Origin of the sequence: Endozoicomonas sp. ALB091 (assembly GCF_049310265.1) — a bacterium.
GTDB lineage: Bacteria > Pseudomonadota > Gammaproteobacteria > Pseudomonadales > Endozoicomonadaceae > Endozoicomonas.
Genome location: NZ_JBLYNQ010000010.1, coordinates 1 through 45000, shown reverse-complemented (window position 1 = coordinate 45000; position 45000 = coordinate 1). Strand labels below are relative to the sequence as shown.

Sequence of the window (45000 nt, the reverse complement as noted above, 5' to 3'; positions counted from 1 at the left end):
TCACGGCCTGTGTTGTTATTGCACAGAGGAACAACGTCCGTAACTTCCATATCGCTGTAAGTCAGTGTTCCTGTTTTATCAAATACACAGGTATCCACGGTCACCAGCTTTTCAATAGCACTTCCGCCCTTCAACAAAATGCCATTTTGAGCCGCACGGTACATGATGGATTTGAACGTTACCGGCGTGCTGAGCCTGAGAGCACAGGAATAATCCACCAGGAATACCGAGGCAACCCGATTAATATCCTGAGTGAGGGCAAACACGGCGGCTCCCATGGCCAGGGTAATGTTCACCCGGCGATCGGCCATATCCTGGGTAACCTGCTGAATTTCGCTTTTTTCACTGAGTGATTCATAAATCAGTTGGGCAATCCGGGCTGTGGTCGCCTCACTCCCTACCTTCTCAACCCGGACTGAAACCGTGCCATCGTGGACAGTGGTACCCGCATAAACCAGCGCACCTTCTTCGCGGCGGACAGGCACATTCTCTCCGGTCAACGTCGATTGATTAATAAACGCAGCACCGGATATCACAATACCATCAGCCGGTATTGCTGAGCCCGGCTGCAGTTCAATCAGGTCGCCAACCTGCAATGCGCCTGACTGAACCAACTCCCGGTGACCAGCACCATTGATCCGCCATACCTCACTTTCCTGCGGACGCATCAGATCTGCCAGCAGCTGATCACTGTTACGGCTGGTTTTCTGCTCCATATATTCGCCAAGGCTGATCAGGCTCTGGGTCATCATGGCGGTTTTATAATCACCCCGCCAGAAAGAGAGCCCAATAGCAATGGCATCAAGCACCTCAACGGAAACCCTGCGCTCTGCGAGGTCTGATAAACCTTCCATCAGGGCCGGTGCAATCAGCGCAGCCGTTGACAGCCCACCCCATTTATTGGGGAGTAATGCGGCCACCAGCGTTCCAAGGATATTCAGGGCGATATCACCACGGGTAAACTCATGCTTACTTTCTTCCTGCTCAGCTTCATCCAGATCAAGCTGAGATAAGCGGGCACTGATTATCTTTGCATCCAGCAGCTGTGTATCGTAGTGAACGACGATTGAACAGGCCGCTTCATTAATACGGATATCATGCAGTCCCTGAATACTCAACAACGCTTGCCTGATCCATGCGCCGGTATCCGGGTATTCCTGCAATACGGCGATTTTGAAGCGAATGCGTCCTGGCAAGTGATGCTTAACCTGCAAAACAGTCATTTGTCGCCTTTGTGGAGATTGCGGTAATACTCAAGTTCAGCCTGAGTATCTTCCAGACGCTCTTTCAACTCTTCAACTTCTCCACGAACAGCAGACCAGGCTTTTTCTCCCGTGGTCGCCATACCCTCTCTGAATTTTTTATTCGAGAGCAGATAGGCAACAGCAGCCCCAGCCGCCAGCCCCATAACAAAGTGGGTTTTACTGTTCTGCTGACGGTAAGCTGGCTCTCGACTTACGTCACCTGACTGAGAGTGGCCGTAGGCGTTATAGCCGTAGTAAGGGTTATGACCGGTCATGCTTTTTACTGTCCAACAATTGATCCATTAAATAGAGGCCAGCGGTGCCTGCGGCAACCAGAGTCAGCATTGACAGGACCGGGCGGCCTGCCATCTTTTCCGCCGCATAAGTTGTCACGCCACTGACTGCGCCCGCCTGCAGGGCGGCTTTGACCGCCCCCCTGGCCAGCTCATGGGTATCCACGTCGCCCGCCTTATAGGTATTCCAGCGACTGATCACCGATGCTCCGCCACCCACCATGGCACCGGCAATCATTGCCCGGCTGGCGGTGCTGAGTTTCTTGTTTGCATTGCTCATCAGGATCACTCCGGTTGAGCGGGTTTCTCGTTGGCAGAGGCTTCTACCTCAACGATTTCAATCACCGGTTCAACATCTGGCTGCTCTTTTGGCGATTGATGTTTTTTTACCGACGCCTGAAAGCCCTGTTTACCCGCCGCATAGGTATCACGGAAAATTTCACCACCGGTGGTTACATTTTCCCGGACGGAATCAACCGTGTGACTGGCTTTTTCCTTAACAGCAGAACCGCTACTTTTGACCATATTGCCAGCGCCAGTCACCAAATCGACCAGCTTTCCACGCACCTTGTCATTGGTCAGCAAAAGTGTGGCAGCAGCACCAACCAGAGCCCCCTGCCAGAAGCGCTTATCATTCATTATCTGACTTCCTCTGAGTTATTGTGTTCAGCTGACTCCGGTGTTCCAGCGCCTGCCCCTTTCAGCATACTGCCGACACCCGCCAGCATTTCCAGCAATTTACCACGCACATTTTCATTACCCAGAAGCAATGCCGCAGCTGCGCCGATCATAGCCCCTTTCCAGAATTCCCGGTCATTAACACCCAGAGTGCCCAGTAATTCTTTAAACATCCCGGCGTCTTCTCCCAGGGCATTTTCCACCACGGCCTGAGCCTGCTCAGTCAGTGGATGAGCGGGTGGAGGCGCACTTTGCGGTGACCTATCGGGCTGATAGCCTGGCCAGTATGGCGGTGGAGGCATCATGGCCGGGTGATGGTAATGGCTATGGGGGTAACCCGGGTGTCCATAATAAGGGTGAGGTGGCGGATAAGGCATTTGTCCCATTGGTGCGGCGGCATAAGGGTCATAGCCTGCGTATCCGTAGGCCCCGCTGGGCAGCATTCCGCTGGGCGGCATATTGTCATAGTGCCTGAAGGCTGACTCTTCCGCTGCCTTCTTTGCATCGTTACTCATGGCGACTTCCATCCAGTTCCAGACATCTGGCTATCTGATAACAGGCCTGTGCAGCATCGGCTTCAGATTCACAAAACAATTCATCAAGCCATTGTGGGTTAATGATCTCTGCATCGTAATCAATCACTATGCTGTCAGTGGCACAGTTTAGTATGTAATTCTTGAAGGCGGGAATATCAGAAAGCACCGTTTCGATATCCGCTGCTTTAAAACCTGCCAGTTTTGTCAAGATACCCAGCTTGTACTTAAGACGAATTCGCCCGGGAAAATGATAACCGATTGACACCCATCGCCGTAGCATCAGGGCTTGTTTGATGTGCTTTTGCATGGGCCGGAATATACCACCAATACAGAGGAAACAGCGGTGCGGTGATTGTACGACGAAAAATATTTACTCTTTTTTTGATTTAAATCAACAGTGATGATAGTGTCACGAATGATAATAATTATCAGTAACACTAAAGTACTTATGAATACTTACATTCATCAAACAAATCAAAGAGTTAGGATTCGATCTGACTATATTCGCCAGAATCCTGAAAATGTCAGCAGGCTTATTACCAAACTTGGCAAGATCAACGCCATACAGCGTGTGACCCATAAACGACATGCAGGCTCAGTGGCCATTCAATTTGATAACAACGAACTGGACAGTAAAAGCCTGCTGGATATTCTGGACAGTAATGGCTGGCTGCAATCGGATGGACGCCCCTCTTTTATTGAAAATGCCGTTGTTTCCGGCACAAAGACCTTTGCCAGAGGTATGGCTGGCCTGGCCTTAACCCGTCTGGTGGGCCCCTCAGTCAGCCGGGTTATTATGAGCTTGTAGTCCCAAATTTTTTAGCGGCACATTTACAGATGCCGTTGGCTTTTGCCGGACATTGCTTACAGGGTGGGCTTTTCAGGGGAAGGTGCAGTATGGACTGTTCACGCCGGGATTTTTCCACTGTCGGCTGTAGAGAATCAGAAGAGACGCCGAATGAAGCAAATGGTGCATCGTTGCCTTCCTGAAACCAGGATATCAATGGATTGCATGGCGCAGCCAGTTCTCTGGCAGCGCTGACGACAGCATCCTGAACAATGGACTTTACCTCAGGTGAGAACACCTGAACCTTTTCTGCAACACCAACACTTTGTCTTTCAGCCAGTGCCTGCAGTTGCATCCATGATCTGGTTTGCAGTTTGGCTGACTTTTTACCGAGTTTTTTTAGTTTTTTTAATGCACTACTCGAACTCATGTTTCAGTCTCCCGATACAGCAGACCGAACACTACCACAATGCAAATAAAAATGAATCTTATTTACAATACATGAAAATATAGCTACCGCTTTCTGCCAAAAGAAAACACCCGGGTCCTCAGCAGCAGCAGGATCGCCAGTAAAGCGCCATAAATGACAGGTTCCGTATAGTCACTTTTAACCAGCCAGAGAAAATGAATAACCGCAAGAACAGCAGCAACGTAGACCAGTCGATGCAATTGAATCCACTGCTTACCCAGCCGCTTCATCATTTTTTTTGTTGAAGTCACACCCAGCGCAACCAGAATCGATAGTGAAAAAGCACCGACAATAATATAAGAACGCTTATAAAGGTCTTCTAACAGTGTCTGCCATTCCCAGGACAGCATAAAAGCCAGGTAAGCCAATAGATGCAAAACCGCATAGAACAAGGCGAATAACCCCAGTATCCGCCGGAACCGGATCAGTTTTCCTATACCCGTCAGCCGTCGTGCTGGTGAGATAGCCAGCGATAAGAGCAAAAATATTAATGCCCACTCTCCCAGCCCGTGGGTGAGAGCGCTGGCAGGGTCTGGCCCCAGATTGTTTTCCAGAGCCTTCATGATCAGATCGGCTAATGGAAAAAGGCTGAGAGGAAATACAGCAAGCTTGATGTTGGCAACCCGATCCATAGCCCTATCCTTTTTACAACTCAGTAAAAGCGTGTTAAATCCATGCCCTTGTATAAGTCAGCAACTTCTTCGCCATAGCCATTAAAAGGCTGAGTCTCAATCCGGTTAGGTGCCAGCAGTGTACTTGGCAACCGTCGTTCATGTTTCTGGCTCCAGCGAGGGTGATCAACCGCAGGGTTTACATTGGCATAGAACCCGTACTCCTGAGGTGCGGAGGTTTCCCAGGTGGTTTTCGGCTGCTGTTCGGTCAGACGAATTTTCACTATGGATTTGATGCTTTTGAAACCATACTTCCAGGGTACCACCAGCCGGAACGGCGCACCATTCTGATTGGGTAAGATATCGCCGTATAGCCCGGTCGCCATCAGGGTTAGCGGGTTCATGGCTTCATCGATTCTCAGCCCTTCAACATAAGGCCAGTCCAGAGAGCCAAAGGATGCCTTCTGCCCTGGCATCTGCTCAGGGTCATGCAGTGTGGTGAACTCGACAAAACGGGCTTTGGACGTCGGCTCAAACTGCTTAAGAATATTAGCCAGCGGGATACCAATCCAGGGGATAACCATGGACCAGGCTTCAACACATCGCAGCCGGTAGATGCGCTCTTCCATCGCATGAGGCTTGAGAATATCTTCCAGATGGTAGCGACCAGGCCTGGCAACCTCACCTTCCACCACCACTGACCATGGATCGGTTTTCAGAGAATGAGCATTCCTGACCGGATCACCTTTCCCTGTGCCAAACTCGTAAAAGTTATTGTAGGAAGTAACCACTTGATGTGGTGTCAATGCTTCAGTTGTCGTGTAAACGTCAGAGTTAAATGCAAGAACCTGCTTTTTTAGCCATTCGGGACCCGGCTGAGAAGGAATAACACCGTCTTGTGGTTGTTTACTGATGGCTTTGGCTTCGCCCTCCTGGGAGCACCCTGCCAACATCAACCCCAGCCCGGCCAGGGCAAAACGCCCGGACTGCTGCATAAAACGTCGTCGGTCATGATAGATATGCTCGGGTGTAATTTCACTACTGCCGATATCTGAGCGTTTTTTTATTTTCAGTAGCATGATATCTCCTTACCAAACACTGCTTATATTACGGTCATTCTGGCGAGGCGATCACATGAAAGGCCGCATTTCCACATAATGCCAATGGATATTGCCGAGCTCAAGCATCCATCTCTCGCAGGTATAAAAAAAGCCAGCAATGCCGGCTTTATCAAGAAGCTAAGAGAAACTAAACCGTTTGATCACTCTTGTTGTCACCAAGCCGCCAGATCGCGGTAATCGGGCCAGAGCAGGCATACGCCAGAAAGATCATCAGCAGTGTACGGGGCGGGTCCATAAACACCACGGCAAAGGCCAGAACCATCGCCAGCAGGAACACAAAGTGTACCCGACCTCTCAGATCAATCTTCTTGAAGCTCTGATAACGAATATTGCTGACCATAAGGACACCAGCCCCACCGGTAATCAGCGCACCAAGTATGGCAATGAAGGTGGACTCACCATCCAGGCCAAAGTCACTTAGTGCCCATACCATACCAATCACTACCGCTGCCGCCGCCGGACTGGCCAGGCCGGTAAAGTAGCGACTGTCAGTGACTTCAATCTGGGCATTAAACCGCGCCAGCCGAAGGGCTGCACAAGCCGCATAGACAAACGCAATCATCCAGCCAAACTTGCCAAGATCCTGCAGCGCCCAGCTGAAGACCACCATGGCCGGGGCAACACCAAAGGTGACCATATCCGCCAGGCTGTCATACTGCTCACCAAACTTGCTCATGGTGTTGGTCATCCTGGCGACACGACCATCCAGACCATCCAGAATCATGGCGACAAATACGGCAATACAGGCCAGGGAAAAATGCCCCGCCTGTGCAGCGATAACGGCGTAAAAACCACAAAACAGGTTGCCGGTGGTGAAAAGATTGGGTAACAGGTAGATCCCTTTGCGACGAATCGCCTGTCCTTCTTCAATCACTTCTTCTTCGTGCTCGTCTACAGGAAAAAAACCGTCGACGGCATCTTTATTACTCTCCGGCTTTTCCATTTTCTCAGTCATTAGTGCATCTGCTCATCATTACAGAATCATCGTGAGACTGTATCACGAATACGCTTTTTGAGGGACACCGTCAGATCAAACATTAGGTCAGTAACCACCCTCGCTGACATCGTTTACCAAGTGCCGACCAGAACCGCTCAGCGCCAGCGTGCAGACGAACATCATTTCGGTAAAGCTTGATTTCAATATAGCCCCAATACTTCTCCCGCTGATCCAGACCGGCAAAGTCCACCAGCTGGCCACTGGCCAGCTCATCAACAATGGCATAACCCGGCAGCCAGGCAATGCCCCCACCTTTGAGAGCCATCACTTTGAGCAGGTTGGTCAGGGACGATTCCATCACCGGCTGGAAACGGGGCAGGTTGTCGATCTTTCTCAGCAGGCCGTTCACCTGACGCCCCATAAAGGCCCCGGGACTGTAACCCAGCAGCGGAATCGACCCGAGCTGACCACTCAGGCGAAAGAGTGGTTGTACGCCGTCGTCCATCTGGCGCAACAGATTGCGCGCCGTGGTATGAAACAGCCGACCTTCGGGGGTCAGTGCCAGGGGTGTTGTGGTGCGGTCGATGAGTTCCACCCCCAGGGCGTGCTCAAGGCTGCGAATGCGACGGCTGAAAGCGGGCTGAGTGACATTACGATGCTGCGCCGCACGGGAAAAATTCCGCAGCTCGGCCAAAGCCAGAAAATCTTCCAGCCATTTAGTTTCCAGATTCATCCTGTTTCAACTTGCTGAATGGTCGGCGGCAAGTCTGACACAAAACAGTGAGCAAGAAATACAGACAGAAGACAGCGACTTAATAAACGCTGCCTTTTTGCTCTGCGGGTTACGCCGCCTGTTTTTCGCCCAGGTAATGATTGTCGTGACCGGAGTAATACCAATCGACACAGGCTCTGGCTAACAGCTCGGTGGCGTCAATGCACCGCTCAGGTTGCTGTTGTGCGATGTTGGCCAGCCCAATGGGAATTTCTGTGCAACCGAGGATAACGGCTTCGGCACCACCAGCAAGCAGGCCATCAAACACCATTTGCATACCCCGTGAGCCTTGTTCCGGGCGACCGGCTTTAATGTCGTAAATCGCAGTCATTAGCTGTTGCTGGGCGAGATCGTCCGGCACTTGGTACTCTCCACCCAAAGCACCGATACGCTGTTTATAAATCTCCGCTGCCACGGTGGCGTTGGTTGCCATCAGGCCCACATTGGTGATGCCGCGCCGGACAAGCTCCTGACACACAACATCGATAATGCTGATCATTTTTACCGTGCTGTGCGCTTGCAGGGCACCAAACCAGTAATGCGCAGTATTGCAGGGAATCACGATGCACGTTGCACCAGCGTTTTCCAGCCGCTTTAAGCCCTGCAACAAGGATGGCAGAGGGTCTTTGCCGCCCTGCAAAATGCAGGCACTGCGATCAGGTATTTGCGGTACGTTATGTACCAGCATCGGCAAATGCTCCTGATCGCTGTTCGCCAGACTCAGGGCAATCACTTTCTGCATAAAATCCACGGTAGCCAGCGGCCCCATTCCCCCAAGGATACCCAGCATTGCTGTGCTCCCAACCATAACGGGTTATTGAGCACAGTGTTTGCCAAACCACCATGGGTTGTGAAATGCTGAAAATGGCCGGTTTATGCCGAAAAAGCATTGTGATACAAAATCGGGCCATAGTTATATTAGTGAACAGGTTGACAGGTTATGCGCTATTTTCTGGCCATTATTTTACCGCCGCTGGCTGTACTACTCTGCGGTAAGCCATTTCAAGTGATCTTGAATATTATCCTTACCTTATGTGCCTGGTTGCCGGGTGTTATCCATGCGTTGTTTGTGGTGAATAGCCATTTGGCCGACAAACGCAACAAAGAACTGATCGACGCCATTGAGAAGAATCACCGATGAAAATTGCAACACTGAAGACAGCCATCCTGTTCGTAGCGACGCTCCTGCTGGCCGGTTGCCAGAGCACTTATTACAGCGCCATGGAAAAAGTAGGCATCCATAAGCGCGATATTATGGTGGATCGCATTGAAGATACCCAAACTGCACAGGAGCAGGCACAGGTGCAATTCCAAAGTGCACTGGAGCAGTTCCAGAGTGTTATCAACTTTGAGGGTGGCGACCTGGAAGCCGCCTACAATGACCTGAACTCAGAATACCAGGACAGCCTGGCCGCTGCAGAGCGAGTAAGAGACCGCATTGCCAGCGTTCAGAGTGTGTCTGATGCACTGTTTGACGAATGGGAAGACGAACTCACTCTCTACAAGAGCGATAGTCTGCGCAGAGCCAGTGCCCAGAAGCTGAAAGACACCCGACGTCAGTATCAGCGTATGATGGTCAGTCTGGAAAAATCTGAACAACGGATGCAGCCGGTGCTGGATGCCTTTCAGGATCAGGTGCTTTATCTAAAGCATAACCTGAATGCCCGGGCCATCAGCGCATTGAAAGGGGAGTTCAACACCATCAAGGCGGATATTGATCGCCTGATCAGTGATATGCAGGTTTCCATTGACCAGTCACGGCAGTTTATTCAAGCGCTCAAGCAGCCCTGATTTTCGGCTCTTTATCTTCAACGAAAAACAGGATATTTCTTGCGAAATATCCTGTTTTTTCAAGCGACAACTCTAACTACCCATTCTTAGTTTTTCTCTTTATCAACCAGCTTGTTCGCGGTGATCCAGGGCATCATTTCCCGCAGCTGGGCACCCACCTTCTCAATCGGGTGGGCCGCATTGTTGCGACGATAGGCGGTCATGGATGGATAATTCAGAGCACCTTCAGAGATAAACTTCTTGGCATACTCACCGTTCTGAATATCTTTCAGCGCTTCACGCATTGCCTTGCGGGACTCGTCGTTGATCACCCGTGGGCCGGTCACATACTCACCGTACTCCGCATTGTTGGAGATGGAGTAGTTCATATTGGCGATACCGCCTTCGTACATCAGGTCAACAATCAGCTTGAGTTCGTGGAGACACTCAAAGTAAGCCATTTCCGGTGCGTAGCCCGCTTCCGTCAGGGTTTCAAAACCGGCCTTGACCAGCTCAACAGCACCACCACAAAGCACGGCCTGTTCACCAAAAAGGTCGGTTTCCGTTTCATCTTTAAACGTCGTTTCGATGATACCGGTACGACCACCGCCGACACCTGACGCGTAGGAGAGCGCAACGTCTTTGGCCTGGCCGGAAGCGTCCTGGAAAATAGCAATCAGGTCTGGGATGCCGCCGCCTTTAACGAACTCTGAGCGCACAGTATGGCCCGGTGCCTTGGGGGCAATCATGATGACATCAAGATCAGCACGAGGTACTACCTGGTTGTAGTGGATGGCGAAACCATGGGCAAAAGCCAGGGTCGCTCCCTGCTTCAGGTTCGGTTCAATCACCTCCCGGTAAAGCTGGGACTGGAACTCGTCCGGTGTCAGAATCATAACCACATCAGCCTGAGCGACAGCCTGAGGTACTTCTGCCACCAGGAGACCCGCTGCTTCCGCCTTGGCCCAGGAAGAAGAGCCCTTACGCAGGCCAACCGTTACTTCAACACCAGAGTCTTTCAGGTTATTAGCGTGGGCATGACCCTGGGAGCCATAGCCAATGATAGAGACTTTTTTGCCACGGATAATGGAGAGGTCACAGTCTTTATCGTAATAAACTTTCATCGAATAACTCCTGAAAGAAAACACCAGTCCGGTGGATTTAGGCTTGTTATTTACACAGCGGCTTCCCACAGTCACCGCTCTCCCAACGTGGGGTACACCATAACCGATAGGTGATTCTGCGTATAGTTGCATTTAGTGATATATTTGCAACTTAAAATTGCAAAATATGAAATAACCCTGATTTCCCTATGGCTATAGACCTTCGCCCTCTGAAACAGTTCCTCGCACTGGCAGAATCCCTGCATTTCAACAGGGCCAGCCTTATTTGCCATGTCAGCCCGTCAACCCTGAGTCGCAACATCAAGCAGCTGGAAGATCAGCTGGGGGTGACACTGTTTGAAAGGAACAATCGAAGTGTCTCGCTCACACCAAAAGGCAAACGATTTCAGGCTTATGCCCGTGAAGCGCTCTCGCAATGGGACATAATTCATCATGAACTGGTGGCTGGTGCCGGGGAACTTCACGGTTCATTGAGCGTGTATTGCTCAGTCACCGCCAGTTATAGCTTTCTCTATGAGATTCTCAGCCAGTTTCGACCAAGATACCCGGGCATTGAAATCAAACTGCACACCGGTGATCCTGAGCCAGCGATTCAACGGGTATTAACCGAACAGGAAGACCTGGCCATTGCCGCCAGGCCTGACAACCTTCCTGCCGGACTGGCATTTCAGCAAATAGCCGTTTCACCGCTACGGTTTATTGCCCCTGTTGAATCCCGGCTGGCAGAAACCCTTAACGCCAAATCCCTGCTGGTTGATGACTTTGAAGGCATTCCCATGATTTTGCAGGAACAGGGAATAGCAAGGCAAAGACTGGATGCCTGGTTTCAGGCTAATGGCAGACACCCACAAATCTATGCCCAGGTGGCTGGCAATGAGGCCATTGTCAGTATGGTCAGCCTTGGTTTTGGTGTTGGTGTGGTTCCTGAGATTGTCTTGAATAACAGCCCGCTGGCTGGAAAGGTTCAGGTATTAACAGTCAGTCCGGAACTTAGGCCTTATCAAGTGGGGCTGTGTGTACTGGAAAAAAAGTTAAAGAATCCACTGATTGCCGCATTCTGGCAGCAGCTATCCGAGTAAACGGGCTTGCACGTCACTGAATGAGTTGTTTTTTATAAAGGTAGAACGGCTGTATTTGGAAAATCCAAAAACAGGGGATGTTGCTGTGCAAGGGTGACTGGATTCTGGTTGTAGACGGAAGAGTTCTTCCATGCAGACCGTCTACGTTTGATGAACATTACGAACAGGCTGAGTCTTTGCGTAAGGCGCACTGATTCCCTTGATGCTGTTCGTTAGGTGACGTGTTACTTGCTGGCAAGGTGGTTAACGATTTGAATGAGCAACTCTTCGGTTTTGTCGAAACGGCGATCAACCGCGTCGAAACGGCGATCAACCGCGTCCAAACGGCGATCAACCTCTTTGAACTTCTCACGTTGTTCATTGAGGATCAGGGATACAACTCCATGAGTCGCTTCAAGGATTTTGTTGTTTTCCTGGAACGCATAGTCGAGAGCGTTTACCTTGGCTTCCAGTGACATAGGTACTACCTGTTTTTATTGAATGAGCCATGAACATAGCAGACTTTGAGAGATGGCACAGAGACACCTGACAATGTACTTATACGAACTCGTTTCGCATCAGCAACATATCCATTTGTGAAGCCATATTTGATTGCTACTTCTATCCTTAATGATGCCGTTCCGATGCACCAGAGCCGGGTGAGGGATCCTCCAGTTTAATCGTTATATGCAGGGAGTCATTTTGCACAATTTCAGGATTGCTCAGATCATTCAGCGCCAGGAATTTAGAAAAACCCCATCCGCTATTTACCCGCTTTTGCGGTTTTTGGAAGCCTGGCTTCTCCTCAGAGGCAAACATTCCCCCTGCACGTTTGGCAGGGTCATTTTGATCAATCAGAGACACCGAGATCATCTTATTCATTGGCCAGCGAATCTGCTCATCGTATTGACCTTTCCACACAGCAATATAGACCCCGAGATAACCTCTTGCACTGGCTTGTTCATAAGAAGAAAGTTGTCCGGACACACAGTAGCGGTCTGTTGTATAGACTGCAGGACAATAATGACTCTGATCTTTCCTTGTTGCGGCATCTGCCAGCCATGACTGGACCCCATCTATTCGCCATAAAAAAACGTCAACACATCTACCTGTATTATCAGACGACTCCATGGGAGACAAACTTCCAGCCGTTACGTAAGATCGCTGCAGGTTAGTCAGGTATCTTTGCTCGGCGGCTAAACTCTCGACAGCTGATTGCCGGGCACTTCGGAAAACAAAACTATTGAACTGTCGCTCCATGTTACCAGTGCGTTCCTCCAATCGATCAAGCCGCGTTCGCAATCTGTCGATGTTCCGATTCGCATTGCCTAAGCAGAGAACGGCTCTCGTCAATAATGGCAGCAGGTTCTCTGCATCTCGTTTCAATACCTGAAGCGTTCCTTGATCCAGTGCTTCATATTTCTGAGTCAGAGATTGTATCCTCGCACTTTGTTTTTTCTCTGAATTCATGAGTTGTGCTTGCAGCTCTTTTAGCTGCTTACCCTGCATCATTAATTTGGTGCTGTCGGGAATTCCATCACATTCATCCAGGTGAGATTTGACCTCCCGGTAAGGGCCTTTCCAGGTGCAGGCCGATTCATGGCAAGGTTCAAATGTGGTAGCAGAAGGGCATGGTATCTCTGTGTGCCCGAAACTGCGGGTTTCGGCAATGTCATCCACGACATCGGAGCCGTCAAGTGGACATTTGGGCATTTGAGTCAGGGTTCCAGGGCTGGAGGTCAACTGACAATCCCGGCACAAAAGATGCCCTTCTCCCAGACACTGCGCTATTGATGTTATCAAATGGTTTTCACCGCTGCATTGTATTTTTTTCGAAGGAAGACCCATTGAAAAACAAACGTTTCGATGAGAAAAAGTGGCCGTTTGGGATTTTTTCGGAACATCGGCAGGATCACTGGTATTAGCAGTGGCAATTGAAGCCTGGGCTGAAATCGGTGTCATTATGATTTCCTCTTTAACTGCCCTGGAATGTTTGACGACTGTTTTCAATATCACCCGATGACTTACAGCATGGGCAGTCTAGATCTTATCTGAGGTAGATCAAGTGTCTATTCAACATCCTGGCATAGCCCGATGATTGAGCTCACATATCTATTTTCAATCCTTGCAGTGGAATAATTCTTAACCTCCTATAGTATAAATTCTCGTGGTACCTATTGGGACATTCAGTTATGCAGTTATAACTATTTCAAGACTTCAAGATCTTCTTAATGCTATTCCGTTAAATAATTATCAACACAAAAGTAGTGAAATACTCGTATTAACGCTTTTTCAGCCAGTAACGGAAATTGCGTTGGAGATACATTTATGATTAGTAATAATTCTACATTTCAACCTCAATTCACCAATGAACGGCTAAAACAAGAAGAAATAATTTAACGAGAAAAAGGTACCCGGAATATTGCTGATGGCCATGCCAGCCTGGAAACCCACAATATAAAAAAATCTTTCAGAATGATATTTGTGTAAGTAGCTAACCAGGTAAATAAACCTGAAAACACCCTGGAAAAATGATTATCCTTTTCTACAGAGAAACTGAACTAATAGCTTATAGACCAATCTAACCACTCAGGCAGTTTTAAATCTGATTAATTAATTTGTCAATCATCTGTAACGTATTGAGGCTTTAGTATTTTAGTAATGAATAATGTCTATCACTGTAACCCGATACCAACTACTGCTGCCCCGTTGGTCTCTCAACCAGAAGATGTGGAAACTGAAAAATGCGCTATCTGCCTTGAAAACCCGGGTAACAGTGGTATTGTTGCGACGTTTCCCTGTACCCATATCTATCACAGTTGGTGCATTGATCAGTGGCTTACAGACTCAAAACATGCCGATTTCGGCTGTCCACTCTGTAAACGGAAAATTGCCCATTGTTTGTACTCTGAGAAGACGCCACTCCACGTGGCAGCTGCCAGAGGCCGGTCTGATTTTGTCGAGGGCTTGCTTGAACAGGGTGCAAACGCCACTGCCATCACCAAAGGCGGGATAACTGCCCTGCACTGCGCGGCTAGCAAAGGTGATGTAGCGACGATCAAGTGTCTTGTTAACCACGGTGCCGACATCAATGCCCTCACTCCCCCCAGGCACGGTGATACTCCCCTCCACCTTGCGATGTTAAATAGTCATGAAGCGGCCATAATTGCCCTTATTGACAGTGGCGCTGGCATTAATCACCTCGTCCCGGATGAAAGATGCCCACTTCACTTTGCAGCTGCAAAAGGTTTCCTTAATGTCATTAAGATTTTGCTTGACAAAGGCGCTGATATCACTGCCGGTAGCAGGACCCCCCTCCATTTTGCGGTAGAACATGGGCAACATGATTCCATTCGGCTATTGCTTGACAGGGGCGCTAATATTGATGCCCAAGCCTCATGGTTGCCAAAAGTGTTTAGGGTTGAAACGACAATACACCATTTTTTTAACATAGGAAGAATGAGGGAGAGAACCGATAAATCCACAGTAAGATACGGTGAAAGGGAATTCCACCGGAAACAGTACAAAAAAACACCACTTCACATTGCTATTGAGACCGGTCAGGTTGAGACCGTTGATCTTCTGCTGACCGCTGGCGCAGCCACCAATGTACTTATTGGCCGTGGCGAGACGCTATGGAGCTGGATAAACAGAGTAAACAAACTGACTACACCCATCATCAGGTCGTTAGCCAGTGCCCTGTGCCGCTCTGAGGCACCTTGTGACGATATGCGTGCCGGGTTGCTCAGTGAACTGATTAAAATCAATGACTGGAATTTATTCGACCAATTGCTAGCCAGAACTCCGGGGGCTGACATTAACACGCTTCATTATCCAGGCTCTTGTAAATCAGCCTTTCACGAGGTGATTATGGAGGGACAAAAAGACAAAATCCAGGCCATGATAACCCGGAGTGCTGACGTTAATACCCTTTACCATTCTGGATGGACGCCCCTGCACTGTGCAGTCTTCAGTCACCACGCACATGACGCCATTGAGGTACTGATTGCCTGTAAAGTTGACGTCAATGCCAAAAACAGCCGGGGACAAACACCTCTGCATCTTGCGGCTAAATCTGGTAAGTCAAAGGTTATTGATCAACTGATTGGCCATGGTGCTTTCGTCAATGCTACCACCAGCAGAGTGGATGTCACACCAGATGCGCTGGCAAAGGATGTTGGCATGATGACCCCCCTCCATTATGCGGCCATTGAAGGTCATTCAAATGCAGTTCAGCGCCTGATTGACCAAGGTGCCTCCACCAAAGACAGAGCCCAGAACGGAAAGACCGCCCTTGAACTTTCAGAAACTGTTCTAACGATAGCTCGAGAGAGCTTAGCGGTAGGCCGCACCCTTCATGCTATGTTCCCCTTTGGCAATCCGGGACCAGTCTTGAATAACAAAATAGCAGAAATCAAAACCTACTCAGGCATCGTCAATCTTCTGAAGGTTCAGACATCAGTAAATCTATCTGAGGACCTTTGATGTTGTTATTCAATCGGGGGCAAAATAATACCAATTCCACCTTCTAAATATGATAACGAGCAAGTCATTTTGGACCGCTGGGCAAGGCGGAATGACGAGTAATAGCAGGGCTATTGCGAGGAATTCCAACGAAGATCCAGCGGTTCAAAATGGCTGCGCAGTTCATATTTAGAAGGTGGAGTTGGTATAAGCAGCAGCAAGAGGAATAAAAGGCATGGCATCCTGACAACAACATGATGCTGGAAGTATTAGAAAGCAATCTTCCAAATAACTGAAATCCGGCTAAGCCAAAACTCCCCCATCAAGGGGCTTTGAATAATTTACCCCGAAGTCGGACTCCGGGGTAAAAGATTAACAGTCAGCGCTTAAAGAGATAACACTTTTTCCCCACGGGAAATACCGGTCACCCCACTTCGCACAACTTCCAGCACCTGTGCCTGACCAATGGCTTCAATAAAGGCATCCAGCTTTTCACCGGTTCCGGTCAGCTGGATGGTGTAGACAGAGCTGGTCACATCGACGATCTGACCACGGAAAATATCCGCTGTCCGTTTTACCTCAGCACGCAGTGGCCCACCGGCACGCACCTTGATCAGCATCATCTCCCGCTCAATATGAGCACCTTCGGTCAGGTCCACCAGTTTTACCACATCCACCAGCTTGTTCAGCTGTTTGGTAATCTGCTCAACGACCTGGGGATTGCCCTCCGTGGTCAGCGTCAGGCGGGACAGTGTCTTGTCCTCCGTTGGTGCAACATTCAATGTTTCAATGTTGTAATTACGCTGGGAGAAAAGCCCGACAATACGCGACAGTGCACCGGGTTCGTTCTCAACCAGGACAGAGATAATCCGTTTCATCAGGTCCTCTCCGTTTTGCTGAGCCACATATCGGCCATATTGCCGTCCTTGATCTGCATGGGGTAAACATGCTCACTGGTATCCACCTGGATATCCATAAAGACCAGTCGGTCTTTCAGCGAGAACGCTTCCTCCATGGCCGACGTCAGCCTGGCCGGATCGGTAATTCTCATGCCCACATGCCCGTAGGACTCCGCCAGTTTGACAAAGTCTGGCAGTGAATCCATGTAAGAATGGGAATAACGACTGTCATACTGCATATCTTGCCACTGTCGTACCATGCCCAGTGCCTGATTGTTCAGGTTGATGATTTTCACATTCAAATCATATTGCAGACAGGTAGAGAGCTCCTGAATATTCATCTGAATACTGCCCTCACCGGTGACACAGGCCACATGGCTGTCCGGGAATGACAGTTTTATTCCCATCGCGGCAGGCAGACCAAAGCCCATGGTTCCCAGGCCTCCGGAGTTAATCCAGCGGTTGGGCTTATCAAATGGATAATACTGGGCAGCAAACATCTGGTGCTGACCAACATCGGACGTGATGTAGGTGTCTTCACCCCGGGTTACTTCATACAGTGTTTCTATAACCTGCTGAGGCTTGAGAATAGTGCCGTCACCCTTGTCGTAAGGGAACAGGCCACCACGACCTTCACGCCATTCATTGATCTGACGCCACCAGCTATCGAGCGCTTCCTGACCAATACGGGTATCGGTCTCTTTTATCTGACGGATCATGGTGTCCAGTACCGCATCCACTGGCCCGACAATCGGCACATCCGCCGGTATATTCTTGGAGATACTGGCCGGATCAATATCAATATGAATGATCCTGGCATCCGGGCAGAACTTTGATGTGTTATTGGTCACCCGGTCATCAAAACGGACGCCCACTGCCAGAATCAGGTCCGCATTGTGCATCGCCTGGTTCGCGCAGTAACTGCCATGCATACCGAGCATACCGACAAACTGATGGTCCGAACCAGGGTAGGCACCCAGGCCCATCAGAGTATTCGTCACCGGTACATTCAATGTTTTCGCCAGCGCTGTGAGTTGTTCAGACGCCTTGCCCAAAATAACACCGCCACCGGCATAGATAATGGTTTTTTTAGCCTCTGCCAGCAGTTCAACCGCTTTGCGAATCTGGCCATTGTGACCTTTAACCGGTGGGTTATAGGAACGCAGCCGTACCTTTTGCGGGTAACTGTATTGGTACTTTTTGCCCGGGTCAGTAATATCCTTGGGGATATCAACCACAACAGGCCCCGGGCGACCGGTCTGTGCCAGATGGAAGGCTTTCTTGATGACCTCTGGAATATCTTCAGCCCGCTTGACCAGGAAGCTGTGTTTTACGATGGGTCTGGAAATACCCACCATATCCACTTCCTGAAACATATCACTGCCAATAAAGGCAGACGGCACCTGACCGGAAAGCACCACCATGGGGATCGAGTCCATGTAGGCAGTGGCAATACCGGTAATGGTATTCGTTGCCCCCGGACCAGAGGTTACCAGGGCCACACCCGGCTTGCCGGTTGCTCTTGCGTAACCGTCTGCCATATGGGTGGCAGCCTGTTCATGACGTACCAGGATATGGGTAATCGCCTTCTGCCGGAAAATAGCGTCATAGACGTGCAGCAGAGCCCCCCCCGGGTACCCGTATATATACTCGACTCCCTCATCTGCCAGTGATCGGACCACCATGTCCGCGCCGGATAATAGCTCCACTTGCTAACCCTCGGCTTTATTTGGAATGAATTTTTATATCGCCCCGAATTGCTGGCGCTATTAACATCTTCTGCCGCTGAATATCCCGACTCAATGCCAACAGTCCCTGAAACAGAGCGTGTTAGAAATTGGCGAACACGAAAAGGCATCTCTTAACGATCAGCCTTCACCAACAAGTGCAGCTCCGGGCTGCATGAGACTCACAATTCTGGCTTGCAGAAATGCTACATTCCTGTGCGGGTAGGAGCAGTGCACCAACAAATGATCTCAGCACAAGATCGAGAAGTCGGTACACTAAGGAACACTCTTATCTGAGCCGCAGATAAGCGGCATCAAATTGTCGCATAATTCCCAACGCAGCTTCTTGGGCGGCTTCAGGAGGTGCCATTTTTGACTTTCAGCAGCCATCCGTCAATACAAATACGGATTTTGCCTCGATGAACACGAATTTTTTTGTCACAGAAAGACGATAAATGACTAATGCAATAATGGAGAGTACGAGGTTATCGACGATTCCCGTCGTCGGGAGGAGCTCCTGTATCCATAGTCGTGCAGGTTTTTACCTTGTTTCTGAGTCACCAGGGTTTGACCGGTAAGGCTTTAGAAAATCGCTTAATATTGATAATTTTTCATCGTTGTCACTGCTGCTGCATTCTACGATTTCAGATAGCCTGCTGAGGGTATCGCAGTGATGCCTGGCAATCCTGTCAGATATATATTTCTGAACATTGACACTTAAGTCAGCTGGCTCAAAAGGTGACCCGTGTTGTTTGGATATCAGAACATACCTGTCATCCACCAGAGGCTGTGGAACGGTGGCACCGAAGAAACCCGAAGGATGCCAGCGGTTGCCATCCGAATACTCGAATATCATGTCATCAACATCGCGATCAAGGTCAGAACTGGACATCAAGTGGTTAAGTATCCACTCATTCACTTTTGGATTTGCAACAAAATAGATCTGCCTCTGGAGCTCGCAATCGTCGTCGCGCTTGTGACAAGTATCTGAGGAATCAACCATACTGCACATCTTCACAGCACTGGACAACTCTTCTTCAGAAAACCCATCCTGACGCATAAGGTTTTGTGCATATTCAGTGAATTGAACGCTTTTTACCCCATCAGCAGCGCTTCTGCTGGCATGGTAAACAATACACTTTGCATCGTCTGATAACTGCCGTTTAACTTGCTGGCTTATGTCATCGCTCAGTTTTATGTGTGCAGGTAATGAAGCCTCCCTGGGCCATAAAGTACTGGTTGTCGGAACCGTATCTCTGATGTGATTTTGCTCACGTAATTGAGACTGCACTGCTGCAACTGGCACTTGATAGACAGCTCTTGGTCCAACGGTAGCCGGGGAAACAGGGTGAGAATTACCGTCATTAGCAGGGAAACTGACGTCCGGTGTAAAAGGCCCAGTCAGATCAGCGAGATTCATAGACGTTAAACTCTCGGGGTTGCACGGGAATTACTGACTCAGACAGCCATTTTTGATGAACGTTCCTGCCCCGGGGAAAGAGAACTGCCGATACCTGTAGTGTAAAGGTGCATCACAACGATTTGTCCATGTACGTCACAGGCTGGCCAATCAAAACAGGCCAATATATCTGCTCACCCACTGCCAAATCCTGCCGATTTTAAACAGTTAATGTGTTGGCTCACGAACATTGGTCATGGAAAAGGCTACAGGGAAATGATGGCTCATCTTCAACGGTCAGGATTGATTCGCCGTAAAACCAGGTACCTCAAAGCAATCATGGCTGGCTGGAGAGCAGCAAGAGCAGGTTGGCAGGCAGCCCGGGAAAAGTACTCGCAGCATTATCCTGAGCATGGCAGATCGACCACCGCTCGCAAGGCATCAGGAGGGACATTTTCCCGGTATCTGAAACGTCGTGATGGCCAGTCACTTATCAGGCCTCTGAACTCAACGACGATGCCACATGAGCAATTCGAAAAGTGTGAGAGGGAGCTACTGGCTGCCCTCAATGTAGAAGAGCAGCCTGAAACCCGAAATATTGCCATTTCCGGAGCCATTGGTGTCGGCAAAAGCGCGTTTATTCATGCATTCACCGAGCGTAATCCACAATTCAAGTACACCCGGATTTTTTTGCCACCGCTATCCGAAATCAATCCCCCCATTACTGGGGATAGCAATGAAAATGAGAAAGAATTATTAGAGCAACTTCTGTGCAGCATCACAGGCAAATTACCCGATGACATTAAGGCGCTGCAGCATAAACCCAAAGGCTGGAAAAAAGTCATTGGCGCGCTTCTGGCCTTATCGACCAGCTATTCCATTGCAACACTGGGCTATCTCAGCGGTAGTCTGGGCATTGATCAAAGTACAACGGTCAAAGCACTCCATCTGTATTTACCTGACCCGATGCTGGCCTTTGCCAAAAAGTATGCCCCATTATTAGCTGAACTCTCCTTATTCCTGGTGGGAACACTGGTCGTACTGTATCTATTTACGGGGTTACTGAAAACAGGCCAGAGAAAGAGGCGAACCCGGCTGGAGAACCGTGCAGACCGATCAGATGTCAGTCATTATCTCCATCAAATCAATCATGCCTTTAACCACGGCAGGTATGATGTGGTCATTGTTGAGAACCTGACAAGCCCTTCCCAGCAGACAGCATTGGAAACACTGTATTGTGTCAATGGCTACCTGAATGGCTCAGGCCATATTAAACAACCCGTCTATTTTATCTATCTCCTGGCGGACGAAATACTGACGGCTAGCGAACGTACCCGGTTTTTTGACCTGGTGGTTCCCATTATTCCCGCTCCCAATGCTGAACATACCGGCCCGGAACTGTATAAGCGGCTGAAAACCATCAATAGCCGTGGGATGGATAAAGCATTAATTTACAATGTTGCAAGCGCCATTGGCGACATGAAACTGATGACCAATATCGTTAATGAGTTTCATATTTACCTGGATCAGTTATCCACGGATTTTAAAGCGCCGAATAACAACAAGCTGTTTGCCATGGTCGTTATTAAGAATCTTTATCCCAAAGAGCATGCAGAATTAACCGATGGTATGGGGCTCTTTTGGACGGTGTTCCATGACAATAAACTACCTGGTAAAACGGTGGCCGAAACGCTACGGCAAGGCTTTATGGCGGATTCAGTGTTAAGAGCGCTGACTGAAGAACGCTTTGGCCCTTTACTTTACTTACTTATGAATGGGTATTTTGCTGAAGATTACCGGGACTATCTGTTTTATTTCTATCCAGATACTCCTTTCAATGGATATCCCATAGCTTCATGGCAACCGGCCACGCCCCTCCCACAATCCCTTGAGCATCAGGCGAGTAATTTCAGCCAGAAAAGCACTAACCAGAACAGCGGAGAGTATCTCAACGGCTACCTGCCCAATGACTTTCAAGTGGCCACACAGTGGCAAGTAAGCGAAGCTCTGGAAGTCTGGCAACATCGGGAGCTTGAGGCGAAAGAATACAGTTTACCAGACAGCAACGAAATCCACGATGCAACGTTGAACCAGCTACTCTCTGCATTCACTGACTTTTACCTTGAGCAACTGAACCTCACACATTTATCCCCAAGCCGGATTGAGATCATTATTCAGCACCCCAAGTGTCGGTTCTCATTGAAAAGCCTTGAGTGGCTGGCAAAAAGTGACAACCAGTTTAAGACAGACACCACCTATTACTACCTGCTACGTTTCTGGAACGAATATAAAGCCAATGCCGTGAGTACCGCTCAATTAACGGTTAATACCATTGTAAAATTATTATCCGGCAGCGAAATCAATATTGATGATAAGTTATGGCTCTGCAACCTGTTAAACCATGAAAATGAAATTGATAGCCGTATATTGGCTGCAATGCTTGCACCCATCACCTCACAGCCTGCCGAAAGCTTTACCATGAAAATCAGATTTGGCCGACTTGAAATGCTTATGGCAACCGCCAGAACACTACCGGAAAAGATTCGTTTACTGTCACAGCAGGTAAAATACCTATCCAGACAAGAGGTGTTAACACTGCTTTCACAGTTGGATATTGATGGTACCGGTCAACTTATGAAAGAAAATAACCACTTCTCACTATCCGGTACACAGGAGAATATTGAATTAATAAACGCGTTTAAGTGAGATTATCCTGTAGAGGCAGTTTTGGATAAAAAGATAAAAAATCTCGGGCATATATAAGATAGGGTATAAATAACCTGAAATTTAGATGAATTACCTTATCTTCCTGAATTTACATCAACAAGGAGAAACTACCGGTGAAAATATTGGTCTAAATAATGCTTTAATGACCTTTTAGAGGTAGCTATGGATTCTTCTGTTACTGGTTCAGTCCCCATCTTATATACACAACAAAGTCAATCAGTTGGTATTTCTTCTGCCGCAAGCTCAGAGCCAGAAGTTTCAAGATCACGGGAAACATTACTACCACCTCCTGATGCATTTAATTCAGAGCAGGTGCCAGATGACAAAAAAGCAGCTGACCGCACGATTCATCCACAACCGGAAGGGGAAGCCAGACCTCAACTGGCCGGTGCTGATAGTATGTCCTCCGTATTAGATTCATTTTCTAATATTGCAACAACATTACCAGCGGCAATATCAGCTCATGACCCGAATATCAGTGATTCTCAGCCAGAGGACAAACCACAAGCCCTGCAAACCTCACAGGCAGAACCTTCAACGGAAGCGTCAGAAATGGTTCCACAAGAGCATCAACCAGTCAGAGGCCGTACAGCTGCTATAGCCGACTTTTTTCGCAGCTGTTGTGGTATTCGGGATCGACATGCCAGTCATCCGCCACCAAGATCCGGCACCTGAATAACCAGCGCTTGCCTGCAGATTCCATCAGCCATTGACCTGCGACAGGCAGGTCAACTCATTAATCGATCAAACTGCTCAATAATCAGCAGCAGCTTTTCACTTTCCAGCCGTTCAAGGGGCAACGCCTCCTCTGCATAGGACTTGATATTTGAATCCTTTGGCAGAGTGCCGCCCCCATCCATGATAGCCCTGACGCGGGGAACAAATATCCACTGCAACCACTGGCTGAATGCCATGGTATCCATGCAAAAAGGTGTGGTGCTGTTCATGGCTTCAACCGACGGAGGCATGGGAAGCCAGACATCCTGCCTGCGCAGCTCTGACTCCATAGCGTCCAGCAAAACAATAACTTCTTCAGACATATCAGCTATTCAACGCACTTAACAAATGAGTGATTTTTCGTTCCAGCATAAAGCCCGGTCCCAGACTTAATGCCCTCTCAGCCAGTTGCCGGGACTGGGCAACATGCCCCTGATCCTGACGCAGCAGGGCCAGCTGGTAATAAACGTCCGGAGCCGTTGGGCCAATGCGCATCGCCCGTCCAAGTGCACTCTCGGCCTCATCAAACCTGCCAGCTTCCCGGGCATTCCAGGCCTGGTGCAATAATGTGCCCAGTGCATCCTGACGCTGTTCATAGGGTGATGATGCCACTCCAGGCTGTTCTTTCTGTATCAATACTGGCGTAGAGCAACCCGTCAGAACTGCGGCCAACAACAGCGCAACGAAAAGCCAGGGTGGAAAAGATACCACTTTGCCACACCACTCACAGATGGTGTCATACTTCATTCAAACCACCCTTTGATTTTGTCAAACAGAGAATCCTTCACATCAGCCTTGCAACCGGCATAGGCCTTTGGCTCAGAACCCTTGATATAGGGCAATGGTTTAGCGCCCTGACAATAGCGATGACTGCGACCATTTGCCGATGGATTTACCCAGACGCTGGTCACATTGCTGGCTCCCAGGGATTTTACCGATTGCATCGGCACATTCGACATAAAGTTACCCCAGATTTTCAAAGCACCACTGCTGCCAGTGAGTTTTGTCGGGCTGTTGTCGTCGTGGCCAATCCAGGTCACTGCCACCAGATCACCGGAGTAACCGGCAAACCAGCTATCCCGGAGATCATTGGTGGTGCCTGTTTTACCGCCCAGGGCAATACCCGGCTCAACATACTGATATACGCCGCGTCCCGTACCGTCAGCCATTACCATACCCAAAGCGGTACGCAGCAGTTCCATTGGCCCCGGCTGAAAAGCCCGCTCGACAGAAATACTGTACCGGCTGAGTGGCTTGCCCTGGCTGTCTACCACCGCATCGATCGCCCGCAACGGCATACGAAAGCCACCACTGGCGATGGTTTGGTACATCTTGGCAACCTCAATCGGTGCCATGGATGGAGAGCCAAGCAAGACCGAAGGATAAGGTGGTAACTCCTGCCCGATACCCAGCCTCTTAAGCGTATCCAGGACCGATGACAAACCAACCGCCATCCCGGTATTGGCTGCCGCCTGATTATAGGATTTCGCCAGCGCCAGATAGAGTGGCACCTGACCATGGGATTCACGGCTGTAATTCTGAGGTTCCCAGTAACCGCCACGACCATCACTGATTTTCACTGGTGTATCATGGACAGGCGTCGTTAATGTGTACTGACCGGGCCGTTCAAGCGCGGTTAGATAGATTGCCGGCTTCAACAGGGAGCCAACCGGTCTGCGTGCCTCAAGGGCACGGTTAAATCCGGCATACCCGGGGTTTCGATCGCCCACAACGGCAAGAAGATCCCCGGTCTGGGCAGAGCTAACCACCATGGCACCCTGAAGCTGATTGTCCTTACCCAGAGTCGTTAACGTGCTGGTAACACTGTTCTGGGCCTCCCGCTGAATCACCGGGTCCAGGTTGGTGAAAATTCTCAGCCCCTCAGAGGTCAGGTCCTTCTCATCATAATCCTTGCGCAGCTGCTCTTTCACCATATCGATATAGGCAGGAAAATCGTTGGTACTGACCAGTTCCCGACTGACAACGCCCAATGGCAACTTTTTAGAGCGTTCAACTTCGGCAACAGGCACGATGGATCGCTCAGCCAGGACATCCAGCACAAGGTTTCGTCTCGCCAGAGCGCGTTCAGGGTATCGCCTTGGATCGTACCAGGAGGGCCCTTTGACCATAGCCACCAGCAAGGCCGTGCGGGCCAGATTCAATTCCTTGAGAGGCTGGGCAAAGTAAAACTGGCTGGCCAGGCCAAAACCATGAATGGCCCGACGCCCGTGCTGCCCCAGGTAAACCTCATTTAAATAGGTTTCAAGAATCTCTTCTTTGCCGTAATGCAGCTCAAGCAGCAGTGCCATAATGGCTTCTTTACCTTTACGAACCAGAGTGCGCTCATTGGTCAGAAAGAAGTTTTTCACCAACTGCTGGGTAATGGTACTCCCCCCCTGAACAACCCCTCCGGCTTTCAGGTTGGCCACCATGGCCCGGGCAATGGAGGTGGGTGAGATCCCGACATGGTCGTAATAGTCCCGGTCTTCAATGGCCAGCAGGGCAGGAATCAGATACCGGGGAGTCTGGGCGGTCCGAATCAGCAGGCGGTCTTCATAACTGGCCGGATAAATACCACCAATGGGCTGTGGATCAAGCCTTAACAGTGGCAGGTTTTGACCATCCCGGTCCGCGAGGCGAATCACCTCATTACCTTGAAAGTCAACCTGCACATAGCGCGGTGGTTCAGCACCATCGGGAAAGTGAAACCCCCGGCTATAAATAACGAACTGACTGCCATTGCGGGCAAACGTACCTGGTCGTGCCACATCACGCACCGCCTGATAGCCCTGACGCCTGAGCTGGGACTGGAGATCACCGGGGGTTATCAGCTTGCCTTTATACAATTCAACAGGACGGGCAAATACCTTGGCTGGTATCGCCCACTTTTTCCCTTCAAACTGTTTAGTGACTACGGCATCCAGATAGACAGCGTAAGCACAAACCAGAACCACCAGCGTCAAGCCCAGCTTGAGCAGGATAGATTTCCACGGTACCGGATTGCCCTGCCTTTGCTTAGTGGATGACCGGGTCTTTTTGGCGGGCCTGCCTTTTTTAGTCGTCGATTTTTTTACCATGATGGCGATTATACGCTGGAGCCTGTTGTTGATCTTGTTCGGAAAACGAAAGTGATCGGGAAATGTCTATATTGTTTCCCTTCAGGAGGTATTTTGGTATCGAAAATGACGATTGATTAGCAAAGGCGGAACCCACGTCGCTTACCGTGAATAAAAAGTTGCTTTATCAGCCATCTGGTTGCCAGTACATGGTTTCAATTTGATGGGTTCCTTCTTCCAATGACTCCCAAGCTCCGTTCGTCCTGAGCGGAGATTGTACACATCACACTCATCGAAATGATGCACTGGAAAGTCCCAACAAGGCGTCAAAACACCATTGCGTCAGTAATAACTGATAACTCTATGGGAGGACTTCAAAAGTCTGGTCTATTCTTAAGGGAAAATGACTTCTGAGTTTTTAATAATCATGCTGTCTCTGGTACGGACGCTAGAGTTGAGTTAGGGATCCAGTACATGGCAACTGATCTGATCGAATTAAAAAACCTTGGCAAAACATCCGTACAATGGTTAAACGCTGTAGGCATCAGAACGCTCGAACAACTCCATGACGTAGGCTCTGTTGCAGCCTACTGCAAGGTTCGTGACCGTGGCTTTAAAGTTTCCAAGGTATTGCTTTACGCACTTGAAGGAGCCCTTATTGGTGCGCACTGGAATGACCTGGACCCGGATTACAAGGCCCGTCTGTTAGAGGCAGTAGAAGACAGTCCTCCACCACCCTGACACCTCCCTCGCAAAAGTTTGACGCTATTCACACCCGGCTGCAGACAGGACACTCCGGATCTGCCTGCAGCCCCACGGTCTGCCATTCCATGGTCATCGCGTCAAAAATCATCAAACGACCGTTCAATGTTTTGCCAAATCCGGCAATCAGTTTGATGGCTTCCAATGCCTGCATTGTGCCTATCATTCCGACCACTGGCCCAAGAATTCCCGATTCAGAACAGCTGAGATTTTCATTGCTCTGCTCATCGTATAGACACCGGTAACAGGGTGCACCTGGCTGACGACGATCATAAACTGTCAGCTGGCCGTTAAGCCTGATGGCGGCACCACTGACCAGGGGAACAGAGGCCCTGACACAGGCAGCATTGATGGCAAACCGACTGGTAAAGTTATCGGTACAATCCAGAACCACAGTCGCTTTTCTCACCTGCTCTGACAGGCCTTCACCTGCCAGACATCCATGGATGGTCTCAATCTGAATACTGTCATTGACTGCCAACAGCCGGGCCTGTGCAGCGGAGACTTTTGCAGCCCCCAGATCATCGGCACAATAAAGGGACTGCCGCTGAAGGTTGCTGGTATCCACCGTATCCGGGTCAACCAGCATCATGTGTCCCACGCCTGCTGCGGCCAGATACTGAGCTGCCGGACAGCCCAGCCCACCCAGGCCAAGAATTAAAACGCTTGATGACAGCAACCGTTCCTGCCCTTCGATATCAACCTGGGGAAGCATAATTTGTCGGCTATAGCGGAGTAACTGCTCATCATTCATGGGTGGTTGCTGTCCTTATAAAAAATAGCTTGAAAGATAGGCTGCCTGTAACCATCAGGAAATCCGGCACTTAAGTGAAGTATAAGGAGAGCATCAATCCGATAACACACCCACTGCTGTCTCTTGGCAGCAGGTGGTTGGTAACAGGTAATGACTTCAGATGCGGGGATCAGCTTGCCCGGAAGCAATCAGGACTCTGACTCAATAAACTCACCATAGGCTTCTGCATCCATCAGATCACCGAGTTCACCATCATCATCAAGTTTCATCTTGAAGAACCAGCCATCATTATAAGGATCACTGTTGACAGTTTCCGGAGCGTCTTCAAGAATGCCATTAACGTCAATCACTTCACCCGTCAATGGCACATAGATCTCTGAGGCAGCTTTTACAGACTCTACAGCGCCGGCCTCATCACCTGCAGCGAGCAAAGCACCCTGCTCAGGCAGTTCAACAAAAACCACGTCCCCCAGGGCTTCCTGGGCATGATCTGTAATACCAATAGTGACGGTACCATCTTCCTCCAACCTGACCCATTCATGGGAACGCAGATACCGTAACTCAGAAGGTATATTGCTCATCTATTTTTCCTCGGTTGACTCTCAGTAAAGCTAACGCTGTTTATTGGCTCATGACTGTCAAAGAGCTCAGGGCTGTCTAAGAGCTCATCGCTGACTGGCACGAGCATTCTAACTAGTTTAGTGGGAAGTTTACATAGCACCATCCCGGTTAACGACCTGAATAGAACATACCTCTGAATTTTTTGAGCTGACTACCCTGTATACAAAACTCAACAGCCTGTGCAACACTGAAAAGTTATAAGACATGGCTAAGAAGCCCGAAGTGTGCCGTGGGCCTGATGTTGCGCCAACATGGCACGGATTAATAGTAAATCAAGTGATAAGGTTCAGAGTCCAATGTCACTATCCAATGCCTGCCGATGTAATGAACAGTTGCTGTCTGATTTGATTCAGGTTATTGAAAGACTTCCTGCAAATACTTGTCAGAAAGCTGTCGCTCCTGACAGTGCTCAAACCATAGGCGCTCATGTACGTCATATCATTGAGTTTTATCAGTGTTTTTTATCCGGTCTGGATAGTAGATACATTAACTACGACAACAGGGACAGAGACCCGGAATGTGAGAGGAATGTCGCTTCTGCAGTAGGCGCTTTGCTGAGTATCAAGAAGCGGCTGGTGAAGTTGACAAAGAATGCATCGGGTGAGATCCATCTCACACTCAATGCCTGCATTGATACCAATGGAACTGTCGTTAAGACGGAAACATCGGTCATTCGTGAGCTGTTATTTTTGCAATGTCACACCACGCACCATTTGGCCATCATCAACTTGCTGCTGCAACTGTCAGGCCACCCCCCCCAAAAAAATTTCGGCGTTGCCACCTCAACACTGATTTATCAAAAACAGCAGGAAACATCCTCTAAAAACTAAACTATCGTTCTACTATACTTCACACAATCGCGCCAACACTCAGTTCATTTCTGGCCAATTCTTATCCGCAGCTGTAATAAAGCCAAGAATATCCACCAGCCATTTTTCCTGCACACTGTTGTCGTAATTCAAATACAGTTTGTCAGCAAAGGCGTTGAGGCTCAATGCCATCAGCAGGACCGTAGCTATCCTTAATAATGTATTCATGAAGCATCATCCTCTTCAGTTGTTGATTTTATTTTGTTCAGGGGCTGACCAGGTTTCCACTATTTCCATGCCTTAATAAATTCTACAGTAAATGACCCAAAAAAAGTGCCAGAAAAGCCAGCTAAGATGGGATAAAACCATCAATACTGACCAGTGCTGCCGAAATAATGGCAGCGTTTTCCAGAAGACAAATCGACAGTAACATCAAACCTGCCAATACCATTAGGTGCTTTGTGACGTCCAATATCAGATCAGCCGTCAACTATCCAAAATACTTTGAAGCTTCTATTTCCATCCACCATACTTTTTTCTTAGGTGGATTCCAAATTCCTACAAGTAGTTAACCAAATAGAGTTAAAAATTTTATTTGGTTAATTATTTACCCCTGAGGCAAGCATCAATGAACTCACTGCTGACAAGGATTGTTTTAGCAGCAACACTGTTGACACCAACATTCATTTCACAGGCTGAAGTAGATAATTACCGACTTTTATTACAACGCACAGATAGAGTCATTGTTCACTTTAAAGAAAAGCCTACCGAAGCCAGAGCATTAGCTTTTATTAAACAGGGCGTAACCCATGGTGGTTATGGGGTTGCTGCCGGAAAAAGGCAGGAAGTACTGCCAATAGGAGCCACCGTTAATCTTGACGATGCAAAGACGCTGGCAGCCGGATTAGAAGACGATCCCCAGGTAAAGTTTGCTGAGCCAGACCTGGTAATGCAGGCCATGAGAGTCCCCAACGATCCCCTTTATAATCAGCAATGGCACTACTTTGAAACCGGAGCGGGTATTAATCTCCCTGCTGCCTGGGAAATATCCATTGGCAGTACTGACAATGTGATCGGTGTTATTGATACCGGGATTACTGACCACCAGGAGATTAATGGCAGACTGGTAGCAGGTTATGATTTTGTTTCTGATCCCTGGATGGCGAATGATGGTGATGGCTGGGATAGTAACCCCCGGGATCCGGGAGACGCTCTGCAGCCAGGAGCCTGCGGTTCCTCATTCGGTGACCCGGTTCCGGCTAATGCCCGAAAGAGCAGCTGGCACGGTACTCATGTTACGGGCACGATTGCGGCGAAAACCAATGACAGCATCGGTGTTTCAGGGGTTACCTGGCTCTCCAGGGTGCAAACGCTCAGGGCACTTGGGCGATGTGGTGGTTATACCTCCGATATCGTATCAGCCATGCGTTGGGGAGCAGGCCTGAAAGTCTATGGACTCCCGATAAACCCCAATCCGGTCAACGTACTGAATCTAAGCCTTGGTGGTGAAGCGCTCTGGTGTCCGCAAACCTATCAGGACGCCATTGATGAAGTGGTTGCTGCGGGTGTCACTGTGGTGGTTGCAGCAGGCAATGAGCAACAAAATGTGGCGATGAGCACGCCGGCAAACTGCAAGAATGTCATTGTTGTTGGCGCTATCAATCGCACAGGAAACCTCAGCTGGTACTCAAATTATGGTCCCGATATCGATATTATGGCTCCCGGTGGTGAAACCCTGTTCCAGGGCAATGGCATCCTGTCATTGTACAATTCCGGGCTGAACGGTCCGACAAACGGCTCCTACGCTGAGCTGCAGGGCACCAGCATGGCAGCACCACATATCGCAGGTTTAATTGACCTTAGTTACGCTGTCAATCCAACGCTGTCACCTTCTGAGCGCGAGCGCCTGTTAAAAGAAACAGCCAGACCCTTTGCCTCAGATAGCGATTGCTCAACCTTCAGGTGCGGTGCCGGGATTGCTGATGCAGCGGCCTTCCTGAGAGCCATCCAGAAGGCTAAGTGAGAAATAGTCAGACGAGCCCTGAAATCAGGGCTAAATTTTTAATAAGAGCTAATAAGATCAACAGGTATTGCAAGGCTTCAAAGATCAAGCAATGAAGCAGTCATACCCGGGATGAACAGAGAATGATTCAGCAGCACTTCTCTCTTCAATAAATCCAATGGAGTGGAACCTTGAAACCATCAAATCATGCGCTGCTGCTGGCTGGAATTTTTTCTTCTCTCATCGCTCCCACGAGTCTTCAGGCTGATTCCGATCCGGAAATAACCGATGATGGGCTGCTGGATCTCAGCCTGGAAGAGCTGATCGCACTGGATGTCCCCGACGTCACATCGGTCTCCAAAAGAAAACAGCGCCTGATGGACTCTCCTGCCGCTGTGTTTGTTATCACCAATGAGGATATTCAGCGTTCAGGTGTGACTTCAATTCCAGAGGCACTGAGAATGGTCCCTGGCATGCAGGTAGCCCGGTTGAATAGCAATACCTGGTCCATCAGTACCCGGGGCTTTAATTACATTTTTGCCAATAAATTGCTGGTACTGATCGATGGGCGCACCGTTTACTCGCCTCTGTTCTCCGGTGTTAACTGGGATGTTCAGGACACCATGCTGGAAGATATTGCCCGCATTGAGGTGATTCGCGGCCCGGGGGCAGCGCTGTGGGGTGCCAATGCCGTGAATGGTGTGATCAATATTATTACCAAACATGCGGCAGATACCCAGGGTGGTCTGCTGTCTACCGGGTTTGGTTCGGAGGAGAAAGCCTTTGGGGCCTATCGCTACGGTGGGGAATTAGGGGATTATGGCTACTACCGGGCGTTTTTCAAAACCTTCAACCGCGATGGATTAGCGAACAAAGACGGTACCGATGCCAATGATGACTGGGCATTAAAACGAGCAGGATTTAAAGCGAATTGGCGAACATCAAACGGGGCTGAAGCGTCACTTCAGAGTGAACTTTATGACGGCACAACCCGCCCCGACTTAAAAATCTTCAATGAAACCACACTGAGCCCGGACCGCATTGTCAATCAAAGCAGAGATCAAAAGGGTGGACACCTGATCGGCAGCTATAAACAGTACCAGGCTGACAGCAGCCACTTTGCCCTCAAAGGCTACTATGACCGCTATGAAAATTATGATTACCGGTTCACGGAAAAGCGAGATACCGCCGACCTTGAGTTTCAGCACCAGATACTACCCGGCAACGATCATGACATCATCTGGGGCCTGGGTTATCGACTGACCCAATATAACCTCAACAGCGCCACGAACAACATCACCATGGCACCTGCCAGGCGAACGGACCGGCTATACAGCGCATTTGTTCAGGATCATATTACCCTTTCACCGCAATGGGCTCTGACGCTCAGCTCCCGCTTTGAGCATAACGACTTTACCGGTTATGAGATTCAGCCCAATGCCAGTCTGACCTGGAAGATATCGGACCAGCAAACCCTGTGGATGAAAGCGGCCAGTGCGTTAAAGACACCATCAATCAGTGAAACATCGGTAACTTCCCGTGGAATTGCATTCCTGCGAGAAGAGGACGCTCCTGTACCGGGAACCGCTACTCCAGACTTATTGGCTATCAGTGGCAATGATCAACTGGATTCGGAAAAATTATTTGCTTTAGAGGTGGGCTATAGAGAGCAATTTAATAATCAACTGCTGTTTGATATCACTGCCTTTTTCAACCAGTACAGAGATCTTTTGGCTTACGTTGATCAACCCGGTTGCCTGGATAGAACCACTTTTGACAGTTCAGTCATGCTTTGCTCCTATGGCAATAATGGAGGCAAACCTGCCGTAGAATATTCAACCACATTTGCCAACGGGTTAACGGCTAACACCTATGGTCTGGAGGTAACAACAGACTGGCAGGCAACCCCCTGGTGGAAACTGCAATTTAACTACAGTTTTCTGGGTGTTGATGCATTCAGCAAGGATTCCGGTTCAGCTATAACCAACAGCTACCTTAGGGGAAATGAACACTTACTGGAAACCCTCAGTGCCAACAATACCGCCAATATCCGTTCTTACATGAACTTACCCCACCAGTGGTATCTTGATTTCTGGGTACGCTATATGGATAACCTTAAAGATGCAGAAGTTAGTGCCTACACGGCTCTGGACTTCAGGGTAGCCAAAAAATTCGGCAAAGACCTTGAACTATCCCTGACCGGCAAGAACCTGTTCGACCAACAACGGCTGGAATTCGATGAAATATTCAGCGGGCTCGGCGAAACTGAGGTACAGGAATCCTGGTACCTGCAGTTACGCTGGCAACATTAATCGGATGGGGGAGATCACTTCATGCCGATCATAATCAACAAAACCTACGCAATCATTGCATTAGCTCTGCTCTGCTGCTTAAACGTAACTCAATCAAACGCCAGTGAAGTTACCAAAGCGGACAAGGTTAAGGCCGCCATTGTCTATAAACTTTCCAAGTTTGTTGCCTGGCCCGGAAAAAAGCAGACCCTGGCACTGTGCATTATTGGCAGCGGAGCTATCAACAGTGAACTGCAAAAAATCAATCATAAATTCAGCAGGGGGCGGCGTATATCAGTCACTCATAAAATACATAGCGCCCCATTGGAAAAGCTATGCGACATTGTCTACATCCATAACTCAACGCCACATGTCGTATCCGGAATCTTACAGAAATTAAAAAATGAATCAGTACTGACCATCAGTGATAGCGAGAACTTCGCTTATCAAGGTGGTGTGATAGGACTGATCCGTACCGGTAGCCGGATCCAGTTTGCCATCAGTCAAAGTGCGACCAGAAATGCGAGCCTGTCAATTAACGCCCAATTAATGAGGTTAGCCAAGGTTGTTAAATAGTCATTATGATCACATTTAAGAACCTGCCCATTAAAAAGAAGTTACGATACGCCATGCTGATAACGGCGTATTCCGTTCTGCTGGTAACCCTGAGTGTGCAAACCGTCAGTGAATATATGCACTCACGGTCTTTGCTGGTCAGTAAACTGGAAACCCTGGTTGAAGTGATTGGTGCCAATGCCCAGGCAGCTTTGATGTTTGAGGATACGGTAGCGGCTGAACAACTATTGAACGGTTTCTCCAGCACCAATGAAATAGAAGCAGCCTACTTATTAAATCCGGCCGGTGAGCGCGTTGCCGACTATCATCGGGAAAAGAAGCAACCCTGGGCCTTTACCCTGCAGGAACTCAACCAGCCCGTTACCTTATTCAGCAAAGCCAAGCTGCATTTATATCGTCCTATCAATTTGGATGGTCAGTTTATTGGTGCCATTTATATCCAGTCAAACCTGAGTGAGCTCTACCTGCACCTCACTCATATCTTGTTTTTGGTCATGATTGCGGCATTAATTTCTATCGTACTGGCGGCAATGCTGAGTGCCAGGCTGCAAAAACTGCTGGCACGTCCCATTACAGAACTGGCTGATACCATCAGCGAAATCACCAAATACCAGCAGTATGATCGCCAGGTGCAAAAATACGACAACGATGAGATTGGGCAACTGTATGACTGCTTCAATAACATGCTCATGCAGATCAAAGAGCGAGATGACCGACTGCAACAACATCGTGAAAACCTGGAAGCCACCGTTACCAGTAGAACCAATGAACTGAAAATGGCCAATCGGGGGCTGAAAGAAAATCTGACGGAGCTTAATGAAGCCAAAGAAGCCGCATTGGATGCAGTCAAAGCCAAAAGTTCTTTCCTGGCCAATATGAGCCATGAAATCCGTACGCCGATGAATGGTGTTCTTGGCATGCTGGACCTGATGAAAGACACCCCGCTCACAAAAACACAAAATGATTTTTTGAATACCGCTTATTCCTCTGCTGATTCGCTACTTTCCATCATTAACGACATTCTCGACTTTTCAAAAATTGAAGCGGGCAAAATGACCATTGAGGCAGTGGATATTTCAGTCCGGGATGTTGTTGAAGATGTCTGCACATTACTGGCAGGCACCGCCCGAGAGAAGGGCCTGGAGCTTAGCTGCTATACCGATGTTGACCTGCCAGCCACACTGAAAGGAGACTCGGTAAGACTGAGGCAGGTGCTAACCAACCTGATTGGCAATGCCATAAAGTTCACCATCAAAGGAGAGGTCAGCGTTAAAGTAAACCTGATCAAACGGTCACAGACGTCGGCACAAATTGAATTTTCTGTGGAGGATACCGGCATCGGTATTGCTGAACATATCCTGCCAACCCTGTTCAATGAGTTTACCCAGGCTGATGGCAGTACTACCCGGAAGTTTGGGGGCACCGGTCTGGGTTTGACGATCTCCCGACAGTTGGTTGAGTTAATGGGAGGCAACATCCGTGTTATCAGTGCTGAAGGTCTCGGCTCCACATTCACCTTCACCCTGGAGATGGCGATATCCCAAAACCAATGCAGGCAAAAGTCTCAGACCCTTCATGCACTGGACGGTATAAAAGCCCTGGTCGTTGATGATAACCACACCAACCGGGAGATACTGCGCCACTACCTAACAGCCTGGGGCCTGGATCACAACGAGGCATCAACCGCAAAAGACGCTCTGCAGCTATTGAGAAAAGCTCATAACAATAACCAGCCCTATGAGCTTGTCTTTCTGGATATGAATATGCCCGACATGGATGGGCTGGAATTGTCTAAAGTGATCGAAGACGATCCCGACTTACAGTCCATTCGCAGAATCATGCTCAGCTCTACCGGTTTTATCCCTCAGGAACAACAGCAAGCGGCCGGGCTGTCCGCTTGCCTGAGCAAACCATTCCGGCAGTCCAGATTACTGGATACCACCATGCAGGTGATGCATTACCATCACGCCAGCCAACAACCGGATGGCCTGACAGACCAACATGAACCAGAAACAGCAGTATTCTCCGAGAGCATCCAGATCCTTCTGGTAGAAGACAATATGGTCAACCAGAAAGTCGCTACCAGCATGCTGAAAAAAATTGGCTTGAGTCATATTCATATAGCAGAAGATGGTCGTGAAGCGGTCAACATGAGCCGACACCAAACCTACGACCTGGTGCTGATGGACTGCCAAATGCCGGAGATGAGCGGATATGAAGCCACAGGTCTGATCAGACAGAGAGAGCGTGAGCAACAGTTACCCAGAATACCGATCATCGCGATGACCGCCAATGCAATGGCTGAAGACCGGGAAAAGTGCCTGGCTGCCGGCATGGATGACTATCTGAGCAAACCGGTCAAAATTGACCACCTCAGGGAGAGGCTGGCGCACTGGCTGATTCACGACACACCGCCACAAACAGGAACACCGAAAGCTGCAGAAAAAAACCGGACGATTGCCAGCAAACCGGATCTATCAAAACAGCATCCATTGATTGATCAGTCCGTCTTCAATGCACTTCAGGAGTTGATGGAAGAAGAGTTCCCGGTACTGATTAACAGCTATCTGGAAGACGCCCCTAAATTAATGGCCGATATCAAATTCTCTTCCAAAGATGCAGACCGGGAGGTGCTGGTAAGAGCAGCCCATACCCTGAAATCAAGCAGTAGCAATCTTGGTGCCACACAGCTGGCAATGATTGCCGCCGACATCGAGAAGGAAGGGAAAGCCAGCCAGCTGGCAGAGGCATCAGCGTTAATCGCTTCACTGGAATCAACGCTTGATGAAACCCTTCAATCTCTAATAATAAAAACAAAACAATCAAAAAATTGACTGATCAAAATGACCGATGATTCATCTGAATACGAATCTGTCTTTTTAAATATGTTGACTGATTATACCCCACATCAAACAACTACAATTACTGAATAAGTTCATGAACCGCATGTAAGCCGGACAACACCTTAGCGGAAGAGGTAAACTAATGAATTCTGACAACAATATCCCCGTCATAGGATATGTAACCGATGCCACTTCGGCCATTGAAGTCACTGATTCAAATGGAAACGTTGTCACCAAAAAGGTTGGTGACCCCATTTTTCTTGATGAAGTCATTAATAATGAGTCCGGTTCAGAAGTTGTCGTCAAATTATTAAATGGTCAATCTCTAACGGTTCCGGTGGCGCAACAAGTAGTGATGGGGGCAGAGATCGTTAATAGTCTTGATCCAACGGCTGCCGGCGAAGAAGGTGATCAAGATAAAGAAAGCGAAGAAAGTGATCAAAGCGATGAAGCTGATGAAAGTGATCAAGTTAAAGAAAGCGAACAAGTTAATGAGTCACCAACAGAGCAATCAGATAATTCAGATTCAACACAAAGCTCTTCAGATCAATCAGATACAGGCATTACCCAATCACGGTTACCTACTACGGTCGTCATTGAGCAGGAAAACAGTCAAAATACAGACCGCCAATCAACGGAAGAGCAATCAAAAGGTAACGAACTCAGTCAACTGGAGTTCAACTCAATTAGTCAGCTGATTGACAATCAACCTTCTGCCCCTGAAAGCATTGCTCCAGTCATCGAAAGTCAAAACTTTAACGTTAATGAAAACGTCCCTGAAGACGGCTCTGCGGTCGTAGGTCAAGTTATTGCCAGCCAATCTGACAATCTGACGTTTGCCATTATCGGAGGTAATGAAGACAACGCCTTTGCCATCAGGCCCACAACCGGTGAACTGCTCGTTACCGGCCCCCTGAATCATGAAATAAGAGATAGCTACACCTTAACCGTCGAAGTAACTAGCCAGAATGGTATCAGCAGAAATGCCTCCATCAGTGTTTCAATTAATGATCTCAATGAAGCGCCTGAAGCTTATGACGATGTTGATGACAGCCATGAAAATCATGTACTGATCATCGATGTACTGGCAAATGATGTTGATGAGGATCTTGCTGATAGCCCCGACAACTTCAACCTCCACAGCGCTGAGATTGTCGATAATCTGGGCAATGTCATGGCTGGTCAGGGCTCTGTCAGCATTGTCGATAACCGGCTGCAGTTTACCCCCGGGGCAGATTTTGATTATCTGGCAACCGGTGAGTCAGCTGTCATCACCATTCACTACATTATGAGTGACGATGGTGGTATGACCTCAAATGCCATCACCACCATTACCGTCACCGGAGCCAACGACGGGCCAGTAGCCACCGCCGATATTGACACAACCGGGGAAAACAACAGCGTTTTCGTCGATGTCATTGCCAACGACAGTGACCTGGATGGCAACAATATGCTCAGTGTCAGTGCTGCCAGCATTGCCACCATGACCAACAACAGCAACAGCCAGGCCATTGTGCCCGGCACCGCCAATGTCAGCTTCAGTGGCAACAACGTAATCTTTTCCCCTGGCAACGACTTTGATTATCTGGCCACCGGTGAAACCGCTACCGTCGTGGTGAACTACACCGTTACCGATGATGATGGCACGCCACTGACGGATAGCAGCACCCTCACCATCACTGTCACCGGCACTAACGATGCACCGGTGGCCACCGCAGATATCGGTAATACCGGGGAAAACAGCAGCGTTACTGTGGATGTGATCGCCAATGACAGTGACCTGGACACCAGCAATGGGCTCAGTGTTAATGCCGTCGGTATTGCCAGCATGACCAATGATGGCGACAGCCAGACCATTCTCCACAATACCGCCAGTGTCAGCTTCAGTGGCAATAATGTTACCTTCAATCCCGGTACCGACTTTGATTACCTGGCCAGTGGCGAAACGGCCACAGTGAAGGTGAACTACACCGTCACCGATGATGATGGAAAACCACTGACGGATAACAGCACCCTGACCATCACGGTAACCGGCACTAATGATGCCCCGGTAGCCACCGCCGATACTGACGCAACTCAGGAAAACGACAGTATCAGCGTGGATGTAATTGCCAATGACTCTGACCCGGATGCCAACAACGGGCTAAGTCTCAGCGGAGCCAGCATTGCCACCGTAACCAACAACAGCGACAGTCAGGCTATTGCGCTGAGCACCGCCAGTCTCAGCGTCAGTGGCAATAACATCACCTTCAATCCCGGCAGTGACTTTGATTATCTGGCCACCGGCGAAACCGCTACCGTTCTGGTGAACTACACCGTTACCGATGATAACGGCACACCACTGACTGATAGCAGCACCCTGACCATCACCGTTACCGGCACCAACGATGCACCGGTGGCCACCGCAGATACCGATAACACCTGGGAAAAAAACGCCATCACCGTCGATGTAATCGCCAATGATAGTGACCCGGACACCAGCAATACGCTCAGTGTCAGTGCCGCCAGCATTGCCACCATGACCAATGATGGTGATCAACAGCCCGTCACTCTCAGCACGGCCAGTGTCAGTTTCAGCGGTAACAATGTTATCTTCGATCCCGGTACCGATTTCGAATATCTGGCCAATGGCGAAACGGCCACGGTAATACTCAACTACACAGTCACCGATGATGATGGCACGCCACTGACTGATAGCAGCACCCTGACCATCACCGTCACCGGCACCAGCAGCATTGCTCCCACCATCACGGCGGTGACAGATGTGACCGGAGCCATAACCGAAATTGCCGATGATGCCAATGGTGAGAACATCAATACACTGTCTGACAACGGCAGCTTCACCATTGCTGATGTGGATCTGACTGATGTCCAAACCGTCAGCGTCACTTCAGACACCACCGGATATCTCGGATCTTTCACCCCCACGGTCAGCAATAACACCACCGGCGATGGCACCGGCCAGGTAGACTGGACCTTCAGCGTGCCCGATGCGGATATTGATTACCTGGCAGCAGGCCAGGTGCTGACCCAGTCTTACACCGTCACCGTGGACGATGGCCGGGGTGGCACCGTGGATCAGCAGGTGACCATCACGATCACCGGCACCAACGATGCACCCGTGGCCGTCGTTGATACCGGCACCACTCAGGAAGACAACAGTGTTACCGTCGATGTCCTTGCCAACGACAGTAATACCGATAGCAGTGATGTGCTCAGTGTGAGCGCTGCCAGCATTGCCACCATGACCAACAACAGTGACAGCCAGGCGATTGTGCCTGGCACCGCCAGTGTCAGCTTCAGTGGCAACAACGTAATCTTTTCCCCTGGCAACGACTTTGATTATCTGGCCACCGGTGAAACCGCCACCGTCGTAGTGAACTACACCGTTACCGATGATGATGGCACGCCACTGACGGATAGCAGCACCCTCACCATCACTGTCACCGGCACCAACGATGCACCGGTAGCCACCGCAGATACCAGTGATACCGCAGAAAACAGCAGCGTTACTGTGGATGTGATCGCCAATGACAGTGACCTGGACACCAGCAATGGGCTCAGTGTCAATGCCGTCGGTATTGCCAGCATGACCAATGATGGCGACAGCCAGACCATTCTCCACAATACCGCCAGTGTCAGCTTCAGCGGCAATAATGTTATCTTCAATCCCGGTACCGACTTTGATTACCTGGCCAGTGGCGAAACCGCCACGGTGAAGGTGAACTACACCATCACCGATGATGATGGAACACCACTGACGGATAACAGCATCCTGACCATCACGGTAACCGGCACTAATGATGCCCCGGTAGCCACCGCCGATACTGACGCGACTCAGGAAAACAACAGTATCAGCGTGGATGTTATTGCCAATGACTCTGACCCGGATGCCAGCAACGGGCTCAGTCTCAGCACAGCCAGCATTGCCACCATGACCAACAACAGTGACAGTCAGGCTATTCCAATGAGCACCGCCAGTCTCAGCGTCAGTGGCAATAACATCACCTTCAATCCCGGTACTGACTTTGATTATCTGGCCACCGGCGAAACCGCTACCGTTCTGGTGAACTACACCGTTACCGATGATAACGGCACACCACAGACTGATAGCAGCACCCTGACCATCACCGTTACCGGCACCAACGATGCACCGGTGGCCACCGCAGATACCGATAACACCTGGGAAAACAGCGACGTCACCGTCGATGTAATCGCCAATGATAGTGACCCGGACACCAGCAATACGCTCAGTGTCAGTGCCGCCAGCATTGCCACCATGACCAATGATGGTGATCAACAGCCCGTCACTCTCAACACGGCCAGTGTCAGCTTCAACGGCAACGATGTTACCTTCAATCCCGGTACCGATTTCGACTATCTGAACAAGGACGAAACGGCTACGGTGGTGCTCAACTACACAATCACCGATGATGATGGTACGCCACTGACTGATAACAGCACACTGACCATCACCGTCACCGGCACAGACAACAAGCTTCCCACCGTTACGGCTGCCACAGATGTCACCGGAGCCATCACCGAAATTGCCGATGGTGCCAATGGTGAGAGCATCAATACACTGTCTGACAACGGCAGCTTCACCATTGCTGATGCGGATCTGACCGATGTTCAGACCGTCAGCGTCACTTCGGACACCACCGGATATCTCGGATCCTTTACCCCCACGGTCAGCAATAACACTACCGGCGATGGCACCGGCCAGGTGGACTGGACCTTCAGCGTGCCCGATGCGGATATTGATTACCTGGCAGCAGGCCAGGTGCTGACCCAGTCTTACACCGTCACCGTGGACGATGGCCGGGGTGGCACCGTGGATCAGCAGGTGACCGTCACGATCACTGGCACCAACGATGCACCCGTGGCCGTCGTTGATACCGGCACCACTCAGGAAGACAACAGTGTTACCGTCGATGTCCTTGCCAACGACAGTGATACCGATAGCAGTGATGTGCTCAGTGTGAGCGCTGCCAGCATTGCTGCCATGACCAACGACAGTGACAGCCAGGCTATTGTGCCTGGCACCGCCAGCGTCAGCTTCAGTGGCAATGACATCACCTTCAATCCCGGTACAGACTTTGATTATCTGGCCACCGGTGAAACCGCCACCGTCGTGGTGAACTACACCGTTTCAGATGATGATGGCACGCCACTGACGGATAGCAGCACCCTGACCATCACTGTCACCGGCAACAACGACGGACCAGTGCTGAACGCAGCGCTGGCAGACCAGAGTGCCGATCAGGACGACGCCTTCAGCTACCAGCTGCCAGCAGACAGCTTCACTGACCTGGATGGTGACACCCTGAGCTACAGCGCCACCCTGGCCGATGGCAGTGCCCTGCCCGCCTGGCTCAGCTTTGATGCCGCCAGCACCACCTTCTCCGGCACGCCTGCCAGTCGCGATGTGGGCTCATTGTCGGTAACGGTCACCGCCAGCGATGGCGTGGCCAGCACCTCGGATAACTTTACCCTGGATATCACCGGCGATGCCCCGGCCGTGATTGCCGGCGATGACAGCGCCACGGTGACCGAAGACAGTAGCGATGTTCTGAGTACCAGCGGCACCCTGACCATCAGTGACAGCGATGCTGGGGAAGCCCAGTTTATCGCCACCACCATCACCGGCAGCTACGGTGACCTGACCCTTAACGCCAATGGTCAGTGGAACTACAGCGCTGATAACAGCCAGTCGGCTATTCAGCAACTCAGGGAGGGTGAAACCCTCACCGAAACCCTGACCGTCACGTCAGCGGATGGCACCACCCACACCCTGACCATCACCCTCAACGGCAGCAACGACGGACCAGTACTGGATGTTGCCCTGGCCGACCAGAGCGCCGATCAGGACAACCCCTTCAGCTACCAGCTGCCAGCAAACAGCTTCAGCGACCTGGAGGGTGACGCCTTGAGCTACAGCGCCACTCTGGCCGATGGCAGTGCCCTGCCCGCCTGGCTGAGCTTCGATGCCGCCAGCAGCACCTTCTCGGGCACGCCCGGCATTGGCGATGTAGGCTCGCTGTTGGTGAGGGTCACCGCCAGCGATGGTGTGGCCAGCACCTCGGATAACTTTACCCTGGACATCACCGGCAATGCCCCGGCCGTGATTGCAGGCGACGACAGCGCCACGGTGACCGAAGACAACAGCGACGTACTGAGTGCCAGCGGTACCCTGACCATCAGTGACAGCGATGCCGGTGAAACCCAGTTTATCGCCACCACCATCACCGGCAGCTATGGTGACCTGACCATTGATGCCAGTGGCCAGTGGACCTACAGCGCCGATAACAGCCAGTCGGTCATTCAGCAGCTTGGGGATGGCGAAACCCTCACCGAGACGCTGACCGTGATGTCAGCGGATAGCACCACCCACACGCTGACCATCACTCTTAACGGCAGCAACGACGGACCCGTGCTGGATGTTGCCCTGGCAGATCAATACGCCGATCAGGACAACCCCTTCAGCTACCAGCTGCCAGCCAACAGCTTCAGCGACCTCGAAGGTGATGCCCTGAGCTACAGCGCCACCCTCGCCGATGGCAGTGCCCTGCCCGCCTGGCTCAGCTTCGATGCCGCAAGCACCACCTTCTCCGGCACACCCGGCAGTGGCGATGTAGGCTCGCTGTTGGTGAGGGTCACCGCCAGCGATGGCGTGGCCAGCACCTCGGATAACTTTACCCTGGATATCACCGGTGATGCCCCGGCCGTGATTGCCGGCGACGACAACGCCACGGTGACCGAAGACAGCAGCGACGTCCTGAGCGCCAGCGGCACCCTGACCATCAGTGACAGCGATGCTGGAGAAGCCCAGTTTATCGCCACCACCATCACCGGCAGCTACGGTGACCTGACCCTTAACGCCAATGGTCAGTGGAACTACAGCGCCGATAACAGCCAGTCGGCCATTCAGCAGCTCGGGGAGGGTGAAACCCTCACCGAGACGCTGACCGTCACGTCAGCGGATGGCACCACCCACACCCTGACCATCACCCTCAACGGCAGCAACGACGGGCCGGTACTGGATGTAGCCCTGGCCGATCAGAGCGCCGATCAGGACAACCCCTTCAGCTACCAGCTCCCAGCAAACAGCTTCAGCGACCTGGAAGGTGATGCCCTGAGCTACAGCGCCACCCTGGCCGATGGCAGTGCCCTGCCCGCCTGGCTCAGCTTCGATGCCGCCAGCAGCACCTTCTCCGGCACACCCGGCAGTGGCGATGTAGGCTCGCTGTTGGTGAGGGTCACCGCCAGCGATGGTGTGGCCAGCACCTCGGATAACTTTACCCTGGACATCACCGGCAATGCCCCGGCCGTGATTGCAGGCGACGACAGCGCCACGGTGACCGAAGACAACAGCGACGTACTGAGTGCCAGCGGTACCCTGACCATCAGTGACAGCGATGCCGGTGAAGCCCAGTTTATCGCCACCACCATCACCGGCAGCTATGGTGACCTGACCATTGATGCCAGTGGCCAGTGGACCTACAGCGCCGATAACAGCCAGTCGGTCATTCAGCAGCTTGGGGATGGCGAAACCCTCACCGAGACGCTGACCGTGATGTCAGCGGATAGCACCACCCACACGCTGACCATCACTCTTAACGGCAGCAACGACGGACCCGTGCTGGATGTTGCCCTGGCAGATCAATACGCCGATCAGGACAACCCCTTCAGCTACCAGCTGCCAGCCAACAGCTTCAGCGATCTCGAAGGTGATGCCCTGAGCTACAGCGCCACCCTCGCCGATGGCAGTGCCCTGCCCGCCTGGCTCAGCTTCGATGCCGCAAGCACCACCTTCTCCGGCACACCCGGCAGTGGCGATGTAGGCTCGCTGTTGGTGAGGGTCACCGCCAGCGATGGCGTGGCCAGCACCTCGGATAACTTTACCCTGGATATCACCGGTGATGCCCCGGCCGTGATTGCCGGCGACGACAA

General features: G+C 50.2%; 39 protein-coding genes (1 of these 39 only partly in view). 15 read left to right on the top strand and 24 right to left on the bottom strand.

The features are described 5' to 3' along the window. The 6 genes in view from ACO6UX_RS22770 to ACO6UX_RS22745 are tightly spaced (at most 5 nt apart) and all read right to left on the bottom strand, a layout consistent with a single transcriptional unit that may run on beyond the window. Positions 1-1223, bottom strand: partial view of a heavy metal translocating P-type ATPase gene (locus ACO6UX_RS22770; RefSeq protein WP_422450601.1) — the 5' portion only. 844 nt of this gene lie to the left of the window's left edge; only the first 1223 of its 2067 coding nucleotides appear in the window; it begins with the start codon at positions 1221-1223; its stop codon lies off the left edge, out of view. Next, positions 1220-1519: a YtxH domain-containing protein gene (locus ACO6UX_RS22765; RefSeq protein WP_269672297.1), complete on the bottom strand. Its 300-nt coding sequence runs from the start codon at positions 1517-1519 to the stop codon at positions 1220-1222. The genes ACO6UX_RS22770 and ACO6UX_RS22765 overlap by 4 nt, the downstream gene beginning before the upstream one ends. Beyond that, positions 1506-1817 carry a hypothetical protein gene (locus tag ACO6UX_RS22760; RefSeq protein WP_269672296.1) on the bottom strand — a complete coding sequence of 104 codons (312 nt, stop codon included), beginning with the start codon at positions 1815-1817 and terminating at the stop codon, positions 1506-1508. Before ACO6UX_RS22760 ends, ACO6UX_RS22765 begins: the two co-directional genes overlap by 14 nt. Before the next feature lie 5 nt (positions 1818-1822). After that, complete coding sequence (locus ACO6UX_RS22755) at positions 1823-2176, bottom strand: YtxH domain-containing protein (protein WP_101749123.1); 354 nt, start codon at positions 2174-2176, stop codon at positions 1823-1825. Continuing rightward, positions 2176-2730, bottom strand: coding sequence for a hypothetical protein (locus ACO6UX_RS22750; protein ID WP_422450600.1), 555 nt, complete (start codon positions 2728-2730; stop codon positions 2176-2178). The genes ACO6UX_RS22755 and ACO6UX_RS22750 overlap by 1 nt, the downstream gene beginning before the upstream one ends. Next, positions 2723-3058, bottom strand: a complete 336-nt coding sequence (locus ACO6UX_RS22745; protein WP_422450599.1) for a hypothetical protein — start codon at positions 3056-3058, stop codon at positions 2723-2725. The genes ACO6UX_RS22750 and ACO6UX_RS22745 overlap by 8 nt, the downstream gene beginning before the upstream one ends. Before the next feature lie 141 nt (positions 3059-3199). Here ACO6UX_RS22745 and ACO6UX_RS22740 point away from each other — a divergent pair, with 141 nt between their 5' ends. Further along, positions 3200-3559, top strand: coding sequence for an HMA2 domain-containing protein (locus tag ACO6UX_RS22740; protein WP_422450598.1), 360 nt, complete (start codon positions 3200-3202; stop codon positions 3557-3559). On the opposite strand, the gene ACO6UX_RS22735 is transcribed toward ACO6UX_RS22740, so the two are convergent. The 6 genes from ACO6UX_RS22735 to ACO6UX_RS22710 all read right to left on the bottom strand — a co-directional run bounded on the left by ACO6UX_RS22735 (position 3546) and on the right by ACO6UX_RS22710 (position 8238). Next, positions 3546-3968: a hypothetical protein gene (locus ACO6UX_RS22735; RefSeq protein ID WP_422450597.1), complete on the bottom strand. Its 423-nt coding sequence runs from the start codon at positions 3966-3968 to the stop codon at positions 3546-3548. The two genes, ACO6UX_RS22740 and ACO6UX_RS22735, sit on opposite strands and share 14 nt — an antisense overlap. Before the next feature lie 83 nt (positions 3969-4051). Further along, entirely contained in the window at positions 4052-4639 is a 588-nt protein-coding gene (locus tag ACO6UX_RS22730) for a sulfite oxidase heme-binding subunit YedZ (protein ID WP_422450596.1), read from the bottom strand. Between the two features lie 20 nt (positions 4640-4659). Continuing rightward, complete coding sequence (msrP, locus tag ACO6UX_RS22725; protein WP_422450595.1) at positions 4660-5697, bottom strand: protein-methionine-sulfoxide reductase catalytic subunit MsrP; 1038 nt, start codon at positions 5695-5697, stop codon at positions 4660-4662. Positions 5698-5866: 169 nt separating this feature from the next. Then, positions 5867-6694, bottom strand: coding sequence for a CDP-diacylglycerol--serine O-phosphatidyltransferase (pssA, locus tag ACO6UX_RS22720; protein WP_269676741.1), 828 nt, complete (start codon positions 6692-6694; stop codon positions 5867-5869). A gap of 82 nt (positions 6695-6776) precedes the next feature. Further along, a complete protein-coding gene (locus ACO6UX_RS22715; protein WP_422450594.1) occupies positions 6777-7409 on the bottom strand; it encodes a LysR family transcriptional regulator in 633 nt (210 codons plus the stop codon). Positions 7410-7518: 109 nt separating this feature from the next. After that, complete coding sequence (locus ACO6UX_RS22710; RefSeq protein WP_422450593.1) at positions 7519-8238, bottom strand: aspartate/glutamate racemase family protein; 720 nt, start codon at positions 8236-8238, stop codon at positions 7519-7521. 150 nt (positions 8239-8388) lie between these two features. Here ACO6UX_RS22710 and ACO6UX_RS22705 point away from each other — a divergent pair, with 150 nt between their 5' ends. Together ACO6UX_RS22705 and ACO6UX_RS22700 are read left to right on the top strand one after the other, a co-directional pair. Continuing rightward, positions 8389-8589 carry a YqaE/Pmp3 family membrane protein gene (locus ACO6UX_RS22705; protein WP_101749129.1) on the top strand — a complete coding sequence of 67 codons (201 nt, stop codon included), beginning with the start codon at positions 8389-8391 and terminating at the stop codon, positions 8587-8589. Beyond that, positions 8586-9239 carry a DUF2959 domain-containing protein gene (locus ACO6UX_RS22700; protein ID WP_422450592.1) on the top strand — a complete coding sequence of 218 codons (654 nt, stop codon included), beginning with the start codon at positions 8586-8588 and terminating at the stop codon, positions 9237-9239. The genes ACO6UX_RS22705 and ACO6UX_RS22700 overlap by 4 nt, the downstream gene beginning before the upstream one ends. Before the next feature lie 86 nt (positions 9240-9325). On the opposite strand, the gene ilvC is transcribed toward ACO6UX_RS22700, so the two are convergent. Beyond that, positions 9326-10342 carry a ketol-acid reductoisomerase gene (gene ilvC, locus ACO6UX_RS22695; protein ID WP_101749131.1) on the bottom strand — a complete coding sequence of 339 codons (1017 nt, stop codon included), beginning with the start codon at positions 10340-10342 and terminating at the stop codon, positions 9326-9328. Between the two features lie 194 nt (positions 10343-10536). Here ilvC and ilvY point away from each other — a divergent pair, with 194 nt between their 5' ends. Further along, positions 10537-11421, top strand: coding sequence for an HTH-type transcriptional activator IlvY (gene ilvY / locus ACO6UX_RS22690; RefSeq protein ID WP_422450704.1), 885 nt, complete (start codon positions 10537-10539; stop codon positions 11419-11421). A 224-nt stretch (positions 11422-11645) separates the two neighbouring features. Here ilvY and ACO6UX_RS22685 read toward each other — a convergent pair whose 3' ends face one another. Together ACO6UX_RS22685 and ACO6UX_RS22680 are read right to left on the bottom strand one after the other, a co-directional pair. After that, complete coding sequence (locus ACO6UX_RS22685; RefSeq protein ID WP_422450591.1) at positions 11646-11879, bottom strand: hypothetical protein; 234 nt, start codon at positions 11877-11879, stop codon at positions 11646-11648. A 148-nt stretch (positions 11880-12027) separates the two neighbouring features. After that, positions 12028-12912: a hypothetical protein gene (locus ACO6UX_RS22680; RefSeq protein WP_422450590.1), complete on the bottom strand. Its 885-nt coding sequence runs from the start codon at positions 12910-12912 to the stop codon at positions 12028-12030. 87 nt (positions 12913-12999) lie between these two features. On the opposite strand from ACO6UX_RS22680, the gene ACO6UX_RS22675 reads away from it, so the two are divergent. After that, positions 13000-13194, top strand: a complete 195-nt coding sequence (locus ACO6UX_RS22675) for a hypothetical protein (RefSeq protein ID WP_422450589.1) — start codon at positions 13000-13002, stop codon at positions 13192-13194. An 867-nt stretch (positions 13195-14061) separates the two neighbouring features. Then, complete coding sequence (locus ACO6UX_RS22670; RefSeq protein ID WP_422450588.1) at positions 14062-15885, top strand: ankyrin repeat domain-containing protein; 1824 nt, start codon at positions 14062-14064, stop codon at positions 15883-15885. A 365-nt stretch (positions 15886-16250) separates the two neighbouring features. Here the strand turns inward: ACO6UX_RS22670 and ilvN are convergent, their stop codons facing one another. The 3 genes from ilvN to ACO6UX_RS22655 form a co-directional block, all read right to left on the bottom strand. Then, positions 16251-16742: an acetolactate synthase small subunit gene (gene ilvN / locus ACO6UX_RS22665; RefSeq protein WP_101748023.1), complete on the bottom strand. Its 492-nt coding sequence runs from the start codon at positions 16740-16742 to the stop codon at positions 16251-16253. Beyond that, positions 16742-18472 (bottom strand): acetolactate synthase 3 large subunit, encoded by a 1731-nt coding sequence (locus tag ACO6UX_RS22660; RefSeq protein ID WP_422450587.1) that lies wholly within the window; start codon positions 18470-18472, stop codon positions 16742-16744. Before ACO6UX_RS22660 ends, ilvN begins: the two co-directional genes overlap by 1 nt. Positions 18473-19031: 559 nt before the next feature. Continuing rightward, positions 19032-19781: a hypothetical protein gene (locus tag ACO6UX_RS22655; protein WP_422450586.1), complete on the bottom strand. Its 750-nt coding sequence runs from the start codon at positions 19779-19781 to the stop codon at positions 19032-19034. 384 nt (positions 19782-20165) lie between these two features. On the opposite strand from ACO6UX_RS22655, the gene ACO6UX_RS22650 reads away from it, so the two are divergent. Further along, positions 20166-22595, top strand: a complete 2430-nt coding sequence (locus tag ACO6UX_RS22650) for a hypothetical protein (RefSeq protein WP_422450585.1) — start codon at positions 20166-20168, stop codon at positions 22593-22595. A gap of 183 nt (positions 22596-22778) precedes the next feature. Further along, entirely contained in the window at positions 22779-23291 is a 513-nt protein-coding gene (locus ACO6UX_RS22645; protein ID WP_422450584.1) for a hypothetical protein, read from the top strand. A 53-nt stretch (positions 23292-23344) separates the two neighbouring features. Here the strand turns inward: ACO6UX_RS22645 and ACO6UX_RS22640 are convergent, their stop codons facing one another. The 3 genes from ACO6UX_RS22640 to mrcB are packed head-to-tail and all read right to left on the bottom strand — an operon-like array spanning position 23345 to position 26410. Then, positions 23345-23656 carry a YqcC family protein gene (locus ACO6UX_RS22640; protein WP_422450583.1) on the bottom strand — a complete coding sequence of 104 codons (312 nt, stop codon included), beginning with the start codon at positions 23654-23656 and terminating at the stop codon, positions 23345-23347. A gap of 1 nt (position 23657) precedes the next feature. Continuing rightward, positions 23658-24080, bottom strand: coding sequence for a tetratricopeptide repeat protein (locus ACO6UX_RS22635; RefSeq protein ID WP_422450582.1), 423 nt, complete (start codon positions 24078-24080; stop codon positions 23658-23660). Then, entirely contained in the window at positions 24077-26410 is a 2334-nt protein-coding gene (mrcB, locus tag ACO6UX_RS22630) for a penicillin-binding protein 1B (protein WP_422450581.1), read from the bottom strand. The genes ACO6UX_RS22635 and mrcB overlap by 4 nt, the downstream gene beginning before the upstream one ends. A gap of 453 nt (positions 26411-26863) precedes the next feature. Here mrcB and ACO6UX_RS22625 point away from each other — a divergent pair, with 453 nt between their 5' ends. Continuing rightward, entirely contained in the window at positions 26864-27130 is a 267-nt protein-coding gene (locus tag ACO6UX_RS22625; protein WP_066014644.1) for a TfoX/Sxy family protein, read from the top strand. Between the two features lie 28 nt (positions 27131-27158). Here the strand turns inward: ACO6UX_RS22625 and ACO6UX_RS22620 are convergent, their stop codons facing one another. Together ACO6UX_RS22620 and gcvH are read right to left on the bottom strand one after the other, a co-directional pair. Further along, a complete protein-coding gene (locus ACO6UX_RS22620) occupies positions 27159-27905 on the bottom strand; it encodes a HesA/MoeB/ThiF family protein (RefSeq protein WP_422450580.1) in 747 nt (248 codons plus the stop codon). Positions 27906-28093: 188 nt separating this feature from the next. Next, the gene (gcvH, locus tag ACO6UX_RS22615) at positions 28094-28486 is read right to left on the bottom strand and encodes a glycine cleavage system protein GcvH (protein ID WP_101748033.1); all 393 of its coding nucleotides are present in this window, start codon (positions 28484-28486) and stop codon (positions 28094-28096) included. Positions 28487-28822: 336 nt separating this feature from the next. Here gcvH and ACO6UX_RS22610 point away from each other — a divergent pair, with 336 nt between their 5' ends. Continuing rightward, complete coding sequence (locus ACO6UX_RS22610; RefSeq protein WP_422450579.1) at positions 28823-29356, top strand: hypothetical protein; 534 nt, start codon at positions 28823-28825, stop codon at positions 29354-29356. A gap of 39 nt (positions 29357-29395) precedes the next feature. Here the strand turns inward: ACO6UX_RS22610 and ACO6UX_RS22605 are convergent, their stop codons facing one another. Next, positions 29396-29563, bottom strand: a complete 168-nt coding sequence (locus tag ACO6UX_RS22605; RefSeq protein WP_422450578.1) for a hypothetical protein — start codon at positions 29561-29563, stop codon at positions 29396-29398. A gap of 400 nt (positions 29564-29963) precedes the next feature. Here ACO6UX_RS22605 and ACO6UX_RS22600 point away from each other — a divergent pair, with 400 nt between their 5' ends. From ACO6UX_RS22600 to ACO6UX_RS22580, 5 genes are all read left to right on the top strand, one after another. Beyond that, the gene (locus tag ACO6UX_RS22600) at positions 29964-31358 is read left to right on the top strand and encodes a S8 family peptidase (protein WP_422450577.1); all 1395 of its coding nucleotides are present in this window, start codon (positions 29964-29966) and stop codon (positions 31356-31358) included. A 170-nt stretch (positions 31359-31528) separates the two neighbouring features. After that, positions 31529-33649, top strand: coding sequence for a TonB-dependent receptor plug domain-containing protein (locus ACO6UX_RS22595; RefSeq protein WP_422450576.1), 2121 nt, complete (start codon positions 31529-31531; stop codon positions 33647-33649). 21 nt (positions 33650-33670) lie between these two features. Continuing rightward, positions 33671-34204 (top strand): YfiR family protein, encoded by a 534-nt coding sequence (locus ACO6UX_RS22590; RefSeq protein WP_422450575.1) that lies wholly within the window; start codon positions 33671-33673, stop codon positions 34202-34204. Between the two features lie 5 nt (positions 34205-34209). Beyond that, complete coding sequence (locus tag ACO6UX_RS22585; RefSeq protein ID WP_422450574.1) at positions 34210-37038, top strand: response regulator; 2829 nt, start codon at positions 34210-34212, stop codon at positions 37036-37038. 151 nt (positions 37039-37189) lie between these two features. Then, positions 37190-45000: VCBS domain-containing protein (locus ACO6UX_RS22580; RefSeq protein WP_422450573.1), on the top strand; the 7811-nt coding region annotated here is incomplete at its 3' end.

Coding starts and splice junctions, on each gene's coding strand:
- ACO6UX_RS22765 (WP_269672297.1), bottom strand. CDS start 1,519: ATGACCGGTCATAACCCTTACTACGGCTATAACGCCTACGGCCACTCT.
- ACO6UX_RS22760 (WP_269672296.1), bottom strand. CDS start 1,817: ATGAGCAATGCAAACAAGAAACTCAGCACCGCCAGCCGGGCAATGATT.
- ACO6UX_RS22755 (WP_101749123.1), bottom strand. CDS start 2,176: ATGAATGATAAGCGCTTCTGGCAGGGGGCTCTGGTTGGTGCTGCTGCC.
- ACO6UX_RS22750 (WP_422450600.1), bottom strand. CDS start 2,730: ATGAGTAACGATGCAAAGAAGGCAGCGGAAGAGTCAGCCTTCAGGCAC.
- ACO6UX_RS22745 (WP_422450599.1), bottom strand. CDS start 3,058: ATGCAAAAGCACATCAAACAAGCCCTGATGCTACGGCGATGGGTGTCA.
- ACO6UX_RS22740 (WP_422450598.1), top strand. CDS start 3,200: ATGAATACTTACATTCATCAAACAAATCAAAGAGTTAGGATTCGATCT.
- ACO6UX_RS22735 (WP_422450597.1), bottom strand. CDS start 3,968: ATGAGTTCGAGTAGTGCATTAAAAAAACTAAAAAAACTCGGTAAAAAG.
- ACO6UX_RS22730 (WP_422450596.1), bottom strand. CDS start 4,639: ATGGATCGGGTTGCCAACATCAAGCTTGCTGTATTTCCTCTCAGCCTT.
- msrP (WP_422450595.1), bottom strand. CDS start 5,697: ATGCTACTGAAAATAAAAAAACGCTCAGATATCGGCAGTAGTGAAATT.
- pssA (WP_269676741.1), bottom strand. CDS start 6,694: ATGACTGAGAAAATGGAAAAGCCGGAGAGTAATAAAGATGCCGTCGAC.
- ACO6UX_RS22715 (WP_422450594.1), bottom strand. CDS start 7,409: ATGAATCTGGAAACTAAATGGCTGGAAGATTTTCTGGCTTTGGCCGAG.
- ACO6UX_RS22710 (WP_422450593.1), bottom strand. CDS start 8,238: ATGCTGGGTATCCTTGGGGGAATGGGGCCGCTGGCTACCGTGGATTTT.
- ACO6UX_RS22705 (WP_101749129.1), top strand. CDS start 8,389: ATGCGCTATTTTCTGGCCATTATTTTACCGCCGCTGGCTGTACTACTC.
- ACO6UX_RS22700 (WP_422450592.1), top strand. CDS start 8,586: ATGAAAATTGCAACACTGAAGACAGCCATCCTGTTCGTAGCGACGCTC.
- ilvC (WP_101749131.1), bottom strand. CDS start 10,342: ATGAAAGTTTATTACGATAAAGACTGTGACCTCTCCATTATCCGTGGC.
- ACO6UX_RS22685 (WP_422450591.1), bottom strand. CDS start 11,879: ATGTCACTGGAAGCCAAGGTAAACGCTCTCGACTATGCGTTCCAGGAA.
- ACO6UX_RS22680 (WP_422450590.1), bottom strand. CDS start 12,912: ATGATGCAGGGTAAGCAGCTAAAAGAGCTGCAAGCACAACTCATGAAT.
- ACO6UX_RS22675 (WP_422450589.1), top strand. CDS start 13,000: ATGGCAAGGTTCAAATGTGGTAGCAGAAGGGCATGGTATCTCTGTGTG.
- ACO6UX_RS22670 (WP_422450588.1), top strand. CDS start 14,062: ATGAATAATGTCTATCACTGTAACCCGATACCAACTACTGCTGCCCCG.
- ilvN (WP_101748023.1), bottom strand. CDS start 16,742: ATGAAACGGATTATCTCTGTCCTGGTTGAGAACGAACCCGGTGCACTG.
- ACO6UX_RS22650 (WP_422450585.1), top strand. CDS start 20,166: ATGATGGCTCATCTTCAACGGTCAGGATTGATTCGCCGTAAAACCAGG.
- ACO6UX_RS22645 (WP_422450584.1), top strand. CDS start 22,779: ATGGATTCTTCTGTTACTGGTTCAGTCCCCATCTTATATACACAACAA.
- ACO6UX_RS22640 (WP_422450583.1), bottom strand. CDS start 23,656: ATGTCTGAAGAAGTTATTGTTTTGCTGGACGCTATGGAGTCAGAGCTG.
- ACO6UX_RS22635 (WP_422450582.1), bottom strand. CDS start 24,080: ATGAAGTATGACACCATCTGTGAGTGGTGTGGCAAAGTGGTATCTTTT.
- mrcB (WP_422450581.1), bottom strand. CDS start 26,410: ATGGTAAAAAAATCGACGACTAAAAAAGGCAGGCCCGCCAAAAAGACC.
- ACO6UX_RS22625 (WP_066014644.1), top strand. CDS start 26,864: ATGGCAACTGATCTGATCGAATTAAAAAACCTTGGCAAAACATCCGTA.
- ACO6UX_RS22620 (WP_422450580.1), bottom strand. CDS start 27,905: ATGAATGATGAGCAGTTACTCCGCTATAGCCGACAAATTATGCTTCCC.
- gcvH (WP_101748033.1), bottom strand. CDS start 28,486: ATGAGCAATATACCTTCTGAGTTACGGTATCTGCGTTCCCATGAATGG.
- ACO6UX_RS22610 (WP_422450579.1), top strand. CDS start 28,823: ATGTCACTATCCAATGCCTGCCGATGTAATGAACAGTTGCTGTCTGAT.
- ACO6UX_RS22605 (WP_422450578.1), bottom strand. CDS start 29,563: ATGAATACATTATTAAGGATAGCTACGGTCCTGCTGATGGCATTGAGC.
- ACO6UX_RS22600 (WP_422450577.1), top strand. CDS start 29,964: ATGAACTCACTGCTGACAAGGATTGTTTTAGCAGCAACACTGTTGACA.
- ACO6UX_RS22590 (WP_422450575.1), top strand. CDS start 33,671: ATGCCGATCATAATCAACAAAACCTACGCAATCATTGCATTAGCTCTG.
- ACO6UX_RS22585 (WP_422450574.1), top strand. CDS start 34,210: ATGATCACATTTAAGAACCTGCCCATTAAAAAGAAGTTACGATACGCC.